The 54,258-nt window shown below is 60.1% G+C and carries 65 protein-coding genes and 1 tRNA gene (2 of these 66 cut by a window edge); 40 read left to right on the top strand and 26 right to left on the bottom strand.

The genetic code is table 11. The features are described 5' to 3' along the window. The 8 genes from C7A17_RS22570 to C7A17_RS22535 all read left to right on the top strand — a co-directional run. Window positions 1–845: the 3' portion of a flavin-containing monooxygenase gene (locus tag C7A17_RS22570; RefSeq protein ID WP_106740770.1), read on the top strand. It extends 484 nt beyond the left edge of the window; the window shows 845 of its 1,329 coding nt (coding positions 485–1,329); its start codon lies off the left edge, out of view; it ends in the stop codon at window positions 843–845. 2 nt (window positions 846–847) lie between these two features. Beyond that, a complete protein-coding gene (locus C7A17_RS22565) occupies window positions 848–1,780 on the top strand; it encodes a bile acid:sodium symporter family protein (protein ID WP_106740768.1) in 933 nt (310 codons plus the stop codon). After that, window positions 1,780–2,562 (top strand): SDR family NAD(P)-dependent oxidoreductase, encoded by a 783-nt coding sequence (locus tag C7A17_RS22560; RefSeq protein ID WP_106740765.1) that lies wholly within the window; start codon window positions 1,780–1,782, stop codon window positions 2,560–2,562. The genes C7A17_RS22565 and C7A17_RS22560 overlap by 1 nt, the downstream gene beginning before the upstream one ends. Further along, window positions 2,562–3,302, top strand: a complete 741-nt coding sequence (locus C7A17_RS22555; protein ID WP_106740763.1) for a sulfite exporter TauE/SafE family protein — start codon at window positions 2,562–2,564, stop codon at window positions 3,300–3,302. Before C7A17_RS22560 ends, C7A17_RS22555 begins: the two co-directional genes overlap by 1 nt. Next, window positions 3,299–5,095, top strand: coding sequence for an N-acyl-D-amino-acid deacylase family protein (locus C7A17_RS22550; RefSeq protein WP_106740761.1), 1,797 nt, complete (start codon window positions 3,299–3,301; stop codon window positions 5,093–5,095). Before C7A17_RS22555 ends, C7A17_RS22550 begins: the two co-directional genes overlap by 4 nt. Window positions 5,096–5,342: 247 nt before the next feature. Then, entirely contained in the window at window positions 5,343–6,689 is a 1,347-nt protein-coding gene (locus C7A17_RS22545) for a class II 3-deoxy-7-phosphoheptulonate synthase (protein ID WP_106740759.1), read from the top strand. Between the two features lie 164 nt (window positions 6,690–6,853). Next, window positions 6,854–7,609, top strand: coding sequence for a metalloprotease LoiP (gene loiP, locus C7A17_RS22540; protein WP_106740757.1), 756 nt, complete (start codon window positions 6,854–6,856; stop codon window positions 7,607–7,609). Window positions 7,610–7,660: 51 nt separating this feature from the next. Next, complete coding sequence (locus C7A17_RS22535; RefSeq protein WP_106740754.1) at window positions 7,661–8,050, top strand: lysozyme inhibitor LprI family protein; 390 nt, start codon at window positions 7,661–7,663, stop codon at window positions 8,048–8,050. Here the strand turns inward: C7A17_RS22535 and C7A17_RS22530 are convergent. The 4 genes from C7A17_RS22530 to C7A17_RS22515 are packed head-to-tail and all read right to left on the bottom strand — an operon-like array spanning window position 8,047 to window position 10,923. Beyond that, window positions 8,047–9,240, bottom strand: a complete 1,194-nt coding sequence (locus C7A17_RS22530) for a winged helix-turn-helix domain-containing protein (RefSeq protein WP_106740751.1) — start codon at window positions 9,238–9,240, stop codon at window positions 8,047–8,049. The two genes, C7A17_RS22535 and C7A17_RS22530, sit on opposite strands and share 4 nt — an antisense overlap. A gap of 14 nt (window positions 9,241–9,254) precedes the next feature. Beyond that, window positions 9,255–9,701 (bottom strand): DUF3291 domain-containing protein, encoded by a 447-nt coding sequence (locus tag C7A17_RS22525; protein ID WP_106740749.1) that lies wholly within the window; start codon window positions 9,699–9,701, stop codon window positions 9,255–9,257. Between the two features lie 26 nt (window positions 9,702–9,727). After that, entirely contained in the window at window positions 9,728–10,675 is a 948-nt protein-coding gene (locus C7A17_RS22520; protein ID WP_106740746.1) for a DMT family transporter, read from the bottom strand. 23 nt (window positions 10,676–10,698) lie between these two features. Beyond that, on the bottom strand, window positions 10,699–10,923 hold the full coding sequence (locus C7A17_RS22515; RefSeq protein ID WP_106740744.1) for a DUF1127 domain-containing protein: 225 nt from the start codon (window positions 10,921–10,923) through the stop codon (window positions 10,699–10,701). A 97-nt stretch (window positions 10,924–11,020) separates the two neighbouring features. Here C7A17_RS22515 and C7A17_RS22510 point away from each other — a divergent pair, with 97 nt between their 5' ends. Beyond that, complete coding sequence (locus C7A17_RS22510) at window positions 11,021–11,875, top strand: LysR substrate-binding domain-containing protein (protein WP_106740741.1); 855 nt, start codon at window positions 11,021–11,023, stop codon at window positions 11,873–11,875. Here the strand turns inward: C7A17_RS22510 and C7A17_RS22505 are convergent. Then, entirely contained in the window at window positions 11,870–12,634 is a 765-nt protein-coding gene (locus C7A17_RS22505) for a sulfite exporter TauE/SafE family protein (protein WP_106740738.1), read from the bottom strand. The two genes, C7A17_RS22510 and C7A17_RS22505, sit on opposite strands and share 6 nt — an antisense overlap. Before the next feature lie 100 nt (window positions 12,635–12,734). Between C7A17_RS22505 and C7A17_RS22500 the strand changes: the two genes are divergently transcribed. After that, a complete protein-coding gene (locus tag C7A17_RS22500) occupies window positions 12,735–13,694 on the top strand; it encodes a LysR family transcriptional regulator (protein WP_106740736.1) in 960 nt (319 codons plus the stop codon). Between the two features lie 102 nt (window positions 13,695–13,796). On the opposite strand, the gene efp is transcribed toward C7A17_RS22500, so the two are convergent. The 4 genes from efp to C7A17_RS22480 form a co-directional block, all read right to left on the bottom strand. Next, a complete protein-coding gene (gene efp / locus C7A17_RS22495; protein WP_106740734.1) occupies window positions 13,797–14,372 on the bottom strand; it encodes an elongation factor P in 576 nt (191 codons plus the stop codon). Window positions 14,373–14,406: 34 nt separating this feature from the next. Then, window positions 14,407–15,549 (bottom strand): elongation factor P maturation arginine rhamnosyltransferase EarP, encoded by a 1,143-nt coding sequence (gene earP / locus C7A17_RS22490; RefSeq protein ID WP_106740732.1) that lies wholly within the window; start codon window positions 15,547–15,549, stop codon window positions 14,407–14,409. A 108-nt stretch (window positions 15,550–15,657) separates the two neighbouring features. Further along, window positions 15,658–15,864, bottom strand: coding sequence for a hypothetical protein (locus C7A17_RS22485; RefSeq protein WP_106740729.1), 207 nt, complete (start codon window positions 15,862–15,864; stop codon window positions 15,658–15,660). A gap of 401 nt (window positions 15,865–16,265) precedes the next feature. Beyond that, on the bottom strand, window positions 16,266–16,469 hold the full coding sequence (locus C7A17_RS22480) for a type II toxin-antitoxin system MqsA family antitoxin (RefSeq protein ID WP_106740727.1): 204 nt from the start codon (window positions 16,467–16,469) through the stop codon (window positions 16,266–16,268). A gap of 87 nt (window positions 16,470–16,556) precedes the next feature. On the opposite strand from C7A17_RS22480, the gene C7A17_RS22475 reads away from it, so the two are divergent. Further along, complete coding sequence (locus tag C7A17_RS22475; RefSeq protein ID WP_106740724.1) at window positions 16,557–16,793, top strand: type II toxin-antitoxin system ParD family antitoxin; 237 nt, start codon at window positions 16,557–16,559, stop codon at window positions 16,791–16,793. Beyond that, entirely contained in the window at window positions 16,790–17,107 is a 318-nt protein-coding gene (locus C7A17_RS22470) for a type II toxin-antitoxin system RelE/ParE family toxin (RefSeq protein ID WP_106740721.1), read from the top strand. Before C7A17_RS22475 ends, C7A17_RS22470 begins: the two co-directional genes overlap by 4 nt. An 86-nt stretch (window positions 17,108–17,193) precedes the next feature. Here C7A17_RS22470 and C7A17_RS22465 read toward each other — a convergent pair whose 3' ends face one another. From C7A17_RS22465 to C7A17_RS26840, 4 genes are read right to left on the bottom strand one after another with little or no spacing between them, the layout of a single operon-like run. Further along, window positions 17,194–17,892 carry a hypothetical protein gene (locus C7A17_RS22465; RefSeq protein ID WP_106740719.1) on the bottom strand — a complete coding sequence of 233 codons (699 nt, stop codon included), beginning with the start codon at window positions 17,890–17,892 and terminating at the stop codon, window positions 17,194–17,196. 4 nt (window positions 17,893–17,896) lie between these two features. After that, window positions 17,897–18,589 (bottom strand): hypothetical protein, encoded by a 693-nt coding sequence (locus tag C7A17_RS22460; RefSeq protein WP_106740717.1) that lies wholly within the window; start codon window positions 18,587–18,589, stop codon window positions 17,897–17,899. A 15-nt stretch (window positions 18,590–18,604) separates the two neighbouring features. Next, window positions 18,605–18,820, bottom strand: coding sequence for a hypothetical protein (locus C7A17_RS22455; RefSeq protein WP_234035835.1), 216 nt, complete (start codon window positions 18,818–18,820; stop codon window positions 18,605–18,607). A gap of 58 nt (window positions 18,821–18,878) precedes the next feature. Then, a complete protein-coding gene (locus tag C7A17_RS26840) occupies window positions 18,879–20,480 on the bottom strand; it encodes a P-loop ATPase, Sll1717 family (protein WP_158704699.1) in 1,602 nt (533 codons plus the stop codon). A gap of 458 nt (window positions 20,481–20,938) precedes the next feature. Between C7A17_RS26840 and C7A17_RS22445 the strand changes: the two genes are divergently transcribed. The 14 genes from C7A17_RS22445 to C7A17_RS22385 all read left to right on the top strand — a co-directional run bounded on the left by C7A17_RS22445 (window position 20,939) and on the right by C7A17_RS22385 (window position 29,473). Continuing rightward, window positions 20,939–21,154 (top strand): hypothetical protein, encoded by a 216-nt coding sequence (locus tag C7A17_RS22445; RefSeq protein ID WP_013715705.1) that lies wholly within the window; start codon window positions 20,939–20,941, stop codon window positions 21,152–21,154. After that, window positions 21,151–21,300: a hypothetical protein gene (locus C7A17_RS26965; RefSeq protein WP_199796360.1), complete on the top strand. Its 150-nt coding sequence runs from the start codon at window positions 21,151–21,153 to the stop codon at window positions 21,298–21,300. The genes C7A17_RS22445 and C7A17_RS26965 overlap by 4 nt, the downstream gene beginning before the upstream one ends. Before the next feature lie 378 nt (window positions 21,301–21,678). Further along, window positions 21,679–22,068, top strand: coding sequence for a lysogeny maintenance protein PflM (pflM, locus tag C7A17_RS27280; RefSeq protein WP_463604512.1), 390 nt, complete (start codon window positions 21,679–21,681; stop codon window positions 22,066–22,068). 4 nt (window positions 22,069–22,072) lie between these two features. After that, window positions 22,073–22,273, top strand: a complete 201-nt coding sequence (locus C7A17_RS22435) for a hypothetical protein (protein WP_106740712.1) — start codon at window positions 22,073–22,075, stop codon at window positions 22,271–22,273. Beyond that, entirely contained in the window at window positions 22,270–22,581 is a 312-nt protein-coding gene (locus tag C7A17_RS26960) for a hypothetical protein (protein ID WP_199796359.1), read from the top strand. Before C7A17_RS22435 ends, C7A17_RS26960 begins: the two co-directional genes overlap by 4 nt. A gap of 251 nt (window positions 22,582–22,832) precedes the next feature. After that, window positions 22,833–23,201: a hypothetical protein gene (locus C7A17_RS22425; protein ID WP_106740710.1), complete on the top strand. Its 369-nt coding sequence runs from the start codon at window positions 22,833–22,835 to the stop codon at window positions 23,199–23,201. Between the two features lie 15 nt (window positions 23,202–23,216). Further along, window positions 23,217–23,396: a hypothetical protein gene (locus tag C7A17_RS22420; RefSeq protein WP_106739102.1), complete on the top strand. Its 180-nt coding sequence runs from the start codon at window positions 23,217–23,219 to the stop codon at window positions 23,394–23,396. Window positions 23,397–23,405: 9 nt separating this feature from the next. Beyond that, window positions 23,406–23,624 carry a hypothetical protein gene (locus tag C7A17_RS22415; protein WP_106740708.1) on the top strand — a complete coding sequence of 73 codons (219 nt, stop codon included), beginning with the start codon at window positions 23,406–23,408 and terminating at the stop codon, window positions 23,622–23,624. A 5-nt stretch (window positions 23,625–23,629) separates the two neighbouring features. Continuing rightward, on the top strand, window positions 23,630–23,836 hold the full coding sequence (locus tag C7A17_RS22410; RefSeq protein WP_106740705.1) for a major capsid protein: 207 nt from the start codon (window positions 23,630–23,632) through the stop codon (window positions 23,834–23,836). A 150-nt stretch (window positions 23,837–23,986) separates the two neighbouring features. Further along, entirely contained in the window at window positions 23,987–25,480 is a 1,494-nt protein-coding gene (locus C7A17_RS27125; protein ID WP_234035834.1) for a virulence factor TspB C-terminal domain-related protein, read from the top strand. Next, window positions 25,480–25,806 carry a DUF2523 domain-containing protein gene (locus C7A17_RS22400; protein WP_106740703.1) on the top strand — a complete coding sequence of 109 codons (327 nt, stop codon included), beginning with the start codon at window positions 25,480–25,482 and terminating at the stop codon, window positions 25,804–25,806. Before C7A17_RS27125 ends, C7A17_RS22400 begins: the two co-directional genes overlap by 1 nt. Window positions 25,807–25,817: 11 nt before the next feature. Beyond that, window positions 25,818–26,993 carry a zonular occludens toxin domain-containing protein gene (locus C7A17_RS22395; RefSeq protein WP_106740700.1) on the top strand — a complete coding sequence of 392 codons (1,176 nt, stop codon included), beginning with the start codon at window positions 25,818–25,820 and terminating at the stop codon, window positions 26,991–26,993. A gap of 143 nt (window positions 26,994–27,136) precedes the next feature. Next, the gene (locus C7A17_RS22390; protein WP_106740698.1) at window positions 27,137–28,414 is read left to right on the top strand and encodes a hypothetical protein; all 1,278 of its coding nucleotides are present in this window, start codon (window positions 27,137–27,139) and stop codon (window positions 28,412–28,414) included. 69 nt (window positions 28,415–28,483) lie between these two features. Further along, window positions 28,484–29,473, top strand: a complete 990-nt coding sequence (locus tag C7A17_RS22385; RefSeq protein WP_106743109.1) for a phage integrase — start codon at window positions 28,484–28,486, stop codon at window positions 29,471–29,473. On the opposite strand, the gene C7A17_RS22380 is transcribed toward C7A17_RS22385, so the two are convergent. The 3 genes from C7A17_RS22380 to C7A17_RS22370 form a co-directional block, all read right to left on the bottom strand. After that, entirely contained in the window at window positions 29,456–30,166 is a 711-nt protein-coding gene (locus tag C7A17_RS22380) for a PIN domain-containing protein (RefSeq protein WP_234035833.1), read from the bottom strand. The genes C7A17_RS22385 and C7A17_RS22380 overlap by 18 nt on opposite strands. Window positions 30,167–30,330: 164 nt before the next feature. Continuing rightward, window positions 30,331–30,420: transfer RNA gene (locus C7A17_RS22375), tRNA-Ser, on the bottom strand. A 90-nt stretch (window positions 30,421–30,510) separates the two neighbouring features. Continuing rightward, entirely contained in the window at window positions 30,511–30,729 is a 219-nt protein-coding gene (locus C7A17_RS22370; RefSeq protein WP_106743106.1) for a hypothetical protein, read from the bottom strand. A 186-nt stretch (window positions 30,730–30,915) separates the two neighbouring features. Here C7A17_RS22370 and C7A17_RS22365 point away from each other — a divergent pair, with 186 nt between their 5' ends. Then, complete coding sequence (locus C7A17_RS22365) at window positions 30,916–31,605, top strand: crotonase/enoyl-CoA hydratase family protein (RefSeq protein WP_106740696.1); 690 nt, start codon at window positions 30,916–30,918, stop codon at window positions 31,603–31,605. Window positions 31,606–31,712: 107 nt separating this feature from the next. On the opposite strand, the gene C7A17_RS22360 is transcribed toward C7A17_RS22365, so the two are convergent. Beyond that, complete coding sequence (locus tag C7A17_RS22360; protein WP_106740693.1) at window positions 31,713–32,105, bottom strand: hypothetical protein; 393 nt, start codon at window positions 32,103–32,105, stop codon at window positions 31,713–31,715. Between the two features lie 154 nt (window positions 32,106–32,259). Between C7A17_RS22360 and C7A17_RS22355 the strand changes: the two genes are divergently transcribed. The 11 genes from C7A17_RS22355 (at window position 32,260) to cobA (ending at window position 44,100) form a co-directional block, all read left to right on the top strand. Then, window positions 32,260–32,574, top strand: a complete 315-nt coding sequence (locus tag C7A17_RS22355) for a hypothetical protein (RefSeq protein ID WP_036999637.1) — start codon at window positions 32,260–32,262, stop codon at window positions 32,572–32,574. 339 nt (window positions 32,575–32,913) lie between these two features. After that, a complete protein-coding gene (locus tag C7A17_RS22350) occupies window positions 32,914–34,197 on the top strand; it encodes a CmpA/NrtA family ABC transporter substrate-binding protein (RefSeq protein WP_106740691.1) in 1,284 nt (427 codons plus the stop codon). Window positions 34,198–34,209: 12 nt separating this feature from the next. After that, window positions 34,210–35,061 (top strand): nitrate ABC transporter permease, encoded by an 852-nt coding sequence (gene ntrB, locus C7A17_RS22345; RefSeq protein WP_106740688.1) that lies wholly within the window; start codon window positions 34,210–34,212, stop codon window positions 35,059–35,061. 10 nt (window positions 35,062–35,071) lie between these two features. Then, window positions 35,072–35,863: an ABC transporter ATP-binding protein gene (locus C7A17_RS22340; protein WP_106740686.1), complete on the top strand. Its 792-nt coding sequence runs from the start codon at window positions 35,072–35,074 to the stop codon at window positions 35,861–35,863. A 97-nt stretch (window positions 35,864–35,960) separates the two neighbouring features. Further along, complete coding sequence (locus C7A17_RS22335) at window positions 35,961–36,650, top strand: polysaccharide lyase family 7 protein (RefSeq protein WP_106740683.1); 690 nt, start codon at window positions 35,961–35,963, stop codon at window positions 36,648–36,650. 46 nt (window positions 36,651–36,696) lie between these two features. Further along, entirely contained in the window at window positions 36,697–37,143 is a 447-nt protein-coding gene (locus C7A17_RS22330) for a thioesterase family protein (RefSeq protein ID WP_106740680.1), read from the top strand. A 105-nt stretch (window positions 37,144–37,248) separates the two neighbouring features. Further along, window positions 37,249–37,425 (top strand): hypothetical protein, encoded by a 177-nt coding sequence (locus tag C7A17_RS26835; protein WP_158704697.1) that lies wholly within the window; start codon window positions 37,249–37,251, stop codon window positions 37,423–37,425. 311 nt (window positions 37,426–37,736) lie between these two features. After that, window positions 37,737–40,193: a nitrite reductase large subunit NirB gene (gene nirB / locus C7A17_RS22325; protein WP_106740678.1), complete on the top strand. Its 2,457-nt coding sequence runs from the start codon at window positions 37,737–37,739 to the stop codon at window positions 40,191–40,193. Then, entirely contained in the window at window positions 40,190–40,507 is a 318-nt protein-coding gene (gene nirD / locus C7A17_RS22320) for a nitrite reductase small subunit NirD (RefSeq protein ID WP_106740675.1), read from the top strand. Before nirB ends, nirD begins: the two co-directional genes overlap by 4 nt. A 73-nt stretch (window positions 40,508–40,580) precedes the next feature. Next, window positions 40,581–43,298, top strand: coding sequence for a nitrate reductase (locus tag C7A17_RS22315; protein ID WP_106740672.1), 2,718 nt, complete (start codon window positions 40,581–40,583; stop codon window positions 43,296–43,298). 58 nt (window positions 43,299–43,356) lie between these two features. Beyond that, entirely contained in the window at window positions 43,357–44,100 is a 744-nt protein-coding gene (gene cobA, locus C7A17_RS22310; protein WP_106740669.1) for a uroporphyrinogen-III C-methyltransferase, read from the top strand. A gap of 70 nt (window positions 44,101–44,170) precedes the next feature. Here cobA and C7A17_RS22305 read toward each other — a convergent pair whose 3' ends face one another. The 8 genes from C7A17_RS22305 to ppsA form a co-directional block, all read right to left on the bottom strand. Further along, a complete protein-coding gene (locus C7A17_RS22305) occupies window positions 44,171–45,151 on the bottom strand; it encodes an OmpA family protein (protein ID WP_106740667.1) in 981 nt (326 codons plus the stop codon). A 108-nt stretch (window positions 45,152–45,259) separates the two neighbouring features. Then, the gene (gene sigX, locus C7A17_RS22300; protein WP_106740664.1) at window positions 45,260–45,850 is read right to left on the bottom strand and encodes an RNA polymerase sigma factor SigX; all 591 of its coding nucleotides are present in this window, start codon (window positions 45,848–45,850) and stop codon (window positions 45,260–45,262) included. A gap of 82 nt (window positions 45,851–45,932) precedes the next feature. Beyond that, the gene (locus tag C7A17_RS22295) at window positions 45,933–46,757 is read right to left on the bottom strand and encodes a mechanosensitive ion channel family protein (RefSeq protein ID WP_106740661.1); all 825 of its coding nucleotides are present in this window, start codon (window positions 46,755–46,757) and stop codon (window positions 45,933–45,935) included. 1 nt (window position 46,758) lies between these two features. Continuing rightward, the gene (locus tag C7A17_RS22290; protein ID WP_106740659.1) at window positions 46,759–47,004 is read right to left on the bottom strand and encodes a CrfX protein; all 246 of its coding nucleotides are present in this window, start codon (window positions 47,002–47,004) and stop codon (window positions 46,759–46,761) included. A gap of 55 nt (window positions 47,005–47,059) precedes the next feature. Continuing rightward, the gene (locus tag C7A17_RS22285; RefSeq protein ID WP_106740656.1) at window positions 47,060–48,046 is read right to left on the bottom strand and encodes a CorA family divalent cation transporter; all 987 of its coding nucleotides are present in this window, start codon (window positions 48,044–48,046) and stop codon (window positions 47,060–47,062) included. A 5-nt stretch (window positions 48,047–48,051) separates the two neighbouring features. Further along, complete coding sequence (gene rraA / locus C7A17_RS22280) at window positions 48,052–48,540, bottom strand: ribonuclease E activity regulator RraA (RefSeq protein WP_106740654.1); 489 nt, start codon at window positions 48,538–48,540, stop codon at window positions 48,052–48,054. A gap of 136 nt (window positions 48,541–48,676) precedes the next feature. Then, window positions 48,677–49,663 carry an alpha/beta fold hydrolase gene (locus C7A17_RS22275; protein ID WP_106740651.1) on the bottom strand — a complete coding sequence of 329 codons (987 nt, stop codon included), beginning with the start codon at window positions 49,661–49,663 and terminating at the stop codon, window positions 48,677–48,679. Window positions 49,664–49,888: 225 nt separating this feature from the next. Continuing rightward, window positions 49,889–52,261: a phosphoenolpyruvate synthase gene (gene ppsA / locus C7A17_RS22270; RefSeq protein ID WP_106740648.1), complete on the bottom strand. Its 2,373-nt coding sequence runs from the start codon at window positions 52,259–52,261 to the stop codon at window positions 49,889–49,891. Between the two features lie 321 nt (window positions 52,262–52,582). On the opposite strand from ppsA, the gene ppsR reads away from it, so the two are divergent. Both ppsR and C7A17_RS22260 read left to right on the top strand, forming a co-directional pair. Then, the gene (gene ppsR, locus C7A17_RS22265; protein WP_106740645.1) at window positions 52,583–53,401 is read left to right on the top strand and encodes a posphoenolpyruvate synthetase regulatory kinase/phosphorylase PpsR; all 819 of its coding nucleotides are present in this window, start codon (window positions 52,583–52,585) and stop codon (window positions 53,399–53,401) included. A 17-nt stretch (window positions 53,402–53,418) separates the two neighbouring features. Continuing rightward, window positions 53,419–54,048: a LysE family translocator gene (locus C7A17_RS22260; protein WP_106740642.1), complete on the top strand. Its 630-nt coding sequence runs from the start codon at window positions 53,419–53,421 to the stop codon at window positions 54,046–54,048. Window positions 54,049–54,053: 5 nt separating this feature from the next. Here C7A17_RS22260 and prpF read toward each other — a convergent pair whose 3' ends face one another. After that, on the bottom strand, window positions 54,054–54,258 hold the end of the coding sequence (gene prpF / locus C7A17_RS22255) for a 2-methylaconitate cis-trans isomerase PrpF (protein ID WP_106740639.1). The gene runs 983 nt beyond the window's last position; the window shows 205 of its 1,188 coding nt (coding positions 984–1,188); its start codon lies beyond the right edge, outside the window — the gene reads right to left on this strand; the stop codon is at window positions 54,054–54,056.

Genomic DNA, 54,258 nt, shown 5'->3' with positions numbered 1-54,258 from the left:
GCGCCGACCTGTTTACCGACAAGCGGGTGCTGGTGGTCGGCTGCGGCAACTCGGCCTGCGATATCGCAGTGGACGCCGTGCATCGCGCCGCGTCGGTGGATCTCTCGGTGCGCCGCGGCTATCACTTCCTGCCCAAGTTCATACTTGGCAGGCCTACCGACACCTTCGGCGCTGCGATCAAGCTGCCGCGCCGCCTCAAACAGTGGGTCGACGGCCTGCTGGTGCGCGCCCTGGTCGGCAAACCCTCGCAATACGGCCTACCGAATCCAGACTACCGTTTGTACGAATCACACCCGGTGATGAACTCGCTGGTGCTGCACCACATCGGCCATGGCGATATCCGACCCCGTGGCGATATCACAGCGGTGAACGGCCAACGCGTGACCTTCACCAATGGCGAACAGGCGGACTACGACCTGATTCTGATGGCCACCGGCTACAAGCTCGACTATCCCTTCATCGCGCGCAGCGAGCTGAACTGGCCAGAGGACGCCGGCGCGCCGCGACTGTACCTCAACGTCTTTCATCCCGAGCACGACGACCTGTTCATGCTCGGCATGGTCGAGGCCTCCGGCCTGGGCTGGCAGGGCCGTGACGAGCAGGCCGAGCTGGTGGCCCTGTATATCCGCCAATTACAGGCTGGCAGCTCGGCTGCACTGGCGTTGCGTCAAACCATCCGAGAGCAGGCGGGCCAACGCCTGGACGGTGGCTACCAGTACCTGGAGCTGGAGCGCATGGCCTACTACGTGCACAAGGACAGCTACCGTAAACGCATTGCCAGCCATACTACGGCGCTGCGCCGCGAGCTGGCCGAAGGTGGCATACCAGCCACCCAGGAGGCCTGAGCATGGAACCGATAAAGATTGCGTTCGATCCCAGCAGCCTGGTACTGATCAACCTCATCGTCGCCCTGATGATGTTCGGTGTTTCCCTGGATTTGCGCGCCGAGGATTTCCGCCGCATCGTCCGCTCGCCCAAGGCACCGGTGATCGGCATGCTCGCGCAGTTCCTGTTGCTCCCGGCCCTGACCTGCCTGGCCTGCTGGCTGCTGCGCATCCCGCCGGAACTGGCGCTGGGCATGATCCTGGTCGCTGCCTGCCCAGGCGGCAGCTTCTCCAACATCATGACCTGGATGGCCCGCGGCAACGTCGCCGTCTCGGTCAGCATGACCGCCGTTTCCAGCCTCGCTGCCAGCGTCCTGACACCGCTCAACTTCGCCGTCTATGCCTGGCTGAACCCCTACACCCGCCCACTGCTGACCGAAATCGATATCGACCCACTGGGCCTGCTGCTGTTGGTGGTACTGGTGCTTGGCGTGCCGTTGATCGCCGGCATGGCCATCGGCAGGCGCTTTCCGATGCTGGCCATGCGCATTGAAAAACCCCTGCGCATGCTCAGCCTGAGCGTGATGCTGGGGTTCGTCGCCCTGGCTTTCAGCCTTAACCTGGATCAGTTCGTCAGCCACTTCCACCTGTTCTTCTGGCTGGTGGTCGGACACAACCTGCTGGCGCTGTTGATCGGCTACGGCAGCGCGCGGTTGGCCGGTCTGAGTGACGCCGATCAGCGCGCAGTGACACTGGAAACCGGCATCCAGAACTCGGCACTGGGGCTGGTGATCATCTTCACCTTCTTCCCCCAGGCCGGCGGCATGCTGCTGATCGCCGCGTTCTGGGGCTGCTGGCACCTGGTGTCGGGCCTCAGCCTGGCCTGGTTCTGGTCACGCCGGCCACCTGTCCCCGAACCGCCACCAGCCGTCGCGGCTGCGCTGGGAGAATCCTGATGCGCGTCACCCTGATCACCGGGGCCGCCAGCGGCCTCGGCTGGCAACTGGCACGCGCCTGCCATGCCCGTGGCGACGCGCTGCTGCTCACCGATATCGACGCCGATGGCCTGGCTGCGCGCCTTGCCGAACTGGGTGAGACCCGCATCCATGGCGTAGCTGGCGATATCACCGATGCCGACCTGCACAGACGGCTTGTCGAGGCCTGCAAGACGCGTTTCGGACGCCTCGACCTGCTGATCAACAACGCCGGCATCACCCATCGTTCACCGACCGTAACGACCGCCCCGGCGGTCTTTCGCAAGGTCATGGCGGTGGATTACCACGCACCGCTGGAACTGACCCTGGCAGCCCTGCCACTGCTGCGCGCGAGCCGCGGCCAGGTCGTTGCCATCGGCTCCATGGCTGGCTGGATGCCGCTGCTCGGCCGCGCCGGTTACTGCGCGGCGAAGAGCGCCCTGGGACAAGCCTTCGAAGTGCTGCGGGCGGAAATCAGCCGTGATGGCATTGGCCTGCTGATGGTCTATCCGAGCTTTCTCGACACCTCCATCGACCGCAACGCACTGGGTGGCGACGGCCAACCAGCAGGCCATGCACGCTCGACCATCGGCAAGATACGTGGCGCCGACTGGATGGCGCGCCTGATCCTCGATGCACTCGATCGTCGCCACGAGCGCCTGTTTCCGGATCGTGGTAGTTGGCTGGCCAGTCTGCTCTGGCGCCTGGCACCTGGCCTGTATTACCGCAAGATGAGCCAGCGCTTCGCCGGGGAGATGAGCTGATGGCACTGGCTCCCTATGCGCTCGGCGCCTTTATCCTGTTGGCCTACACCCTTGAGGCCATCACCGGTTTCGGCAGCGTGGTCATCGCCCTATCACTCGGCGCCCTGCTGCTACCCATCGAACAGTTGCTGCCGATTCTGGTGCCGCTGAACATCTGCATGACCGGCTATCTGGTGCGCCGCCACTGGCAGCTGATCGACCGCCGCCTGCTGCTCGGCACCCTGCTGCCCGGCATGGTCATCGGTACCTTGCTCGGTTATTGGCTGCTGCCTTATCTGGACACCCAGGCACTGAAGGTCGGCTTCGGTGCGCTGATCGTCTGGTTTGCCGGCCGCGAGCTGTGGCGCCTGCGCCAGGCCCATACGCTGCCGGCTCGCCCAGCCTGGCTGACCCGCGGCATTACCCTGGCCGCAGGACTCAGTCATGGCCTGTTCGCCTCGGGCGGCCCGCTGCTGGTCTATGGCCTGGCCGGCACTCACCTGGACAAGGCACGGCTACGCGCCACTCTGGTAACCGTCTGGTTCACCCTCAACAGCCTGCTCACCCTCGCCTTTCTGCTCGATGGTCGCTTGCTGCCTGCACTGCCGCAGGTGCTTACCTACGCCCCGCTCCTGTTGCTCGGCGTATGGCTGGGCGAACGCCTGCACCGGCGCGTTGACGAGCGCCATTTCCGCATTGCCATCTACATCCTGCTGCTGGTCACCGGCATCCTGCTGCTGGCGCCCTGGAGATTGCCATGAGCTACGACATCATCATCAACAACGGCCTGTACTTCGACGGTACCGGCGCCCCCGGCGCGGTGCGCCATATCGGCATCAAGAACGGCAAGGTCGATGTGCTCAGCCTCAGCCCGCTGGATGAGCGCGACTGCCCGCACGTGATCGATGCCCACGGCAAATGGGTCACTCCCGGTTTTCTGGAAATTCACTCGCACTACGACGCCGAAGTGATCGCCGCCCCCGCACTGAAAGAGTCGGTACGCCACGGCGTCACCAGCGTGACCATCGGTTCCTGCTCGATCAGCATGGTGCTGGCCGATGCCGAGGACTGCTCCGACCTGTTCACCCGCGTCGAAGCGGTGCCGCGCGAGTACGTGTTGCCGATCCTGCAAGAAAAGAAAACCTGGCGGGACGCCGCCGGCTATCGGGCCTTCTACGACCAGTTGCCGCTGGGCCCGAACGTCAACTCCTTCCTTGGCCATTCCGAACTGCGCGTGGCGGTGATGGGCCTGGAGCGCGCCACCAGCCGGGTAAAGCCAAGCGAAGCCGAACTCGCGCGCATGCAGCAGTTGCTCGAGGAGGCGCTGGATGCCGGCTGTATCGGCCTGTCGGTGATGACCACTCGACTAGACAAGATGGATGGCGACCGCGCTTGGTCCAGTCCGCTGCCATCGACCTTCGCCAGCTGGAAAGAGTTCTCGCGCCTGTTCGCCGTGCTCCGCCGTCGCGGCGCCGTGTTGCAGGGCGCGCCCAACGCGGTGACCAAGGTCAACGTGTTCGCCTTCCTCTGGCAGGCGCACGGCTGGTTCAGGAAACCGCTCAAATGCACCATGCTCACGGCGCTGGATCTCAAGTCGCAGCCGCTGCTGCATCGCTTCACCCGTCTCTCCGGCTGGCTGGCGAACAAGGTGCTGCGCGGCCATTTCCGCTGGCAGACCTTGCCAGCGCCCTTCACCTTGCGCCTGGAAGGGCTCAACGTGAACGCTTTCGAGGAGTTCGGTGCCGGCGAGATGCTGCGCAACATCAAGGATCCGGACGAGCTCTACGCCAAGGTCAAGGAACCCGAGTTCCGCGCCCTGTTCAAGAAGCAGGTCAAGGCGGTGCTGACCAAGGGCCTGTGGCACCGTGACTTCTCCGACTGCTGGGTAACCGAATGCCCGGATGTCAGCCTGGTCGGCAAGAACTTCAAGCAACTGGGTCAGACCCGCGGCCTGGACGCGGTTGATGCCTACTTCGAACTGGCCTGCCAATACCGCGAGTCGCTGAAATGGACGACCTGTTACGGCAATCAGCGCGAAGCGATCATGCGCAAACTGCTGTCCAGCCCCTGGACGCACCCCGGCTTCGCCGACTCCGGCGCACACCTGCGCTCCATCGCCCAGTACAACTTCCCGCTACGCTTTCTCAAGTACGTGCGGGACGCCGACCTGGCCGGCGAATCCTTCATGGAACTGGGCCAGGCCGTACGCCGTTGCAGCGGCGAGCTGGCAGACTTCATCGGTGTCGATGCCGGCTACCTGCGAGTCGGGGATCGCGCCGATCTGGTGCTGATCGACCCCGCCGGTCTGGACGACACGCTGGACGAACTGCATGAAGCGCCGATGGAGGTGCTCGGCCTGGTGCGGGTGGTCAAACGCAACGATGCGGCGGTCGAACTGACCCTGATCAATGGGCGCATCGCCTATCGTCGAGGCCTGGAATATCCGGAAGATCTGGGCAAGGTGCAGGGTTACGGGCGCTTCCTGCCTGCTCGCGACGTGCTGCCTCGACAAGAGCAAGCACCGATGCGCGATTTCAATCCAGCTCCTGCCTAGCAGGCCGTTGAAAAACGTAGGCGAGGCAGGCAAGACAAGGCAAAAACGGCCGAAAAAGCGCAGTTTACGGGTGGTAAATGAGCATTTTGACTGGGCTCGCACGCGAGGCCGTTTTTAACGCAGTATTGCCAACGCAGGTAGTTTTTCAGCGACCTGCTAGTAAGCCGAGGCGCTGCGATACCCGTACGAGCCTCAGGGCTTATCGGTTACCATGCGCCTCCGCCTGAACAACCGCTAGAGACACCGCATGTCGCACGCCTGGAGCCCCGATAGCTGGAGGGCCAAGCCCATCCAGCAGCAGCCTGAATACCCTGACGCCGCCCACCTCAGTCGTGTCGAGCAGACACTGGCAGGCTACCCGCCGCTGGTGTTCGCCGGCGAGGCGCGCGAGCTGCGCCGTCAGTTCGCAGAGGTCACTCAGGGCCGCGCCTTCCTGCTGCAAGGTGGCGACTGCGCGGAAAGCTTCGCCGAGTTTTCCGCCGCGAAAATCCGCGACACCTTCAAGGTGCTGCTGCAAATGGCCATCGTCATGACCTTTGCCGCCGGTTGCCCGGTGGTGAAAGTCGGGCGGATGGCCGGGCAGTTCGCCAAGCCGCGCTCCTCTGGCGAAGAAACCATCGACGGCGTCACCCTGCCCGCCTATCGCGGCGACATCGTCAACGGCATCGGCTTCGACGCCGCCAGCCGCGTGCCCGACCCCGAGCGCCTGATGCAGGCCTATCACCAGGCCACCGCCAGCCTCAACCTGCTGCGCGCCTTCGCCCAGGGCGGTTTCGCCGACCTGCATCAGGTGCATCAGTGGAACCTGGATTTCATCGCCAACTCGGCGCTGGCCGCGAAATACCACCAGCTCGCCGGGCGCATCGACGAAACCCTGGCCTTCATGCGCGCCGTGGGCATGGACAGCGCGCCGCAGTTGCGGGAAACCAGCTTCTTCACCGCCCATGAAGCACTGCTGCTGAACTACGAAGAAGCCTTCGTGCGCCGCGACAGCCTTACCGGCCGCTGGTACGACTGCTCCGCGCACATGCTGTGGATCGGCGACCGTACCCGTCAGTTGGACGGCGCCCACGTCGAGTTCATGCGCGGCATCGAGAACCCCATCGGCGTGAAGGTCGGCCCGAGCATGGATCCGGACGAGCTGATTCGCCTGATCGATACGCTCAACCCGGACAATGATCCGGGCCGCCTGAACCTGATCGTGCGCATAGGCGCGGACAAGGTCGAGGCGCACTTCCCGCGCCTGCTGCGCAAGGTGCAGAGCGAAGGCCGACAGGTGCTGTGGAGCTCCGACCCGATGCACGGCAACACCATCAAGGCCTCCAGCGGCTACAAGACCCGCGACTTCGCGCAGATTCTCAGCGAAGTTCGCCAGTTCTTCGCCGTGCACCAGGCCGAAGGCACCTATGCCGGCGGTATTCATATCGAGATGACCGGGCAGAACGTCACCGAGTGCATCGGCGGCTCGCGCCCGATCACCGAGGACGGCCTCTCCGACCGCTATCACACGCACTGCGACCCACGCATGAATGCCGACCAGTCCCTGGAGCTGGCATTCATGATCGCGGAAACGCTGAAGCAGGTACGCCGCTGATAATTTGCGCCCTGGCCGCCGGCCAGGGCGCGAACAAGCTCGCACTTCTTGTGTGCGTTATCCGGCATAATGCCGGCCCATCGCGAGCCCCCTAGCGGGTGCCGAACGACGCTCCCCTGCCGGAAAGGACTCGCGGCCAACACCTCCAACAAGGACGATGATCCATGCAACTGCGCACCACTCTCTCCGCTTTCGCCCTCTCCAGCGCCGTTCTGCTGACCGGCTGCCAGAACATGTCCGCTGACGCCATGCTGCAATCCGGCCTGATGGCCGTACAGGCCGCAACCCTCAGCGACGCCGAAGTGAAAAGTATGTCCGACCAGGCCTGCGCCGAAATGGACGCCGCGGCCAATGTCGCCGGCCCGAGCAGCCCGTACACCAAGCGCCTGGACAAGATCGCCAACAACCTTGGCCATCAGATCAACGGCACGCCGATCAACTACAAGGTCTACCAGGCCGACGAAGTCAACGCCTGGGCCATGGCCAACGGCTGCGTACGCGTCTACAGCGGCCTGATGGATCTGATGACCGACAACGAAGTGGAAGGCGTGCTCGGCCACGAGATCGGCCACGTCGCCCTCGGCCACACCAAGAAAGCCATGCAGACCGCCTACGCCACCGCCGCCGCTCGTAACGCAGCAGCAGCATCGGGCAACGGCACCGTCGCCGCGCTGTCCGCCTCGCAGCTCGGTGAACTGGGCGAGCAACTGGTCAACGCGCAGTTCTCGCAAAGCCAGGAAACCTCTGCCGACAACTTCTCCTTCGACCTGCTGACCCAGCGCAACATCCCGCGTGAGGGGCTGGTCACCGCGTTCGAGAAGCTGGCCAAACTGGGCGGCGGCGAAAGCAGCATGTTTTCCTCGCACCCGGGCTCCAGCGACCGCGCCAACAACATGCGCACCCGCCTGGCCGCCAAGTAAGCACGACGCTCAGGGGCTGCTCAGCGGCCCCTGTTTCATTGGAAAACCGCCATGCCAGCCCTGCATAAACACCTGATACCGCTATTGCTGATCCTGCCGTTCAGCGCCGTGGCCGACTACGACCAGCAGTACCAGGCCTGTCTGGACGCCAGCGGGATGATCAACAACGCCAGCGTCGCTGGTTGCGCCGAAGGCGTATCGGAAGCGGTGAAGAAGGAGATGAATCGCGTCTACCAGCAGCTCTTCCTCAAGCTGCAGGAAAGTGCTCCGGAAGATGCCCAGCAACTGGAAGAGGCGCAGAAAGCCTGGCTGATCTACCGCAACGGTCAATGCGACCTGCAGGGCAAACACGTCGGCTCGCCGATGTACTACACCTGCCCGATGCAGTTGAACATCCAGCGAGTCGATGAACTGAAATTTCTGTTGGATAACGGCGGTTAGCCAAGCAGCCCACGCACACTGACACCCGGCGCCAGCCACACCTCATCCAGGCCCAACCAGTGCGCCAACGCGCGCAGCGAATCACCCAGCGCCAGGCGCGCCTCCTCACTCAGCACCTCCTCCTCCAGGTGCACGGCATGCACTGCCAGGCGACCGGCCACCCGCTCGCTGCGCAAATCCACCCGCGCCAGCAGACGCTCGTGATGCAGGAATGGCAGCACGTAGTAGCCGTACACGCGCTTGGCCTGTGGGGTGTAGATCTCCAGCCGATAGCGGAAACCGAACAGCCGCTCGGTGCGCTCGCGCTCCCAGATCAAGGAGTCGAAAGGCGACAGCAGCGCGCTGTGGTGCACGCGCCGAGGTATGCGCGCCTCGCCCCGGCAATAGGCCAACTGCCGCCAGCCTTGCACCGCAACCGGCAACAACTCGCCCGCCTCCACCAGTTCGGCGATACGAAGCTTGCTGTCGGAGGCATCCAGGCGATAGTAATCGCGCAAATCCTTCTCGCTCGCCACCCCCAGCGCATCGGCCGAACGTAGCAACAGACGGCGCTGCGCTTCGCCTTCCTCGAGATCGGCGTGATTCAGATAATCAGCGGGAATGACCCGCTCCGGCAGGTCGTATAGCCGCTCGAAGCCGCGCCGCCCAGCAACCGTCACCTCGCCTGCCGCAAACAGCCATTCCAGCGCCGTCTTTTCCGCACTCCAGTCCCACCAGGGGCCGGCCTTCTCAGTACGCGTAGAAAGACTGCCGGCACCCAACGCACCACGCTCACGCACGGTTTGTAGCACGCGGTCTATCGCATCGCGTTGCTCCACGCCGAACGTCGCCAGTTGGCTGTAGATGCCCTGCCCATCCGCGGCTCGACGCATACGCCAGCGCAGCAGCGGGTAAAGCTCAAGAGGTAACAATGACGCCTCATGCCCCCAGTACTCGAACAACCGCCGGCGCCGCGCGCGGCCCCAGGCCAGTTCATCGAGGTGTTCAGCCTGGTAATGACCAAGGCGGGAAAACGCTGGCAGATAGTGCGAACGCACCAACGCGTTGACCGAGTCGACCTGCAATACGCCAAGTCGCTCGATCTGTGCCTGCAACTGCTTGTGGGCGATCGCGCCGCGCGGCGTACGCCCGAAGCCCTGGGCTACCAGGGCCAGACGGCGCGCTTCAGCGAGAGAAAGAGAAAGTGTCATGGCGACTCAGCCTATCAGGCTGGTGCCGCGAACGCATGACGGAAGGTAAAGGCCTTCGCCGTCGCGCCGTGCTCGCGCAGATGTTCCAGGCGTTCAGCCCCTTCGACCATGCCAGGCTGGTGCCCGGCCGGCACCCACCACAACACCTGGTGCGCCTGCTCGACGCGCTCGAACCATTCGCGGCGCCGCTTGAGCATCTCGGTATGCGCGGATTTGTAGACGTAGTCGCTGAGCGACTGCACATCCTCCCAGACCGACATGTTGACCAGCACCTCGTCACCGAACGGACGGATCGTGGTGGCATCGCCTTCCTCGTCCTGCAGGCGCCAGACATAGCCGGGCGAACCTTCCGCCAGCGCATTGATGCGCTCCAGGTTGGCGACGAAATCGGCCATCTCCGGCGATTCCAGCGGCGCTTTCATCCAGGCGATATTCAGTTGGGCCAAATGATAAGCGGACAATTACCAGCCTCCTTGCAGGCGAATACTCAGGGTTGTTGCGGCAAGCCGCGCCAGTCAGCCAGACGCCGACGCAGCCAGGCCTCACTGCTGACCAGAGTGATCCCGGACAGCACCAGCGCGGCACCGATGATGAAATTCAATGTCAGCGGCTCGTCCAGTACCAGCACGCCGAAGCTCACACCGAACAGCGGTGTCATGAACGAGAACACCGCCATGTTCGAAGCCAGGTAGCGGCGCAACAGCCAGAACCATGTCAGATAGGTGAAGAACGACACCACTACGCCCTGCAGCAGGATGCTGGCGATGGCCACCGGACTCCAACGCAACTGACTGAGGTCGACTACCGCCAAGGCGTAACCAAGCAGCAGCACGAACGCCACGGTCAGTTGATAGAACAGCGTCAGCCCGGCCGGCGCTTCCGACAGGCGTGAGCCACGCACCACCACCGTGGTAGCGCCCCAGGCCATGCCTGCACACAACCCCAGCGCATCGCCCAGCAGCATGCTGAGGTCAACCTCGGCCCAGTTGCCACCACCCACGCCAAATGCCATCACCACACCGCCGAAACACAAGGCGATACCCAGCCACTGCAGGCGACGCAGACGCTCGCTGGGCAACAGAAAGTGCAGCCCAAGCGCCGAGAAGATCGGTGCGGTGTAGAGGAATACCGCCATATGCGAAGCCGTGGTGTAACGCAGACCAAGGGCAATGAAGAAGAACTCCAGCGCGAACAACATGCCTGCCAGCAATCCCGCCAGCCATGTCGAGTTGACCCATTCGCGCCATCCGCGCTGCCACAGCAACAGCAAACCGACCAATACGGCGGCGATGCCGGAGCGCAAGGCCACCTGCAGCATGGGCGCAATATCGTCCGCGGCCAGCTTGATCGCCACCTGCTGACTGCCCCAGATGGCGCATAACAGCATCATCAGCTGGAACAGGAAAAAATCGGCGCCCTTGCGTACCGTGGTCATTCAACAACTCCAATCATGGCCGCTCACTTATTCAACGGATCATCCCAGAACGGCCGCTCGGCCTCTTGCAACACATCGGCGCGGGACAACCCCAGATCCTTCAACGCCGCACCATCCAGTCGCGCCAATTGCCCACGCTCGCGTGCCAGTTGACGCCAGCGCCGCAGCATACGCCACACGCCAGCCAATGACGGCAGACGTTCGAAGTGGATAGCCTGGGCTAACGCATAACCTTTCTGACCTTTCATCTCGATGCCCTCCCTGTGGGGTTGGCACCAGTGTCAGGTCGGGCTTAAGATCAATCCAACGAATGTTTCTTATGGAATCCATCTCGAGGATTGATGAATGGCCTTCCACCCCAGTATTGATACCGAATTGCTGCGCAGCTTCGTTGCCATTGCCGACACCGGTGGTTTCACCCGCGCCGCGGAAACGGTCAATCGCACCCAATCGGCCGTGAGCATGCAGATGAAACGGCTGGAGGAAGACGTGGTGCAACGCGCACTGTTCGAGCGTGACGGCCGCCAAGTACGGCTGACTCCCGAAGGCCAAGTGCTGCTGGGCTATGCGCGGCGCATTCTCAAGCTGCACGGCGAAGTGCTCAATACCCTGCGCGAACCACATATGGTCGGCGCCGTGCGTATCGGCACGCCGGATGACTACGTGATGCGCTTTCTACCCGAGATTCTCTCGCGCTTCGCCCAGGCCTACCCACTGGTGCAGGTGGAGGTGCACTGCGAACCATCGGGCCAGTTGTTGCTGCGCCAGGATCTGGATCTGACCATCGTCACCCGTCAGCCCGGCAAGGAGATCGGCCAACTGCTGCGCCAGGAACGCTTCGCCTGGGCCGTGGCTCAGGGCTTCTGCCCGCACGAACAGAACCCCATGCCGCTGGCCATGTTCAACGCCGATTGCTTCTGCCGCGAATGGGCCTGCAACGCGCTGGATGCGATGGGCCGCCCCTACCGCATCGCCTACACCAGCCCCAGCCTGTCGGCACTGTTCGCAGTGGTACGTGCCGGCCTGGCCGTCACTGCGCAATTGCAAAGCCTGATCACCCCGGATCTGCGCATTCTCGGCGAAGCCGAAGGCCTGCCCCTACTGCCGCTGACCAGTATCGTGCTGCTGCGCAACGAAAGCAGCCAGTCCCCCGTAACCGAGTGCCTGGCCGATCATATCGTCGAAGGTTTTCGTCTATAGACCGCCGGACTCCAACCCCAGCAGCAACGCACAAACCAGCAGGAAACCGCAGAACAGACTGCGTAGCAGGCGCTCCGGCAGCGAATGCGCCAGACGCACCCCCCAACTGATGCTGAGCAGGCCGCCAACCGCCAGCGGCACACCCATCCACCAGTTGACGTGATCGTGCAACGCGTAGGTAAACAGCGTAACCCCGGTACTGGGCAGCGCCAGAGATAGCGACAGCCCCTGTGCCACTACCTGGGTGGTGCCGAACACACTGGTCAGCACCGGCGTCGCCACCACCGCGCCGCCGACACCGAACAAGCCCCCCATTGCGCCGGACACCCCGCCCAGCGCCCCCAGCCAGGCCCAGTGATGACGTAGCGTGCCGCTGGCCGGCGCCTGGGCCATCAGCATGCGCAGCAGGTTGTAGGCCGCCAGCGCCAGCAGGAAACCGACGAAAGCCCAACGCATGGTGCGCGAGTCCAGCTCTACCGCGTACAGCGACGCCAGCCAGGCGCAGAAGAAACTGGTAATGCCGAGCAACAGGGCATGTCGGGGGTCGATGCGATTGCGCTGATGGTAACGCCACAGCGCCAGCATCACGTTCGGCACCACCATGACCAGAGCGGTGCCCTGCGCCAGTTGCTGATCCAGGCCGAATAGCACGCCTAGCACCGGAATGGCGATCAGCCCGCCGCCAATCCCGAACAAACCGCCCAGCGTTCCAAGCCCCAACCCAAGCAACAGATTCAGCAACAGATCGAACAGATTCATGACACCTCCAGACAGTGGGCGCATGTTAATCAGTCGCAGCTAGCGCGGAAACGCACAGCAACGCACAATGGCTTTGCTGATAACGCATAAGCAGGTAACCATGAATCCCGATGCTCTGACCGACCAGCTGGAACTCTTCCTCGACGTGCTGGAAACCGGCAGTTTCTCCGCCGCTGCCAGGCGCCATCCACTCACACCCTCGGCGGTTGCGCGGCGTATCGACGCATTGGAACGTGCACTGGGTAGCGTACTGTTCAGCCGCAACACTCATGCCGTGCGCGTCACTCCGGCAGGTTTGGCGTTTGCCGAACGCGCCAGACGCATCCTCGCCGAACTGCATCTGGCGCGTGCCGAGGCGGTATCGCTGAGCAGCGCGCCGGAAGGCCTGATCCGCATCGACGCGCCCTCGCCTTTCGGCCGACGTCATCTGGCACCGGCGATTGCCGAGTTTCTCGGCGCCAATCCGGGCCTGGACGTGCAACTGCGCCTGATCGACAGCTTCATCGACCTGCAAGGCGAACATCTGGGTGAAGTGGATATCGTCGTGCGCATCGGACCGCTGCCGGACAGCCGCCTGGTCGCTACGCCACTGGCGTCGATGACCCGCATCGTCTGCGCCAGCCCGGACTATCTACGCCGCCGCGGCATCCCGCGCAGCCCGCTGGAGCTGGAACAGCACGACGGCCTCGACTGGGACAGCCTGGCACCGCCCTACGCCTGGCGCTTCGAAGTCGACGGCAAGCTGCAGCAGTGCAAACCTAAGCGCCTGCGCCAGACCAGCAACAACGCCGAAACCCTGCTCTTCAGCGCCCTCGCCGGCCTCGGCGTGGCTCACCTCCCCACCTGGATGAGCAGCGAGCACTTGCAGCGTGGCGAATTGATCCCGCTGTTCTGCGAACAGGGGCTGCCAGCCGCCGAGCCGGTGAGCATCTATGCCCTGCGTCTGGAGCGCGAAGCCAGCCCGCGCACGCGCCTGCTGCTGAGTTTCCTGAAGCAGCGCTTCGGCTTCCCGCCACCCTGGGATCAGGCACTACAGGCAAGCCTGGCTACCCTGCCTTGAAGGTAGGACGCGCCATGTGTACCAGACGCCAGTGCCGGGCCGCCCCTATATCTCGGACATAAAAAACCCGGCGCAAAGGCCGGGTTTTCGTGACGCTCAAGCTTAGGCTTGTGGCGCCTGGGTGCGGCCCTTGTAGGAACCGTCACGGGTATCGATCTCGATCCAGTCGTCGATGTCGACGAACTCGGCGACCTTGATCTCGGTACCGTTGCGCAGCTTGGCAGGCTTCATCACCTTACCGGAGGTATCACCACGAGCAGCGTTCTCGGTATAGACAACCTGACGCACGATGGTGGTGGGCAGGTCAACGGAGATCACTTTGCCTTCGAAGAACACGGCTTCGCAGACATCGCTCATGCCTTCTTCGATGAACGGCAGAACGCTTTCCAGATCTTCGGCACGCAGTTCGTAGGAGTTGTACTCCGGATCCATGAACACATAGTCCTCACCGCTGATGTAGGACAGGCTCACTTCCTTGCGCTCGAGAATCACCGGCTCCATCTTGTCGTCGGCTTTGTAGACGGTCTCGGTCTTGGAGCCGTTGAGCAGATTCTTCAGCTTCATCTTGACGATGGCGCTGTTACGGCCGGACTTGGTGAACTCGGCCTTCTGGATCAGCCACGGCTGGCCATCGATCAGGGCCACGCTGTTGACTCTCATTTCTTGTGCAGTTTTCATGCGGATATCCGAAATATGCGGGAGGTACAGAAATCTAGGCCGCGTATGATAGCCAATTTCGGTAAAACTGTTCCAGCGCCGTGGCAAGATCTGCCCGAGCGGCCTGCTGATCACACCACTGCTCGGCATGTCGTTGCAGTGCCGGCCATGCGTCGAGAAGCGCAGGCCAGGCCGTTTCCATCCCTTCGCCTGCATTCCACGCTCGCCAGAACTCGGCTTGAGCGACAGCCGCTTCAGCCATCAGATCGGCGTTATAAAGCGCCAGAAAAGCGTCCAGTTTGTCCCAGTGCGCCCCCTCCTCCTGCGGGTAGATATGCCAGAGCAGCGGCCGACCAGTCCATTGCGCACGGATGAAGGAGTCTTCGCCGCGTACCGCATTGAGATCGCAGCACCACAGCAGGCGGTCATAATCATCCTGCGCAACGAAAGGCAGCACATGGATCTGCAGATTGCCGAACCGCCGCTGATCCCCCGGCTCCAGCGGAGCGCAACCCAGCCAGGCCTGCAGATCGGCCAGAACCTTGCCCTGCGGCACCAGCAACTGAGTCGATTGAGGGTCGGCTGCAAACGCATCCATCCAGCCAGCCAGGCCTGCATTCTCGTAGGCGAACAGCGAAATCAGTCGCGCACCCGCTTCACGCACCACACCGAATGACCGTAGAAATTCGTTCTGCGCCTGCACATCAGCCTGAAAAGTCCGTCGACACGCCAGCAGATTGGCCTCACGCAGCAAACCGCCTGTGCCCTCCACGAACCCTGGAAAGAAGAAGAACTTCTGCAACCCAGCCGACTGCGGCGATGGCAAGCCATGGCAGCCCGCGACCCAATCTTCGGCGCTGAGGTACTCCAGATTCAGCCAGAGGCGCCGGGTGCCACTGGCAGTCATCGCCGCGACATATGAAGACGGTAACTGACAGGCGAAGGCCTCGATCACCACCTCAGCCGGCTCCAGCATGGGGAACGGCTCCGCCCAGCGGCGGACTTCGACACCACGCCAGTGCTGGCACTCAGCATCACTACTGGCCGCTGGACACAGGCGCACGAAGGAAGCCAAATCATCGACCCACAGGCGCACCGAATGCCCCTGCTCGGCCGCCAGTTGCTGTGCAAGTCTCCAGGTCACGCCGATATCGCCGTAGTTGTCCACTACGCTGCAGAAGATGTCCCACCTGGCCACGCTACGCCCCTTCAAAAAATGATCGCCATTCTAACCGGCAGACAAGAAAAAGCCCGCCAGAGGCGGGCCAAGGGGAGCGCTGGAGCGAGCGCGGAGTAAAACGGTGAATCAGGCCAGCAGCGAATCGCCCTCACGGCGAACAGCGCTGCTAAGCAGCCAGACGGCTTGGCAGGCCAGCGCAGCCTCACGGGAAGCGAAGGGGCCGGCTTTGGGTTGACCATCGACCATCAGCAGCCAGCACGCCATATGACCATCGGATCTGAGCTCAGCCGGTACGGCGCTACCGACCAGGGAAACCACATCGATACGGGACATCACGACCTCCAATCCAACTCAATCTGCGTTGAGGTCAACATTAGGCCGATGCCTCACCAGACAGAAATCAGTGCTTTCGATAGTGACCATGGATATTGCCAATGACTGCACCAGGGAACGGTGAAGCGGCGCGTAGGCCATGGAAAGACGAACCGGCAGGTGGCCGAGCTTGAGAAAGATCAGAAGAGAGAAAGACCAGAAAGCAAAAAGCCCCGAAAACTTGTTAGCTTTCAGGGCTTTAGGTATTGCGAAAGTGGCGGTGAAGAAGAGATTCGAACCCGTTTCGGTAGCGTGTCAGTCCGTGCCAAACCCGCTCAATACGGGCTTTCCGCTCCCCTCACCGGCTCGATTCGTCGCTATTCGGCTCTATGATTTCGACACTTTTTCGACACCTGAGCGGCCTAGCCTGCATCGACCTGTAGCCGAAAACGCTTAATCGCAGCCATCACCCTTTCGCTCTGCTCCGGGTCAGTCAATGCCTCCCCGCAAGCATTGCACCAGTCGGCGCCGACCTCGGTGATAACCGTTGTCTGCTCCCTGTAGGTGAACGGCATATCTCGCTTTTCCCGCACCAGATCCGCGCTACCGCAAACAGGACACTTCATAGGCACCTCTGCACATGAACGGCCATCATTCCATGAACCAAGCCAACGGGTGTAGAATTTGGCAAAATTTGGCAAGAGGCACGCCCAATGAGCACCATGAATATCTCCCTGCCGGACACTCTCAAAAGCTTCGTTGATGAGCAAGTAAACCAGCGCGGTTACGGCACCAGCAGCGAATACGTCCGCGAACTGATTCGTAAGGATCAAGACCGCCAACACCTGCGTGGCCTGCTGCTTGCTGGTGCTGCATCCGCTCCCGCCGTCCCTGCCGATGCTGACTACTTCGAATCGCTCCGTGCTCGCGTGCGGAACGCTCAAGGATGAAGCAAAAACCCATCATCCCACGTGAGCTAGCTACCCGAGACGTAGACAACGCCATTACCTACTACCTCGAAGAACAGGCCGAGAAAGCCGCGCTAGGCTTCGTTGACGCCCTGGAGCGTGCTTACAAGCAGATCAGCCGCCACCCCGCTTCCGGTTCGACTCGCTACGCGCACGAACTGGATCTGCCCGGCCTACGCTCATGGCCACTCCGGCGCTATCCCTACCTTGTGTTCTATGTCGAGCAAGAAAGTCATATTGATGTTTGGCGTGTTTTGCATGATATGAAAGATATTCCAAGTTGGCTCAGCGCATAGCGCCCAACCCATGCAGACTTACTTACATGAAAATGAAAACACCCACCCCACCAGCTAAAAGTTTTTAGCCTCGACTGGCGAATTATTTAAAACTTAGAATGAATGAACCTACCACCATTATTCACTACAAAGTTCAACTGCAACTGCTCCTTATCCCCTAAAGCATCCGTAAATGAGATAACGAACGCATATCTCTCACTCGGCTTAAGCCTGCTCTCAACAGGAAGACTAAAGTCAAACCTTATGTCCATCCCCTTTGCCCATCGCATAGTTCTATGATCCTGAGATAGAACCACGTCACACTCCAGATTTTTCTCCACAAGTTCCACATTAGTAACTCCTGCGCCAGAGTTAGCCAACTGAACAACATACTTAACAACTCCTAAATGCTCATCCATCCCTGTCTGGGACATTTCTGGATATGGCTGAGCATTCAACTTATCCTTTATTCTCTCGCGCTCAATTTCGGATCTAGTCATTTCCATCTCTTCCCTAGCAGCCTTGACCAGTTCCTTTTGTTGTTCAACAGACGACCTTAGCTCCTCAACCTGTAACTTCAAGGCTTCTTCTTGCTTCTCTAAAGCCTTAGTGCTTAGTTTTAATTCTCTACCCTGCTGAAAATAACCTATAACCAACCAAAAGAATGCTAGAGGGGCAAATCCACCTGCTAAAAAATCCCCCCACGAATTCAACTCCATTGACGCGGCTTTATCTATATTCAAATAAACAGCCACCCCCAACCCTACCAACCATACAGCAGTTAAAACACACCCAAATATCAACATTAAGCTATCCCATCGGATTAAAGTTGCTAGCCGCTGAGCAATAGCGCTGCTTCATGCGGTCGCTCCAGGCTTTACGGTCACTTCTGTAGCGCCCGCTCCAGCCTTTACATTGTTCTTTGAAGAACTGTTTCGCGCCCTTGCGGCACTCGCGATAGTCGATGGAACCCCGGCGATGGTTGGCGCATACGCTGGTGCCTTCGATGTAGTTGTTCACGATTTCCCACTCGGCGTAGTACCGTGCACCGCCGCTCCACTTGTCAATCCAGTAGCCGTCACGCTCTCGTTGAACGCGGGTTGTTTGTGATTGACTGGAGGCAGCCTGCTGGTAAGTCGGCGGGCTATAGGTGTTTTCTACTCGCTTGGGCTGGTAATTATTGTCATTGAATACGTTCTGTTTCTCTGCATTCAAAGCCGCCTGCCTGCGGTTGTCAGCCTCGACGTTCTCCCAGAATATTTGCTCTGAGGTCTTTTGCGGGGGAGCAATCTCTTCCAGCGGTTCGTAGCGAGAGTAGGATTCAGGCTCAGTAGGCACAGGCTTAGACTTGAATAGCCCGCCATTCAGGTTCCCGCTAGCGAAATACAAGATACCAAAGGTAATTGCACAGCCAGCCAGGCCAGAAAATATCCATCTCGCTATATCCGTGCCCTTGCCTTTTGATTGCATATGGCGAGGTGCATCATCCCAGTCGGCTTTCATCATGCCTCCTTGCACTTAGGTAAAACTGATTTGTCTGCCCGGTAGCGGTTTGCCGTCTACGTGGATCGCCTGCTTGAGCTGATCAACGTCGATCACGATTGGCTTGGCAAACATCGCGATCACGCCCCAGGTAATCGCGGAACCCACGCCCAGGATGGCCACCATTCGCCATGGGCCGGGCTTTTTCTTGTTGCGTAGATAGTCTGGTGCGTCTTCACAGTCGGATTTCATATTGCATCCTTGCATGCATCAGAAAATAAATATGCCTTGTCGAGCTTCTATATCTAATCTAACGAAAACCCTTCCTAGGTTTTTTGGGCTTAACTGGAAGGCCAAAGCGAGCAGCATGCTCTTTCTGATCCTCAATCAAGAAATCCCTAAATACCGGATGCACCTCCCACAACGCTTGCTGGATATCATTCCACCTTTTCTTGCATACCAGATCAGGCTCATCGCTTGGAAGCACAAATCGATACCCATCTTTCTCTCTATTATCTGAAACGCGGGGATAGAAAAAGCCGGCCTCAAAAAGAAGTGACCATATCTTGAATACATCATCATCAGAGCCCGATTTTAGCGCAATCCCGTTTATGGTTATTGTTAAAGCGCCTTGAATTGCACTCAGGTGTTTCCGGATTGTTTCAGAGTCGGCCAAAAATGATCCATGCGCATAATTTACCTTTGAAAATGACCGAATAACCGTAAGAAGCTCTGGGCATTCAGCTCCATACTCCCCTGCAACCAGTCCGGCTCTTTCCCGAGAATAGTTCGGCATAATTCTCGACAAAATATTGTCATCGATTTTTTTTGCCTCGCCTTCCAATGCAACGCTAACCATTTGCCCTACAAACTGGACAGCATCACGTGGTCTTTCTCTTGATCGAGACCTAATAATATCGGGCCAGCTACTTAATTTTTCACTATTTGGCATTCTAGGGCTATCACCCTCAAAAAATAGTTCATAATGCGGAAGTTCTGACTCAAATCCCGCACGTGCGGCAGCAAGTATTAGTCTTTTTTCTATAATGCGCTGCACATGATCTAAACTTGGATTTAGCCTGTAAACCAATGGTAAAAAGTGATCTATTTGATCTCTCTGCGCGGTACCTTCTTTCTCTAGGGAACGCCAAACCTCATCCCTCAAAGATATTACAAACCTAATTTTATTATTCTGTTGCGTTATTTCACGAGCTGCAAGAATGCAAGCCCATATTCTATTTAGGTGATTTTTCGTACCAGGGTTTGCAACCTGATCAGTGTCATCAAGAAGCACATAAAATGCGGAACCCGAAGCATCTATATTTCGACGAACAGCTCTCTCCAGTCTTAAACGGCTGGCGGGCATCGAAGAAGGGAGCAATTTAGAAAAATCATAGCCAGTGAACGGCTTTGAAAAAGAATTGAGTGCGCGCGTAAATTTAGAAACAAAATCCACTTCCCGCACACCTGAATTTACTGCCGCTTCAAGTAGTACTCTATTTGATTCATCGACCATCATGGGGAGCTGCTGACCTATCGCAACAGCAATAGACTGCATCAGTTGCTCATATGCAACTCTTGTCAGCTCCCCCGACGATCCATTTTCTTTCATAGAGGATAGATCGAGATTTAATGGCTTTATTAGCAGGCCTGGTATTTTTGCATCAGTTAAAAAGCGCATGGTAAAGTCTAAAATAGCACTCTTTCCAGAGCCTTTCTTCCCTATCAGCAGCCTTGGGCTTCCAATAGGAGGCGCAATAATGTCTGCATACTCATGCGTCTGAACAAATGCTTCCTGCAGTATGTACCGCTCCCCCTCAGCCGTCCCGGTAGGAACATAATATGAAAGAGCCTCCATAAGATCTTCAAGACATATACTTTCAGATGCAGCCTTATCAATATCCTTGCTCATAAAATCTCCAGCTAAATTTTTCGGGCGTACCAGCGCCTAGCTATTTCCGTTGTGATCGCTATCCCGCGCTTTGATCGGGCAAGTTTGAATCGGCCTCTTCGTAGCCAGGTGACACCTGGCCTTTTGCAGGGTCTACCTCTCCCCTCCACAACCACAACTCGTATTGAGGAAATACCTTCAGAAGCTCCTCTAGATCCTCGATCCGGGTCTTCACCTTCCGATTGGTCGCCACAGTCTGCCACCGCTGGCGTTCCTTGATCGTAGTGGCCTCAGCCAGCTTCGTGGCCCCTATGTGCCTCACTAGGGTTCTAAGCCTTTCCTCGATCATTCCAAAAAGCTCTTATAAATGATGAATAATTTATTGATAAATAATTCATCAAAGGCCATCATGCCCCTGCACTGATGAATTATTTATTACACGTTTTGTGTAAAACCACACGAATAGTGACGGAACGAGCATGGAACTGGAAGAGCTGGAACCTTCGAAGCTGATAGGCCCGCAACAGGACGTGGAAACCGTCGAGTCCTGGGCCGACCGCAACGGCCTGACCTACGGCACCGCGCGTGCCTGGGCAATGAAAGGCGTTCTCCCCACCGTAAAGCTAGGCAAGCGCCGCATGGTCAACAGCGCCCTGCTCCGCACCTGGCTGCTGGAACAGGAGTGGACGGCATGAATCCTCCCTTCTATACGCAAGCCGCCTTCGCCGCCCTGGCCGGTGTTCCCGTCGAGCAGGTCGCGCAGTGGATCAAGACCGGTGCCGTCGACAGCGTGAAGCTCGGCAAAACCCGCGTGGTGCTGTTTCTGGGGGTGAACCAGTGAGCAAGCCAGTCATGGACTATCAAAACTTCCTCTGGCGCCTGCTCTGTGCGCTCTCTGATCTGCGCCTGGCCGGTGATTCGCCTAGCGTCGCCTGGTATGAGGTTCGCTCGCTCATTTCTCGTAGCCAGGGTGAAGGCTTCCTGAGCGTTGCGCAGGTTGGTCGGCTTGAGATTCTCGCCCACAACGCACTTAACCATTCTCCTGATCTGCGATTCCCTGACGAGCGTAACGCCGGGCCATACATGCCGACTTCGGTGTGGTTCAAGCGCCACAAGGCTGCTCTTGCTGCTGAATCAACGACTGGAGTGATTCATCTGCCTGGTTATTACGTTGTAGATCCCGTACATGTAAAGCCCCAAGCGCAGGGCTCGACCAATGATCGATCCTGCGCAGTATCTCCAGCACCCACTGCATCCCAAGGAATGCGGCTGCCAGGGCTGCTTTGCCCGGAATCCACGGGGCAAGACGTTCGCCTTTCACCGGCACCCGCACGCCGACAACTGCGACTGCTCTGTGTGCTACGTGAAAAGAAACTGGGAGTCGCTCCCCACATCATCGAGCTCGGATACCTCCCGATTCACACCATGCACCGAGTGCCGCCCCGCGCAATGGTCAAAGGTAAATGGTCGCAACCACGTTACGCCGGCCTTTACCTGCGAGAAACACACGCCACCGTCCCGACCGGAGAAGTATTGGAGCGTTGTGAGCGACACCGGCAAACCCACGCCCTTCGTGCCCCTGCGCGAACCGTTCGAATTGGAGGGGTGAACGCATGACAACGTTTAATAGCAAGCCGTCGCTTATTGATAACTGCCTCAAGGTTTCGGTGGATGCTCCCCACGGAATCTTCTTCGAAGTAATTGGCGGCTCTCATTACGTAAACATTTGCGATGAGGACGCCATCAAGTTGCGGGACTGGCTAATTCGCGTCTATCCGGTCGTCGATAAGCAGCAGGAGGGGGCGCAGTCATGACTGTCTCTTTCCGTGTCGGCCGCTATCTGGTCGCCCTGCTCTGGCATTCCGCGCCTTGGGGCTTTATCGGTTTTGCTGTGGGCTGCGTGTTCGGCACGTGGCAAGCAGTTTCGTTGCTGGAGACGGTAGACGGCTACTTCTATCAGGCAATGACCAAGGTCGTTCACCAGTGCGCCCCCAGCGATCCGGCCAACGCCGCCGATGTTGAACAGGTCAAGGGCCGCGCCCCCGGCTTGTCCGAACACGCTCCACCGTTCGGTCAAACGGAGGCACGGGCGGAGCGCACCCTTGAACACCCACCACCTTAAATAGCCTCCGCTCGTGAGTGTGGGGCAGCTTCACCGCCCCGCGCTCCCGAGCCCTCGGCGGCAAGAGTGGGATTACAAGGGCAAAGCCCTTGGTGTTGAACCAAACCCGCTACACCAGCGGCGCTAACTGAAAACCTCGGCAAGTCGAGAAAACCACCTGGGCAAAAACGCGAAGTTTGCCCGTGTGGACTCGCTCGGCCTGCTGAAAGGCAAACCCGCGCACTAACGCGCAACTAAGCGAGGAAACACACATGGCACGCACCACTATGGAACTGGCATTCATCAGCGCTGAGCGCGTGAAGTTCGACAACGTGGATCTGGTGAAGCTGTACCTGGGCGACGAACCGGACGGCGAAAAGGATCTGGGCGTCTCCCTGCTCTCGATGCAGGTAGCAGAAGGCTCCCTGGACGAAGTCTGGGCGTCCTGCAAAGGCCTCGATGTGCTGGAGACCGTCCGCGTCACGGTGGAAATCGACCGGGGCTCCAAGAACGCGGGCAAGTTCATCGTCCTGCACGTCGAGTCGGCCAAGCCTGCTCAGGCCAGCAAGCCCGCGCCTCAGCATGCCGCCCAACAACAAGCCAAGCCGACCGGCACCCAGCCGGACGCGGCCAAGGCTTAACCGGAGGGCGCCGCCGTGCTGATCGTTGATCGCGTGCTGTGTGACTGCTGCGGGCAGCCCATGGGCCAGCTCTACAGCCAGCCTGCCCCACAGCCCGACCTGCTGCCCGATCTGAACCAGGCGCCCCACCAAACCCTGTGCCCCGACTGCCTGGACATGGCTGAGGTCATCCGCGACCCCAGCCTGGCTGAGTAAAGAGGGCCTATGAATTTCATCGCCTGCGATGGGGAATGGTCGGTTGGTGCCTCGGGTGAACTCCTGTGCACGGGCCAGCTGGTTTCCATCGCGGACGACGAAATGCAGAGCCTTATCGGCTCTGCGCTCACCTGGGACGACGTGTCCGAACTGCAAGGCGAAGCGGTGATTCTGTTCGCCACTGTGTTCGGGTTCCTCGTCCTGAAAAAAGTCCTGAAAGCGAGGTAATACCCATGCAACACATCAAGACCCTGCGCCGTTCGCTCGGCGCCGCCGCTGCAATCGGCCTGCTGTCGGTTCAACAGGCCTACGCCGCTGTTCCGGCCGAAGCCACCGCCGCCCTGGATACCGCCGGTACCGACGTCGGCACCATCGGTTGGGCCGTGTTCGCCGTGATCATCGCGGCCATGGCCTTCAAGTACATGCGCCGCGCGCTGTAACCGCAACTGCACGTATGTGCCGAAGCAAGCAAAGCCCCGCCTCGGCGGGGTTTTCTTTTCAGGTGCTCCCGATGAGTTACGAACTGTTTGTCCTGCTGATCACGGTCGCCGCGTTGTGGGCCGTGTTCTTTGGGCGGGTGTGAGGTGGGTATGCGTTGGTGGATTGCGTTCTTCTTCGTACTGCCTGCATTGGCATCGGCTGAAGAGTATTACTGGGAACTGTCCGGTAACCCTGGCTTTGGCCGATTTACGACTAGCCTAGAGGTTCGCGACGCTCGACTCGCTTCCTTTGCATCTCAGGGTGCCTACCCGAATGGCCTCACCTTCGAGACGGTCACATCTACATCACCCGACCAGATTTCTTATCGCTACAGAGTCAACGGGTGCACCGCCGGGTCATGCCGAATCACCATCCAAACCGTTCGCCGGGGTACCGATTGCCCTGCTGGAACTGTCTACGACCCCAGCATTGGTGATGGCTCATCTCAATGTAAGGGCGATCCATGTGAGTCCACATCGGGGCGACGCACTGCCCATCAACACCTTCGAGGTCCCGTTGGCGGGCCGGTCGTCGAACCGCCGCTGACCATCTGCGAGAACGCCTGCCAGTACACGTTCACCTACAAGGTGCTCGACGTTTACCGCTTCGTGAACCCCAGCCCTGACCAGCTCGATAACAGCTACGGTAAGTACGAATATCAGGGTAATGGCACCTCCTGCACCGAGTCGGATGACCCGCAGAACGGCAGCGTCTTCGATCAGCCACCGGCACAACCGCCGATGGATAAAACGCCCGAGTACGCCCGCGACAATATCTGCGATCAGTGGGTCACCAACCCTGACGGCACCCGTAGCCGATCCTGCACCGCCAAAGAAGAGTTCAAGCAACCTGGCACTATTGACTGTGTAGCCGGCTGGCAGTCCAGCGCCTGCAAAGCGGGCAATCCGCCGCCCGAGTACACCAAGACTGAAACCACCGAGAACACCACTGAGACCACCAACCCGGACGGTTCCAAAAAAACCGACACCACCAAGACCACCGACAAAACCACCTGCAAGGGCGTGAAGCCCTGCACCTCCACCAGCAAGACCGAAACTGGCACCAGCGAGACTGACGCAGACGGCAAGCCTGGCAATGAGTCCGGCACGTGCACCGGTACCGGCTGCAAACCGGGTGAAGGTGAAAAGGACGGTGACAAGGAAAGTGAGGGTGAAGAAGAAGGCGAGGAAGAGGAACGCACCGCCACCGTAGGCGAATGTGATGCGCCGGTGTCCTGCTCGGGCGACGCCATCGACTGCGCCATCCTCCAGCAGCAGAAAGAACAGCGCTGCCTGGCTGAGGAAATGTCCGACTACGCGGGCAAGAAATCCGATATCGAAGGCCTGTTCGAGGGTGAGCAATTCGACCTGCAGGAAGGCCAGGGCGATATCGAAGTCCCGTCCCTGATCCGCCAGGGCACCCGCTTTCTGCCCGCCACCTGCCCCCAAGACAAGAGCTTCAACCTGCGCACCGCTGGCGGTCGCACCTTCGCCCTTTCCTTTGAACCGCTGTGTCAGGCCGCCTCTGACCTCAGCGGCCTGTTCGTGGCTGTCGCCACCATCCTTGCTGCCCTGTACGTCGGGCGTTCCGTAGGAGGTAACTGATGCATTACCTGTTTCTGGCTCAACTGCTGATCATCGTCGTCGGCCCACTGGTCAAGATGGCGCTGAAAATCATCGGCTTCGGCTTCGTCACCTACGTCGGCTTCAACCTGATCATTGGTGAAGCGCAAAGCTACGTCATTGCCCGGATGGGTGAATCGGGCCCAGTGATTCAACAAATCCTTGGGCTGGCCAAGTTCGATGTGTGCGTGAACATCTTTTTCGCTGCCATCACCACGCGCTTCATCCTGGCCGGCATCGACAAGGCCACCGACCGACAACGCAACCAAGTCTGGCGCAAGCCCGGCGGCACCTCGATTGAAGCCTAGGAGGCCGACCGATGCTCATTATTCGCACCGGCAAGCCCGGCCATGGCAAGACACTCAACACCATCCGCGAAGTGGATCAGAAGGCCCATGCCGAAGGTCGCGTCGTCTACTTCCACAACATCAACGGCCTCAAGCCCGAAACGCTGCAAGCGCAGTGGTTCAGCTTCGACGACCCCGAAAAGTGGTACGAGCTGCCGCATGACTGCATCATCGTCGTTGACGAAGCCCAAGGCTGGTTTGGTGCCCGTGATCCCAGGGCACGACCGCCTGAGCACATCACCCGCTTCGAAACCATGCGCCACCAAGGCCACGAAGTGCACCTGGTTACCCAAGATCCGCGATACCTGGATGTGCACCTTCGTCGTCTGTGCAACAGCCATATCCACTACTGGCGCGTGTTCAAGTCCCCCCAGCTGCTGCGCTTCGAATCCGAAGTCGTGGTGGAAAAGGTCGAAGTCAAAACCAGCTTCAAGGATGCCGACAAGAAAACGCTTCGTCTCGATAAGCGTTACTTCGGCTCCTATACCAGCACCAACGCCAAGCACCACTTTCAGGCCAAGGTGCCGACCAAGTTCTTAATGGCGATTGCCGTCATCATCATCGCCGGGATCATGGTCTTTCGGGTGTATGAGCGCTACCAGCAAGGCAAACAGGAAAGCGCGCCAGGCGCGGCGCCGGCCAGCATGGTCGATCAGGTCAAAAGCACCGTTGGAGCCTTCATCAAGCCGCTTGGCGATACCGGCGAAAATTCCGGCCCGCAATCTACCGCCAGCTACCTCGATCAACGTGTTCCACGGGTAGCCGATCTGCCCGCCTCGGCGCCCATCTATGACGACCTGACCAAGCCCAAGGCCTTCCCGCGGCTGTACTGCATGTCCAGTCATGACCCCGACATCTACGCCCGCAAGTTCGCCCGAGCCCCAAGTGCCACCGTCAACGGCAGGCCGACCGTGTGCCAGTGCTACACCCAGCAAGGCACCAAGGTGCAAACCGACTTTCGGTTCTGCCTGGATATCGTCGAGAACGGTTATTTCGATCCGGCGATAGCTGATCGCACACAACCCGAGTACGCCCAGGGTGCCGCCGCCCAATCGCCCAGCCCGCCCCCCGTTCAAACCCACTCACAACCGCAGCCAAACAACGGCGTCACCATCGTGACCTATGAGAAGGGGCGCTTCTTGTGGTGATGCCTCGGGGCGTCCTGGGCGTGTTCTGCACACGCCTGCGAGGGACGAGCGGGCGCGCAGAACGCGCCTGCTGACGTCCCTGTAGCACGTCAGATAAACCAAGGTTAAACGTGTCGATTCGGCACTATTTGGAGCATTAGAAAATGGCAGTTAAAGACCTACTCCGCGTAGATCGTGAGTTCAAGAAAACTCCAACCGGTAGGCTGTTCTTCGACAGCATGACCGCTCGGATAACTGACCTTTCCAACGTCCGAATCCTGGCCTGTAGCGTCGATACCGTCCGCCAGTTGTACCGTGGCCTGATCCGCCCTGAAATCATGTGCCTGTTCGAGAAGCCCGGCACCATCGTCGATTTCGCTGGCCAGCGTTGGCACTCGGGGCGTGTCAGCAAGGATTCCGGCTACCAGTACAAGCTGCAAAACGCTGACCTTGGCATCATCCTGCTGGTGAAGAATTTCAACGCCAAGCTTGAGAACATCGGCCCCCACCTGAAAATCGAAGTCTCGCCCCACGCTATCGACACCTTCTCACCTGAGCGCCTGCAAGAACGCCTGGACTACTACGCCAGCCACGTCCTGACCAACGTCGAACGCAACCAATGCGCCGTTCACCTCGCGCTTGACCTCCAAGGCTGGCAACCGCCTGCCGATCTGGTAGCCCGTATGCACTGCCGCGCACGTGCAGCCCGTGATATTTCCGGCATCAAGGAAATCCAGTGGACGCTGGAGTCTGCCACCTACGGCAAAGGCCAGTCGTATCTGTTCGGCTCCGCTGGAGGCGTCCAGCTCGGTATCTACAACAAGACCGAACAGGCCCGCGCCATCGATAAACTCGACTATTGGGAAGGCGTCTGGAGGCGTCGCGATAGCTTCGACGAAACCGACCCGGACAACTACAACCCCGAGCAAGACGTGTGGCGTGTCGAGCTGCGTTATCACCACTCTGTCATCCAGCAATTCGCTTCGGGCTCTGTTGATCTACACACAAACCAGGCCATCGAAACCAACAGCTACGCCGCCTTTGCTCCGCACCTCGACGGCCTGTGGCGCTATGGCCTACGCCAATTCAAGTTGCTGGCTCGCCCTGGTTACTTCGAACCCATCTGGACGCTGATCCGTGACGACGTGCGCGTCGATCTGCCGGTCGATTCCCTGGTGGACGAAACCGAGTACAAGCGCCAATACAAGACCTCACGGGGCTTCTCCGGCAAGAACGTGGAACTGTTCCTGGGAAACTTCGTCAGCCTGCTGGCACGGGAGCGAGTGGGCGCTAGAAAGGCTTTCTATCGGCTCAAGGATTGGGAGTGCTGGCCGGTGATCCGCGACCACTATGCCGCCAAGGGCATGGATGAAGACGGGCTGTATAAGCACATCAAAGGCATTCTTGAAGAACGGCATGTGCGTTGGGGGCGTGCTGTCTGATGTTTGTTTGCCAAATACACAAACAAGACAAACACGCTGACGTTCACGCTCTTGGCCGGGGCCGACATCATGGCAATTGAGCAACTGAGCGATGGCCGCTGGAAAGTCGACGTTGAGCCCATCAAGGGCCGGCGCTTTCGCAAGACCTTCAAGACCAAGGGTGAAGCCCAGCGCTTTGAGGCAACCTGCCGGGCCAACTGCATCGAATCCCCTGCCTGGACGCCCAAGCCGAAAGACCGTCGCCGCCTCTCCGAGCTTTGCACCCGCTACCACGAACTGCACGGCCACGCCCTAGCTGACGGTACCGCCATACTCCGCACCCTGCAGAATCTGGCCAAGGATCTAGGTGACCCTATCGCGATCAAGCTTACCGGCAACGCCTTCTGCGAAACGCGAAGCGAGCTGCTAAAGGCTGGCATTCAGGGTAAGACCATGAATAACCGGCTGGGCTACCTGAAAGCGCTGTTCAACGAACTGCACCGCCTGGGCGATATCGACTACCCCAACCCGCTGGCCAAGGTACGTCCGCTACGCCTTCAGGAACGCCCTATCTCCTTCCTGTCGACCTGCCAGATAGCGGAACTGCTCGAGGCCCTGGACGGACGCACGACTAGCCCAGGCATCGGCCTGATCGCTCGCGTCTGTCTGAGTACGGGTGCTCGATGGGGAGAAGCCCAAGCGCTGACACCTGAGCGTGTGCGGAACGGCATGGTGACCTTCGCCAACACCAAATCGAAACGAACCCGGTCGATTCCTATCGATAGCGCACTGGAGAAGGCACTGCACGTCTACTTCAAGCGACGCGGCCTGTTCACCAACTGCATACTGACCTTTAGCAGGGTCCTGGAGAAGACCTCAATCAAGCTCCCGGCCGGCCAGGCCACTCATGTCTTGCGGCACACCTTCGCCAGTCACTTCGTCATGCGGGGCGGGAACATCCTGACGCTACAGAAAATCCTGGGTCATACGTCTTTGGCGATGACCATGCGCTATGCACACCTGTCGCCCGATCATTTGCAGGATGCTTTGACACTCAATCCGTTATTTCCCACTCGGTAGCGCGTAAGACACCTTCGTACCAGCCTCTTTCACCAGGCCTCGCTGACGCATGACCTTGTAGATCTGCTCTATCTCACTAAGAGCGCGGTCTTTGCCGAGCTTGGAATGAATGGTGTTCATCAACGTTTTTATCGTTCGCGGCTTCGAAGCCTTCCTGGCGATCAGATCTGCGACTACCAGCTTGATAAGAGCATCTTGGTTCTTATCCGTCGCTTTTGATGGCGAGGCCTTTGCCGGCTCAGGCTTTTTAGGCTGGCTAGGCGCAGGTTTTGGTGGATTTGGCGTAGCGGCCTTCTGAGGCGGGTTAGGCGCAACAACAGTCGCAGCGAAGCAAGGCATTTGCTCGATGCTCTCTGATCTAACAACCGTGAGTCCCTTCGATTTCAGATGCTTGATCAACGGATCAAAGCCTTTGTCTTTGGAGATTATGTGGTAGTAACCAACTGGATCCGCCGCCGACAAAACACCTAGGTAGTACGTGATATGGAAATCCAGAGCGTTAGTGCCCGGCGTATCCATCTGGATGTACTCAGCTCGCTCATGAAGCCGATGGATTGCAGTCACAAGGTCAGTGGGCAGCTTCGAATTATTCGGCCCGAGAAAAACACGCAGCTTGAAATGCTCCGGCTGCAGCAAGCGTAGCGATGTAGCCTGCACATTCTCGTAGTCGATAAATACGTAATTGACCCGCATCCTGATCCGCCTCACGTCCATGGAGCTGGCATTCTGAAACAAGAAGCGGCACGTCTGAAAGACAGAAAGCTGGCATTTCGACACTTTTTCGACACCTGCCGAAAGCCAGAAAGCAAAAAGCCCCGAAAACTTGTTAGCTTTCAGGGCTTTAGGTATTGCGAAAGTGGCGGTGAAGAAGAGATTCGAACTCTTGATACGGTTTCCCGTATACACACTTTCCAGGCGTGCTCCTTCAACCGCTCGGACACTTCACCGGATCTCGATTGGCCGTGCAGCCCGTCGAGGTGCGCTAATGTAGTCGAATGTTTTTCCGATGGCAAATTTTTTTTAAAGGATTCATGCGCTTAAGAGCGCAGCGGGTTTTCGTCGGGCTCCTCGCAGGGCTGCTCGTCGAAGCGTATATGACCGAATAGCAGAAACCCTAGGGACGTGAACAAGCCTATGCCAAATAGCAGTAGCACGCCGGATGGGCTACGCAGGGCAAGGATTTCGCTGAGCAGAACCGACACCAGCAGCAGGCCAATCACCGCAGCCGTATAAAGGATGGAATAGAAGATATTCATGAGCAGCTCCTTCGGTACGCTGCTCACCTTAAAGCCCAGGTTTTGCATTCGGCCAATTGCCATACGACATGGCCGCGATAGGCAAAAACACTGACTCACCGGTCAGTCGCGGCGCTTTACCAGAGCGATTCGGCTGAGTACCTTCTGCCCACATTCGGCCCCACGGCTCTAACAAGGAAAACTGCCATGAGCGACCTGATCAGCTACCAACTCGAAGACGGCATCGCCACCCTTACCCTGAGCAATGGCAAGGTCAACGCTATCTCGCCCGACGTGATCGCCGCATTCAATGCCGCGCTCGATCGTGCGGAGCAGGATCGCGCCATTGTCATCATCACCGGGCAGCCGGGTATTCTCTCCGGCGGATACGACCTGAAGGTGATGACCTCCGGCCCGCAGAATGCAATCAATCTGGTGGCTGCCGGCTCGACCCTGGCGCGCCGCATGCTCGCCCACCCCTACCCGATCATCGTCGCTTGCCCCGGCCATGCCGTGGCCAAAGGCGCTTTCATTCTGCTGTCGGCCGATTACCGCATCGGCGTCGAGGGCCCCTTCAACATCGGCCTGAACGAAGTGCAGATCGGGATGACCATGCACCATGTGGGTATCGAGCTAGCACGTGATCGTCTGCGCAAGTCGGCATTCCACCGCTCGGTGATCAATGGCGAGATGTTCGACCCTGCAGGCGCGGTAGATGCCGGCTTCCTGGATAAGATAGTGCCGGCCGAACAGCTGCTGGCAACCGCCCAGGCCGTGGCGCAGCAGATGAAGAAGATCAACATGACCGCGCACAAGAACACCAAGCTGAAGGTGCGCAAGGCACTGCTGGAGACTCTTGATGCAGCCATCGAGACCGACAAGCAGCACCTGATGTAAACACGCCACAGCGTGCCAATGAAAAGCGCCGCTTCCGTTGAGGTCGCGGCGCTTTTTTCGGGAATTTAACTGCTGTGAGCCTCGGGGCGCCCGGCACACCCTACGCGTCAGCCGGAATAGTCGAGGGCCGTCCAGGCTCGGCTCAAGCCTTGTGCCAACACGCAACCCGGCTTGCTCAATTGCTCATTGAACGCCGCCGGCAGCAGCGTGGTTTCCCCTTCCGCGGCACCATGCCGCTCGGTTAGCCACTGCAGCTTGCCGCAATTGGGCGTTTCGATCACGTAACTGGCCGCAATGTTCGAGTGATGGCTGGGCAGACGAACCACGTCGAGTACGACGCCCTCCTCCTCGACTCGCTGGCCATCGGAAACCAACACGGCCCAGGCCTGGTCACCCTCGATCACCAGATAGGCGCCGTTGGCCTGTGGTCGCTCGATCTGCGGTTGCGCGCAGCCGCTGAGCAGGGCCAATAGCACAATCGTCATCAGCATCTGTTGCATTGCCAATACCCCCTTGCAAGGCGCCCACATCTGCACGGTGGACGGGTTGTTGTCGCCTGAGTGAGGCCACTATCACCTAATACTGTTTATTTGTACAGTATTTTTCGATTACCCTATTCCGCAGGTAAAACACCGATCAAACAGGAGCGCCATCATGCTGGACGTACTGCAGCTGAAACACCGAGTGAACCGCATGCCGCTGGAGCGCGTGCGCGAGATGGTCGATGAGCTGCTGCTCGAAGGCATCGTTACCGAGAGTCGCACTCCGTTCAATCGCCAGCACTTCAACAGCTGTTTCGCCGAGATCGAGGCGCTTTTGCAGCGTGCGGGCTATCACCGGCAACTGGATGTGGTCGGTTATCAGGGACTCGCCTACGCACTGTTCGATCCAGCCCGCTGGGAGGCAGTGGAGGTGCTGCGCTGGTTGCGTGACTTTGTCGAAGAGGCGCATATCCAGCCAGCCTCGTAGAAGTACCATCCGACCCAAAAAAGCTCAGCAAGGCAGAGCGGTGCACGACATTGGCCCATAACGATGCGCATCGGTTCAGGCTACATCCCTGTCTCTAGCAGGCAGCAAGCACCTCAAGAAGGCCTGCCGATAATGCGCGGCGGGTTATCGGCCCAAGGCAGAGGCATCCCAAACCAGAACTGGCAAGCCACTTGCTAGATCACAGCAAGCATCCTGCGTAGCACGCCAACGGCGGCGGGCCGAGGATCACGGACAACGGCGTCCGTCCGATCACCTTCCTCCCATCGAGGTGATCCGACGTACGCCGTTTTTTTATGCCCCGAATAAAGAGATCAGCCCATGACCGATCGTGATTCGAAAAAGACCGTCGACAGCAGCCGCCGCAACTTCCTCAAGCAATCCATCGCCATGGCCGGCGCACTCGGCGGTATCGCCGCCCTCGGGCTCTCGGCACCGGCCTCGCTGCGTAGCGCTGCCTGGGCAGCTGGTTCCGATGCCCCGGAAAAGGCTGCGCTGAAAGTGGGTTTCATCCCGCTGACCGATTGCGCCTCGGTGGTAGTCGCGGCAACGCAGGGCTTCGGCGAGAAGTACGGTCTGAGCATCACCCCGAGCAAGGAGGCGTCCTGGGCCGGTGTGCGTGACAAGCTCAACACCGGTGAGCTGGATGCGGCCCACGTGCTCTACGGCATGATGTACGGTGCCCAGCTAGGTCTGGCTGGCCCGCAGAGGGATATGGCCGTATTAATGGGCCTGAACCAGAACGGCCAGGCCATCACCCTTTCCAGGCAACTGCGCGAAGCGGGTGTCACCAATGGCGCGCAACTGGCCGAGCACGTCAAGAAAGGCGGCAACCCGCTGACTTTCGCCCAGACCTTCCCCACCGGCACTCACGCCATGTGGCTATATTACTGGCTGGCCAGTGTCGGCATCAACCCGATGAGCGACGTGAAGACCATCGTCGTGCCGCCGCCGCAGATGGTGGCCAACATGCGTGTCGGCAACATGGATGGCTTCTGTGTCGGCGAGCCCTGGGGCGCACGGGCGATCTTCGACAAGATCGGCTTCACCGCCACCACCACCCAGCAGATCTGGCCGGATCACCCGGAGAAGGTGCTGGGCACCACCCGCGCCTTTATCGAGCAGTATCCCAACGCCGCCCGCGCACTGATCATGGCCATTCTCGACGCCAGCCGTTTCATCGAGGCCAGCGAGGAGAACCGCAAGAGCACCGCCAAGCTGATTTCCGGCAAGGCCTACGTCAACGCACCGGTACAGGTGATCGAACCGCGCTTCCTCGCCCAGTACGAGGACGGCCTCGGCAACAGCTGGAAGGACGAGCACGCCATGGCCTTCTGCAAGGACGGCAGCGTCAACTTCCCCTACCACTCCGACGGCATGTGGTTCCTCACCCAGTTCAAGCGCTGGGGCCTGCTCAAGGAGGCGCCGGACTATGTGGCAGTCGCCGCGCAGATCAATCAGACAGCGCTCTACGCCGAGGCCGCCAGTGCGCTGAAACTGGCAGTGCCGAGCAGCCCGCTGCGCAGCAGCACGCTGATCGACGGTGTGGTCTGGGACGGCAGCAACCCGGCCGTCTACGCCGATTCCTTTGTCATCAAAGCCTGAGCGGAGGTCGACATGAATGCGCCCCTGAAAACGCCTCTGCCGCAAATCGCCAAACCACGCCTTTCGCCTGCCGCCCTGCTGCCGAGCGGCGCCACACTGGGTAACCTGGGCAAGGCCAGCATCGCCCCGTTACTCGGCATCCTCGCCTTCATCGGCTTCTGGTCGCTGCTGGCGCAATACAGCGAAGGCCTGCCTGGGCCGCTGAGCACCTGGCAGTCGGCGCTGGTGCTGTTCAGCGACCCGTTCTACGACAACGGCCCGAACGACATGGGCATCGGCTGGAACATCCTCAACTCGCTCGGCCGGGTCGGCGTCGGCTTCGGTCTGGCCGCACTGGTGGGCATCCCGCTGGGCTTCGCCATCGGCCGCTTCGCCTTTCTTGCCGGCATGCTCGCGCCAATCATCAGTCTGCTGCGCCCGGTCTCACCGCTGGCCTGGTTGCCGATCGGCCTGCTGGTGTTCGAGGCGGCCGGCCCGGCATCGATCTGGGTGATTTTCATCAGTTCGATCTGGCCGATCATCCTCAACACTGCTGCCGGTGTTGCCAGCGTGCCGCAGGACTACCTGAACGTCGCCCGCGTGCTCAAGTTGTCGGAGTTCAAGGTACTGACGCGCATCCTCTTCCCTGCCGTGCTGCCGCACTTGATGACCGGCATTCGCCTGTCCATCGGCGTAGCCTGGCTGGTGATAGTTGCTGCGGAAATGCTCACCGGCGGCATCGGCCTGGGCTTCTGGGTATGGGACGAGTGGAACAACCTCAACGTCGAGCACATTCTCATCGCCATCATCGTCGTCGGCCTGATCGGCCTCGCCCTGGAGCAAGGCCTGCTGCTGATCGCCAAACGCTTCGACTACACCAGCTAAGGAGACGAACATGGACAAATTCGTGGAGCTGACCGGCGTCAGCAAGCACTTCGACACCAAGAAAGGCCGTTTCCAGGCGCTGTCCGAGGTCAATCTGAGTATCGCCCGCGGCGAGTTCGTCGCCCTGATCGGCCACTCCGGCTGCGGCAAGTCGACGGTACTCAACCTGATCGCCGGCCTGCTCGATGCCAACGAGGGCGGTCTGATATGTAACGGCCGCGAGATCGACGGCCCCGGCCCGGAACGTGCGGTGGTGTTCCAGAACCACAGCCTGCTGCCGTGGATGACCTGCTTCGGCAATGTGCACCTGGCGGTGGAACGCGTATTCGGCGAGCGCGAAAACAAGGCGCAACTCAAGGCTCGTACCGAACAGGCGCTGAACATGGTTGGTCTGGCGCATGCCATGCACAAGCACCCCAACGAGATCTCCGGCGGCATGAAACAGCGTGTCGGCATCGCTCGTGCCCTGGCCATGGAACCCAAGGTGCTGCTGATGGACGAGCCCTTCGGAGCCCTCGATGCCCTGACGCGTGCCCATCTGCAGGACGAGCTGCTGCGTATCGTCGGCGAAACCCAGAGCACCGTGGTGATGGTCACCCATGACGTGGATGAGGCGGTATTGCTGTCTGATCGCATCGTGATGATGACCAACGGCCCGGCTGCCACCGTCGGCGAAATTCTCAGCGTGGAGCTGCCGCGCCCGCGCGATCGCCTGGCCCTGGCCAACGACCCGCAGTACCACGCCTATCGCACTGCCGTGCTGGAATTCCTCTACCAGCGCCAGCAGCGGCCCGCCGCCTGATCACCAGCAACCGCTCTGGCTCGAGGGCTGGAGCGGTTGAACCTCTGGCCTCTGGCACGGACGAACTAGGGCATTCAACCGACAGGCAGAGAATCCCGTGCTCGACCTCACCACCTGGAATCTGTCGATTCCCACCGAACCAACGCCCACCACCATCACCACCCAGCGTCTGAACAACGGCTATGAGAGCCGCTACTTTCGCCGTAATGCCGACGGTAGCGTGACCTTCTGGGTGCCGGTCACCGGCTCGACCACGGCCGATGCCCGCTACCCACGCAGCGAGCTGCGCGAAACCCAGCGCGACGGCAGCCTCGGCAACTGGCTGCATGCGAGTTCGGACAACTATCTCAGTGCCGTGCTGCAAGTCGACCAGGTGCCCAGCCGCAACAAGGTGGTGATCGGCCAGATCCACAGCACCGATGTGCCGGGCAGCCAGAATGACCCGCTGATCAAGCTGCAATATCACTATCGCCGCGGTGTGGGCCGGGTGGAAATGCTGCTACGCGTCCGTCCTGGCGACAGCGAGGTACAGAACGTCCTGCTGGCCGAAAACATCCAGCTTGGCGAGCGCTTCGGTTACGACCTGCGGGTTACGCCCAGCGGACGCATCGGCGTCAGCGTGGCCAGCACGGATGGCGACGACGGCAGCTATTACCGTCAGTTGAGCAGCGCCTGGAGCACCCAGCACCTGTACTTCAAGGCCGGCGCCTACATTCAGGACAATTACGGGCCGGACAGCGAAGGCGGACGCGTCACCTTCCATCACCTCAACAGCCTGCACCGCTGAGGCGCGACGGCTTACAATCGCCGCTTTCCTCGACAATGGCCTGATCATGGCGCGCCTGACCCTCGACTTCCCCGAAGACCAGTATTACTACAGCACCCACCTGACCGTGCGCGTCACCGACATCAATGGCGCCAACCACCTGGGCAATGACTCGATGATCTCGATGATTTCCGAGGCGCGTGCCCGTTTTCTCTTCGAGTTCGGCATCCGCGAAACCGACGGCAAAGGCACCGGCATCATCGTTACCGACCTGGCCACCACCTACCGCGCCGAAGCTCATGCACGCGACCAATTGCTGTTCGAGGTGGGCGTGATGGACTTCAACAGGTACGGTGGCGACATCACCTTCCGTATCACGCGTCCGGCTGACGGCGCGCTGGTAGCGATGGCCAAATCCGGCTTCGTGTTCTTCGATTATCTGCAGTCGAAGGTGGTGCCGATGCCGGAGCCTTTCAGCGCCAAATTCCCCAAGGTCAATCGTGTGGTCGGATAACCGACCTGTTGGCGTGACAGTTGCTAATTCCTCTGCTACGCCTTAGGGCATAACGATAAAAGCCCTGCGCCGCCCCGGTGCAGGGCGACCTTGGGAGGAACCGCAATGCCAGCTATGCGTCAACGCGCCCAGCGCGCAGCTCTGATCGCCAGCCTCTCCGCCTGGCCACTGCTCACCCTGCCCCTTCCCACTCATGCCACTACAACAACCAATCAAGCCGCCACGACGCAGGTGCCGATTCAGGTCGAGCACACGGCCGGCAAGGTCGAACCCTGTCACTGACAGGCCAGCGCCGCACCAAATCGGCGCTCACAGCCTTGAAAAGGTGCACCCGCAGAAAGTGCGGGCAATCACTATGCACCCTGAAACCCGCCAAACTTGAGGCTTTGGCAAATTGGCACAAGCACTGCATTGCTAACCACACAACTTGATTAAAGCGCGGTGCTCAACGAAGAGCATCGCACTTCCCGAGAGCTCGGGACTTGGACAAAGGCGTCCTCGCTAGGTGACTAGCGGGACGCCTTTTTTGTTTTTCTGGCCTGCCATTTCTGGCAGCCAGCTTTCCGTGACTATTGACCCAGGAGATAGCCGGCATGCAAAAACTCAAGCTGGTGATGATCGGCAACGGTATGGCGGGTGTGCGCACCCTCGAAGAGCTGCTCAAGCTCGCTCCCGATCTGTACGACATCACCGTGTTCGGCGCCGAGCCACACCCCAACTACAACCGTATCCTGCTCTCGCCGGTACTGGCCGGTGAGCAGGCATTCGAGGACATCATCCTCAACGACCTCAACTGGTATACCGAAAACGGCGTCAAGCTGCTGCTCGGGCGCACGGTGGTGAAGATCGACCGCAAGGCGCGCCGCGTGATCGCCGACGATGGCAGCGAAGCCGAGTACGACCGCCTGTTGATCGCCACCGGCTCCACGCCCTTCATCCTGCCCGTCCCCGGTAAGGATCTGACCGGAGTGATCGGCTACCGCGACATCGCCGACACGCGGGCGATGATGGACACTGCCAAGACTCACAAGCATGCCGTGGTCATCGGCGGCGGCCTGCTCGGCCTGGAGGCGGCTAACGGCCTCAAACTGCGCGGCATGGACGTGACCGTGGTGCACATCGGCGACTGGCTGCTGGAGCGTCAGCTCGACCGCACCGCCGGTGAGCTACTGCAGAAATCCTTGGCAGATCGCGGCCTGAAGTTCCTCCTGCCCAAACACACCGCCGAGCTGCTGGACAATGGCGAGGGTCGTGTCTGCGCGGTGAAATTCAAGGACGGCGAGGTGATCCCGGCCGACCTGGTGGTGATGGCCGCCGGCATCCGCCCCAACAGCGAACTGGCCGAGCGCGCCGGCATCGCCTGCAACCGCGGCATTCTGGTCAACGACACGCTGCAGACCTTCGATCCGCGCATCTACGCCATCGGCGAATGCGCCAGTCATCGCGGCATCGCCTACGGCCTGGTGGCGCCGCTGTTCGAGCAGGCCAAGGTCTGCGCCAACCACCTGGCCCAGCTTGGCTATTCGCGCTATCAGGGCTCGGTGACCTCCACCAAGCTCAAGGTCACCGGCATAGACCTGTTCTCCGCTGGCGACTTCATGGGCAGCGAAGGCAGCGAAACCATCACCCTCTCCGACCCCATCGGTGGCGTGTACAAGAAGCTGGTGATCAAGGACGACGTGCTGGTCGGCGCCTGCCTCTACGGCGACACCGCCGACGGCGGCTGGTACTTCCGCCAGATCCGCGAGGGTCACAACGTCAGCGAGATTCGCGACCATCTGATGTTCGGAGAAGGCGCCATCGGCGACGTCGGCCACCAGGGCGCGGACAAGACCGCCAACATGCCCGATAGCATGGAAGTCTGCGGCTGCAACGGCGTATGCAAGGGCACCATCGTCAAGGCGATCCAGGAGAACGGCCTGTTCTCGGTCGACGAGGTCAAGAAGCACACCAAGGCCGCCAGTTCCTGCGGCTCCTGCACCGGCCTGGTCGAGCAGATCCTGATCAGCACCGTCGGAGGCGCAGCAGACGTCAAACCCAAGAGCGAGAAGGCCATCTGCGGCTGCAGCGACCTCAACCACGGGCAGATCCGCCAGGCCATCCGCGAGCAGCACCTGACCTCCATGGCGCAGACCATGGCGTTTCTCAACTGGAGCACGCCCAACGGCTGCGCCACCTGCCGCCCGGCGCTGAACTACTACCTGATTTCCACCTGGCCGGGCGAGGCTCAGGACGATCCGCAGTCGCGCCTGATCAACGAGCGCGCCCACGCCAATATCCAGAAGGACGGCACCTACTCGGTGGTGCCACGCATGTGGGGTGGCGTAACCAACTCGTCCGAGCTGCGCCGCATCGCCGATGTCGCCGACAAGTACAACGTCCCCATGGTCAAGGTCACCGGCGGTCAGCGCATCGACCTCTTGGGCATCAAGAAGGAAGACCTGCCAGCGGTGTGGAAGGAACTGGACATGCCCTCCGGCCATGCCTACGGCAAATCCATCCGCACGGTTAAGACCTGCGTAGGCAGCGAGTTTTGCCGCTTCGGCACGCAGAACTCCACACAACTCGGCATCGACCTGGAGCACGATCTGTTCAATATGTGGTCGCCGCACAAGGTCAAACTGGCGGTCTCCGGCTGCCCGCGCAACTGCGCCGAGGCCGGCATCAAGGACGTCGGCATCATCGGCGTGGATTCAGGCTTCGAGCTCTACATCGGTGGCAACGGCGGGATCAAGACCGAGGTCGCCGAGTTCTTCGTCAAGGTCAAGACCGCCGAAGAGGTGCGCGAATACAACGCCGCCTTCCTCCAGCTCTACCGCGAGGAAGCCTTCTATCTGGAGCGCACCGTGCACTACCTGCAGCGCGTCGGCATGGAGCACATCAAGAAAGTGGTGCTGGAAGACGAGGCCAACCGCAAGGCCCTGGCCGCACGCCTGCACTACGCCCTGTCGTTCGAGCAGGATCCGTGGAAGCAGCGCATCGAGACGCCGCAACTGAAGAAGGAATTCGACACCATCAAGGTCGTGCAACTCGAGGAGGCCACGGTATGAACTGGCTGGATATCTGCGCCCTGGACGAGATCAACGTGCTGGGCTCACGCATCGTCACAGGCCCGAAAGGCGACATCGCGCTGTTCAGAACATCCGCAGATGAAGTCTTCGCCCTCGACGACCGCTGCCCGCACAAGGGCGGCCCACTGTCCCAGGGGTTGATCTACGGCAAGCGCGTGGCCTGCCCGCTGCACAACTGGCAGATCGAGCTGACGTCCGGCGAAGCCGTGGCGCCAGACGTCGGCTGTGCACACCGGCACCACACCCGTGTAGAGAACGGCCGCGTGCTGCTGGCCTTCGCGCAACGCAACTAGCCCGCTTGTGGGAGGCGCTTCAGCGGCGACGGTCGCGGCTGAAGCCCCTACCACCACTGCAGGAACCACGAATATGGCCAGTACCACACAAATCACCGCTTCGACCTGCTGCTACTGCGGCGTCGGTTGTGGCGTGCTGATCGAACACGACGGTGAGAGGATCCTCGGCGTAGCGGGAGATCCCAGCCACCCGGCCAACTTCGGCAAACTGTGCAGCAAAGGTTCGACCTTGCACCTGACCGGCGATCTTGACGCCCGTGGCCTCTACCCTCAATTGCGTCTGGGCAAGGCCCTGGCGCGTTCGCGCACGGACTGGGACAGCGCCCTGGATCACGCAGCCACCGTCTTCGCCGAAACCATCCGCGAACACGGCCCGGACAGCGTCGCCTTCTACATCTCCGGGCAGTTGCTGACCGAGGACTACTACGCCTTCAACAAGCTGGCCCGCGCCCTGGTCGGCACCCACAACATCGACTCAAACTCGCGCCTGTGCATGTCCAGCGCAGTGGTCGGCTACAAGCGCAGCCTCGGCGCCGACGCGCCGCCCTGCTCCTACAGCGACATCGAACTGAGCGATTGCCTGCTGATCGCCGGTTCCAACATGGCCTATGCCCACCCCGTGCTGTTCCGCCGCCTGGAAGAATCCAAGGCGCGCCGCCCGGAGATGAAGGTGATCGTCATCGACCCACGGCGCACCGACACCTGCGAACTGGCCGACCTGCACCTGGCGATCCTGCCCGGCACCGATGTCGCCCTGTTCCACGGCATCCTGCATATCCTGCTCTGGGAGGGATGGATCGACCGAGCCTACATCGACGCCCACACCGAAGGCTTCGAGGCGCTGAAAGCCCTGGTGCGCGACTACACACCCGCTGCCGTCGCCGAGATCTGCGGCATCGACCGCGAGGCTTTACAAACCTGCGCCCAGTGGATCGGCCAGGCACCCAGCTTCCTCTCGCTGTGGTGCATGGGGCTCAATCAATCCTCATCTGGTAGCGCCAAGAACAGCGCGCTGATCAACCTGCACCTGGCCACCGGGCAGATCGGCAAGCCCGGCGCCGGCCCCTTTTCGCTGACCGGCCAACCCAACGCCATGGGCGGCCGAGAGACCGGCAGCCTGAGCAACCTGCTGCCGGGCCACCGTGAGGCCGGCAATCCTGAACACCGCGCCGAAGTCGCCACCTACTGGGGCGTTGACGCTCTGCCGGAGACGCCCGGCCTGTCCGCCATCGAGCTGTTCGACGCGGTGCATGATGGGCGCATCAAGGCCCTGTGGATCGCCTGTACCAATCCGGCCCAGTCCCTGCCGGATCAGAACAAAGTCCACGAGGCTTTGGCCGCCTGCTCATTCGTGGTGGTGCAGGAAGCCTTCTTCACCACCGAGACCTGCCACTACGCCGACCTGCTGCTGCCCGCTGCCAGCTGGGGCGAGAAGGAAGGCACGGTGACCAACTCCGAGCGCCGCGTCAGCCATGTGCGACGCGCCGTACCAGCGCCCGCAGAGGCGCGGCCCGACTGGGCGATCACCTGCGACTTCGCCCGTCGCCTGGAAAAACTGCTCCGCCCCGGCCTGCCCAGCCTCTTCGACTTCCCCAGCAGCGAAGCGCTGTTCGAGGAATACAAACACCTGACCGCTCAACGCGACCTCGACCTAAGTGGTCTGAGTTACGCACTACTGGATGACCAAGGCCCTCAACAATGGCCGTTTCCGGCCGGCGCACGCCAGGGAACCGAGCGCCTCTATGCCGACGGCCGCTTCCCCACCGCCAGTGGCCGCGCGCAGTTTCTCGCCGAGCCTTACCGAGCGGCGAAGGAACGACGCGAGGCGCGCTACTCGCTGACCCTCAACACCGGCCGTCTGCGTGACCAGTGGCACGGCATGAGCCGTACCGGTACCGCGCCACAGCTGTTCGGCCATGCCCCGAGGCCCATGCTTGGCCTACATACAGAAGAACTGCGTCGCCGCCGTCTGCAAGACGGCGATCTAGTCAGGCTGCGCAGCCGCCGTGGCAGCCTGATCCTGCCCGTACAGGCGGACGATAGCGTGCGCCCCGGCCAGGCCTGGCTGCCTATGCACTGGGGCAATCGCTTCCTACGTGGCCTGGGCACCAATGTACTGACCCTGTCGGCCTTCGATCCGCTGTCCAAGCAGCCGGAGCTCAAGCATGCCGGGGTCGAGGTCGATCGCGTCGAGCTGCCCTGGCAGTTTTTCGCACTGGTCGAGGGCCAGGTGCAGGGCCATTTCGAGGCGCTGCGTCCGCTGTTCGAGGATTTTGCCTACGCCAGCCTGACGCCTATCGGGCGCGAGCGTCCGGCACTTTTGATCCGCGCCGCCTGCGCCATGGCGCCCGAAGCCCAGTTGCTGGCACGGATCGACCATCTGCTGAACCTGGATCAGGGGCCAGTGCTGGCCTATGACGACCCCCGGCGCACCGTGGGCAAGCGCGTGCGCATCGAGTCCGGCCGCATCGTCAGCATTCGTCTGGCCGGCGAAACCGCGGCCAGCGAATGGCTCACAGGGTTATGGCAGGAGGGTCAGACCGATGCCGAGCTGCGCCGCTGGTTGCTCGCTCCGCTATCGGCTCCACCGGGTGATGTCGACGCTACAAAGGCTGGCCGAACGCTGTGCAACTGCCTGAACATCAGCGAAAAAGCGATCTGCGCCGGCATCACCCGCGGCCTGGATCTCGACGGCCTAAAGCAGACGCTCAAATGCGGCACCAGCTGTGGTTCCTGTGTACCCGAAATCAAGCGATTGCTGGCTCAACAGTCCACGGCAGTGAACGCATGAGCGTGCGCAGCCTCCCCTATTTTTGGTGCGTACGGCGCACCCTACCGAGGAATTCGAGATGAGCGCTAAAGTCTGGCTGGTAGGCGCAGGGCCTGGTGATCCCGAACTACTGACCCTCAAGGCGGTGAAGGTACTGAATCAGGCCGAAGTGGTGATGATCGATGACCTGGTCAATCCAGCCGTACTCGAACACTGTCCAGCCGCACGGGTCGTCTCGGTGGGCAAACGCGGCGGTTGCCGCTCCACCCCGCAGGCATTCATTCATCGCCTGATGCTGCGCTACGCGCGCCAGGGCAAATCGGTGGTGCGCCTGAAAGGTGGCGACCCGTGTATCTTCGGTCGCGGCAGTGAAGAAGCCGACTGGCTTGGTGAACATGGCATCGAAGTGGAACTGGTCAACGGCATCACTGCCGGCCTTGCGGGAGCCACCAGTTGCGGTATTCCCCTGACTCTGCGCGGTGTCGCACGTGGTGTAACACTGATCACGGCACATACGCAGGATGACAGCCCGTTGAACTGGCAAGCGCTGGCCCGGAGCGGTACGACGCTGGTGATCTATATGGGTGTGGCCAAGCTAGCGGAGATACAGACCGGCTTGCTTGCCGGCGGCATGAGCCCGGCAATGCCGGTAGCCATGATCGAGAATGCCTCCCTCCCCACGCAGCGCGAATGTCGCAGCCAACTAGCCACGATGCAGAACGCCGCCGCAACCTTCGTACTGCAAAGCCCTGCCATTCTGGTGATTGGTGAGGTCGCACGTACCAGCGCTCAGCTCGGCATGAGTCAGTTACTGCATGGCTAAACATCTTTCGGAGTAACGGAAAAAGAAAAACCCGGCCAAGGCCGGGTTTTTCCTTACAGCACCAGAAGCATTACTGCTTGATCTGGGCTTCCACTTCAGCTTCAACGCGACGGTTGATGGCGCGGCCGGAGTCGGTGGCGTTGTCAGCTACCGGGCGGGTTTCGCCGTAGCCAACAGCGTTCACGCGGTTGCCATCTACACCGTACTGGTTGACCAGAACGTTACGGACAGCATTGGCACGGCGCTCGGACAGACCTTGGTTGTAAGCGTCAGAACCGACGGAGTCAGTGTGACCTTCAACGGTAGTGGTGGTCTGCGGGTACTGGTTCATGAAGTCAGCCAGGTTTTTGATGTCGCCATAGCTTTCTTCTTTAACGCGGTCTTTGTCGAAGTCGAACTTGACGTCCAGCTCAACGCGAACGGTTTCCAGAGCCGGCTCCGGAGCAGGCTCAGGCATCGGCTCGGGTGCAGCAGCTACGACCGGAGCCGGAGCAGGCTTGCTGCCGCCACCGAAGTTCAGACCAACACCCACGCCAGCTTGCCACTCGGTGTCGCCCTGGTCGATGTTGTACAGAGCCTCGACGCCAGTACGGGCGTAGAAGTTCTCGGTGAAGTAGTACTTGGCACCAGCGCCAGCGATGGCCAGAGTGGAGTGGTTACGACCACCACTGTTGGCGTCGCCGATGCTCTGATGGCCGAAACCGGCAGAGACGTACGGACGCAGACCAACACCCGGCTGACCGAAGTGATAGATGGCCTTCAGGTCGGTCAGGTTGCCTTTGATGTTCTTGCTGCCTTGCGAACCTTCACCGCGCAGGTCATGGTATTCGCCGTAGGACAGCGCCAGTTCGACGTCGTCAGTCAGGTAGTAGCCGATGCTGCCACCGAACAGGTTGCCTTCGTTGTGCGCGTAATCACGCTGAACGTCGGTGAAGTAGCGATTGACGAAGCCCTCCACCTCGACAGCGCCTTGGCCTTGCGCCAGCGCGCCGAAGGAGGTTGCGGCAACGAGAGAGCCAATGACTACGCCCAAGGTGTTTTTTACTTTCATCCGTTAAATCCCCATCTTGGTGGTTAATAAGTCGCCGTGTACTTCAGTCGGCAACTTGTTGGCGATTTTATCAGGTTTCGCCACTCCCTTAGTGGTCGGAAAGCTGAACTAAGTTTCGGAAGTTTCCGAAAATTTGTCCCGCAACCGATCCAATGCTCGCTTGTAGCGCATTTTCGTAGCGCTCAAGCCCATGTGCATGATGTCGGCAATCTCTTGAAACTCGAGCTCTGCGACAAAACGTAGCACCAGAATCTCGCGATCAATCGGGTTGACATGTACCAACCATCGATCCAAACCGCCTCGCTCCTCGACTTTGGGTGTCTTTTCGTCGGAAGCCTCTTCGAGCGGATCCAAACTTAAGGCGTCAATCAATCGACGCTTGCGCCGCTCTTTTCGATACTGAGTAATGCATTCGTTATAAGTAATGCTGTAAAGCCAGGTCTTGAACTTGGATTTACCCTCAAAGTTCTTAAGGCCATAGAGAACTTTCAGCATCACCTCCTGACAGACATCGTCAGCATCCCTTTCGTTCCCTAAATAACGCGCACACACGTTAAATAATGTGCGCTGGTAGCGCCTCATCAGCTCTTCATACGCACGAGTGATATGAAACAGCTCGTCATGGGCGCGTGCCACCAGCTCTTCATCGGTGAGCTCGCGGGGGTCGTAGCGCGTGGGCAGGGGCTGAGCTTTGTTCAAAACGAGTCGGGCCGACGGTCAGGACGAAAAGTGCCCGGCAGGTCATGCCTGCCGGGCAGCTGCATAAAATAACAGATTGGCGTCAGCGACTGTTCACGCGTTGCTCGAGCATCACTCGATTGGCCACCGATACCAGCTCACCGGTCTCGGTCAGCAGAATGGTTTTCACTGTGCCGATCTCTTCGATCTGGCCTTCGACCTCACCAACCTGCACTTGTTGCCCGACCTGGTACAACTCGCGCACATAAATTCCGGCCAGGATCTGACTGGCAATTTCGCGACTGCCCAAACCCAACGCCAACGCAACGGCCAGGCCAACGGAAATCAGCACGATGGCAATGACGTTGTTGAGCAGGTCGGTCTTGACCTCGAGCTGACCAATGGCAACGGAGATACTGATGATGATCACCAGACCCTGCGCTACACGCCCCAATCCATTGGCGTAATCCAGGCCTACGCCCTCGGCAGCACCACGCACCAGACCGCTGACCAACTGTGCCAGCAACACACCAGCCAGCAACACCAGAGCTGCGCCAAAGACTTTCGGCAGGTACAGCGCCAACACGTCAAGCGTCGCCGAAACGCGCTGCAGGCCCAGCGACTCAGCGGCTGAAACCAGGAAGATCAGCAGCACGAACCAATAGACGATCTTGCCGATCAGGGTCGATACCGAAGCCTGAATACCGACGCGAGCCAGCAGCTTGGTCAACCCGGTACCGGTCATCAGGCGATCCAGCCCGACCTTGCCCAGCAACTTCGAGAGCAGGGTGTCGAGCAACTTGGCCACGACGAAACCGAGCAGCACCAGCACCAGGGCGACGAACAGGTTGGGAATGAAGCCGGCAACCTTAGTCCACAGTGCGGTCATGGCTGAAATCAGGCTTTGGGTCCAGGGGTCGAGTTCCATTTCAATCTGCCTTGTCAGCGGAAACAGTGGATTGGGTACGGCGTGACACCGGGGCGACATGCGCCGAACCGTTGTTCAGGGCGATCATCAACGCCTCGAGCCAGTGGCCCATCAGGCTGAACAGATCACCAGCGCCGACTTGGCGGTTGGCGGTTTTGAGCACTCTGTGCAAGCAGGCATCATCGTCATGACTGGTTGGCGATGACTTGAGCAGATCACGCAGAGACTCTTCAAATGGATCGTGCATGCGCACCTCACGGGATGTCACGGCTAGACGCGGCAGCAGCGGACTGAGTCACACATCACAGCCAGCGCCAACGGCGAAACAACAGCACCTGCCCCACTGCCAGCAGCAGCATCAGGCCGCAGGCAATGAAAAAACCCACCGGATTCTCGGCGCCAGGAATACCACCGACGTTGATACCGAGCAGACCGGTAAGAAAGGTCAAAGGCAGGAACATGCCAGCGATCACCGTAAAGCGGTACATGATGCGGTTCATGCGTTCGCCCAGGCGCTGACCTTCGGCCTCGAGCACCAGACTGACCCGCTCGCGGATCAGCTCCAACTCCTCCAGGTATCGGGTCAGCCGATTGTGCAGTTCGTTCCAGTAACCGTCGTCATCCTCGACGAACCAGGGTTGTCGGCTGCGCATCATCTGCGCATACAGATCACGCTGCGGCGCCAGGAATCGACGCAGGCTGGCGGCACGCCGTCGAAGCTGCAGCATCAGGCCGTGATCGGGCCGATAGCGCTCGTCACCATCCAGGCGATCCTCTTCGACATCGAGCCGATCACTCAGCTCGGCAATCAGGTCATCGACTCGATTGGTCAGGTGTCGGGCCAACTCCAGCAGCAGTTCCGAGGAAGTCCTCGGCCCCTTCCCGGCCATCAAGTCGGCGATCAACGCATCCGTGGCCAACAATGGCCGCAGGCGCAGGGAAATCACCCGCCGCGCATCGGCGAAAATGCGCACCGATACCATGTCCTCGGGCTCCGCCCCTGGATTACGGTTGATACCGCGCAGAAACAGCAACAGCTCATTGTTTGGCAGCGGCAGCAGACGCGGGCGGGTGTTCTCTTCAAGCAACAGGTCACAACTGAACTCGTCCAGACCGCTGTGCTCGCGCAACCAGTGCTGAGCCTGCGCCTGACTACGATCCCAGTGCAACCAGAGGCTTTCCTGCTCGCCCAGTCGCAGGTCTTCGAGGGCGCCGTGGCTGATGCTGCGCGCACCACCACGCCCATCCAGCACGAATGCATGCAGCAGCGCCGAGTCCTGATCGAGCATAGGGCTTATTCCGGCATGCTCAGCGCTTGCGGGGAGGCGATGATGCCATTGTTGTCGGCGTACAGATAATCACCTGGCCTGAAGGTCACGCCGCCAAAAGTAACCGGGACATTCAAATCACCGATGCCACGCTTGTCGGTCTTCATCGGATGACTGGCCAGCGCCTGAACGCCCAGGTCGGTCTGGGCGATGACATCCACATCACGGATGCAACCGTAGACGACGATACCTTCCCAGCCGTTTTTGGCCGCTTTCTCGGCGAGCATGTCACCCAGCAGCGCACGACGCAGGGAACCACCTCCGTCGACCACTAGAACCTTGCCCTTGCCAGGCAGGTCGACTTGCTCCTTCACCAGCGAGTTGTCTTCATGGCACTTGATGGTGACGATTTCACCACCAAAGGAGTCGCGACCACCGTAGTTGGCGAACATCGGCTCGACGACCTGAACCAGCTCCGGGTAGGCGTCGCACAGATCGGGCGTGATGTAGTGCATGGCGAAACTCCTTTCAACGGTCAGTGAAAAAGCAGCTTTCTATGATGAACGGCTATCCGCCACTCGGCTCCGAGAATGACCAAAGCCAATCAAAGCGTCACATCTTACCGGCATGGCGCAGCCGAAGAAACGTCTATCAGGCTGGAGCCAGCCCCGGCTCGGAGAAGCCTGCCGGTAACTCTAGATGTTCCAGCCAATACTCGACCAATGGCCAGACTTCACGCTGCGCGTCCTTGCTGACCAGCATCTCGATGTGGCCGAAATCGCTGGAAAAGCCATTTTCCTTGCCCAACAGCAAAAACCGCGTCGTTGCTTCGCTGCATTGCTGCAGCAACTTGCGACAGGCCCATGCAGGATCCTGATGATCATTGGTGGCCCCTACCGCCAGAACCGGCAATCGTACCCGGGCAAGCCCGGCCCACCAATCCTGCTCAGCATCACCGAAGCGCCCGAACAGTTTCAGCCAACGCAAGGTTTCCAGCGCAAGCCCGATGGGCTCGTCCTCCGGGCCACGTTTCAGCCTGCGCCCCGATAGATAGGGGAATGAGCGCAACAGCAGGCGACTACCCCACTCCACTGGAGGCACTTTCAGCGGCCAGTAGGTACGGCTGATCTGACTGCCGAACAGAGCTACCGAACGGGCGCGCGACTCATCGAGAAAACCGCCGCCAAGTGCCGCGGCCAGAATGACCCCACCCAGCGAGTGACCAAGCCAGTGCGCTGCCTGCCCACACTGCTCGAAGATAAAGTCAGCAATAGCCGGTAGATCGTAACGCACGTACTGCGCCACATTGTTCTCTCGATAACTGTCGTTACGTGGCGACAGGCCGTGGCCGCGCATCTCGGCGATCCACACATCGAATCCGGCACGTGCAAGGTAAGCCCCCAAACCGATGCCCTTGGGCGAATACCAGAAGCGCCGATTGGAAAAACTGCCGTGCAGAAGCACCACGGGCACGCCCCGCGTACTTTCGGCACCCGCCCGCCCAAGGCGAGTCAAGGCCAGTTCGACACTGAAGTCCGGGCTGTTGTTGGGTTTCAGAAGATAAACGTCTTCACTGAGGTCGCCACGCAGCTCGGCGCTGATCAGAGAAACGGGAAAAAGCTCACTACTGCTTTGCATGGATCAGGTGACCGCAACGGCGCTATGCCACAAAGGGAACGAAGGCGGAATCAAAACCCTGATGCCAGGCCAGTCAAGGAAACGCCGCAACTTCTTTGCGAAGTCGCGGCGTTTCCTTGAGTTATCGGCTCAACGTAGGGCGGGTACAAGCCGCCTGCTTTGCAGTGGCGGGTTATACCCACCCTACGCGCTTGTCGACATTAGGATCGGATCGACTGTTTGCTCTCAGGCAGGCTGCGTCTCGGCCAGGAAGAACCAGGTGTCGAGCACAGAGTCAGGGTTCAGCGAAACACTCTCGATACCCTGCTCCATCAGCCACTTGGCCAGATCCGGGTGATCCGACGGGCCCTGGCCGCAGATGCCGATGTATTTGCCAGCCTTGTTGCAGGCGGCAATGGCGTTGGCCAGCAGCTTCTTCACGGCCGGGTTACGCTCATCGAACAGGTGGGCGACGATGCCGGAGTCGCGATCCAGGCCCAGGGTCAACTGGGTCAGGTCGTTGGAACCGATGGAGAAACCGTCGAAGAACTCGAGGAACTCGTCGGCCAGCAGCGCGTTGGACGGCAGCTCGCACATCATGATGACTTTCAGGCCATCCTGGCCACGGGCCAGGCCATTGCTGGCCAGCAGCTCGACCACTTGAGACGCTTCGCCCAGGGTGCGTACGAACGGCACCATGATCTCGACGTTGGTCAGCCCCATCTCGTTGCGCACTTTCTTCAGAGCACGGCATTCCAGCTCGAAGCAGTCGCGGAAGGATTCGCTGATGTAGCGCGAGGCGCCACGGAAGCCCAGCATCGGGTTTTCTTCTTCCGGTTCGTACAGCTTGCCGCCGATCAGGTTGGCGTATTCGTTGGACTTGAAGTCCGACAGGCGCACGATGACCTTTTTCGGCCAGAAGGCGGCGGCCAGGGTGCTGATGCCCTCGACCAGTTTCTCGACGTAGAAGTCGACCGGATCACCGTAGCCGGCGATGCGCTTCTCGACGCTGTCCTTGATCTCCGGCGGCAGGCTGGAGAAGTTCAGCAGCGCCTTCGGGTGCACGCCGATCATACGGTTGATGATGAATTCCAGACGGGCCAGGCCCACACCTTCGTTCGGCAGTTGAGCGAAGTCGAAGGCGCGATCCGGGTTGCCGACGTTCATCATGATCTTGAACGGCAGATCCGGCATGGCATCGACCGAGTTCTTGCGGATGTCGAAGCCCAACTCGCCTTCGAAGATGAAGCCAGTGTCGCCCTCGGCGCAAGATACGGTGACGCCCTGCCCGTCCTTCAGCACACTGGTGGCATTGCCGCAACCGACCACGGCCGGAATGCCCAGTTCACGGGCGATGATCGCTGCGTGGCAGGTACGGCCACCACGGTTGGTGACGATGGCGCTGGCGCGCTTCATCACCGGCTCCCAGTCCGGGTCGGTCATGTCGGAGACCAGCACGTCACCGGGCTGCACCTTGTCCATCTCGGATACGTCGTGGATCACCCGTACCTTGCCGGCACCGATGCGCTGGCCGATGGCTCGGCCTTCGACCAGCACGGTGCCCTTCTCTTTCAGCAGGTAGCGCTCCATCACGGTGGCGCTGGCGCGGCTCTTCACGGTTTCCGGACGGGCCTGCACGATGTACAGCTTGCCGTCATCGCCGTCCTTGGCCCACTCGATGTCCATCGGGCGGCCGTAGTGCTTCTCGATGATCAGTGCCTGCTTGGCCAGTTCGCTGACCTCGGTGTCGCTGATGCAGAAGCGCGCACGCTCGGCGCGGTCGACTTCAACGGTCTTGACCGAGCGACCGGCCTTGGCCTCGTCGCCGTAGACCATCTTGATCGCCTTGCTGCCCAGATTGCGACGCAGAATCGCCGGGCGGCCCGCTTCCAGGGTCGGCTTGTGCACGTAGAACTCGTCAGGGTTCACCGCGCCCTGCACCACGGTCTCGCCCAGACCGTAGGCGCCGGTGATGAACACCACATCACGGAAACCGGATTCGGTGTCCAGGGTAAACATCACGCCGGCAGTGCCGGTTTCCGAGCGCACCATGCGCTGCACACCGGCGGACAGGGCGACCAGCTTGTGGTCGAAGCCCTGGTGCACGCGGTAGGCGATCGCGCGGTCGTTGAACAGGGAAGCGAAGACTTCCTTGGCTGCGCGGATCACGTTGTCCACACCGCGAATGTTGAGGAAGGTTTCCTGCTGACCGGCGAAGGAGGCATCCGGCAGGTCTTCAGCGGTGGCAGAGGAACGCACGGCCACGGCCATGTTGTCGTTGCCAGCGCTCATGGTGGCGAAGGCTTCGCGGATCTGCTTATCCAATTCGGCCGGGAATTCGGCGTCCATCACCCACTGGCGAATCTGCGCGCCGGTCTTGGCCAGGGCGTTGACGTCGTCGACGTCGAGGGCGTCGAGCGCTGCGTGGATCTGCGCATTCAGGCCGCTTTGCTCGAGAAAGTCGCGGTAGGCCTGAGCCGTAGTGGCGAAACCGCCGGGAACCGAAACGCCGGCACCAGCCAGGTTGCTGATCATCTCGCCGAGGGATGCGTTCTTGCCCCCCACATGCTCAACATCGTGATTGCCGAGCTTATCGAGGGAAACTACGTACTCTACCAAGGTGATCTCTCCACTAAGATGTTGGAAAAGCTCAGAATTTGCGTAAAGCCAGCTGCGCGTCGGCCCTGCTGCGTCAAAAACAGGCTCGTAATGCTCAGGTGCTACAGCACACTCCGCTTACTCGCCTGTTTTTTCCTTGCATGGCTCTAGCTCGCAAGCCTTTATACAAATTCTTGGAGGGCTGGATGATCCGGCGGCGCGCTGCCGCAAGATTGTGGCCTTGCCCTTGAATAAGTAACAATGCCAGAACCCGTGGGCCCCGGCGAAAAACGCGGCCTATCATAGCCAAGAATCGAACTCAGCTTAAGGCCTTTGGCGCAAATGAAACGAACCGCTTTCTTCATCTCCGATGGCACCGGCATTACTGCCGAAACCCTGGGTCAGAGCCTGCTCGCACAGTTCGAGAACATCCAGTTCACCAAATTGACGCGTCCTTATATCGACAGCGTCGAAAAAGCGCGCGCCATGGTACAACAAATCGATGCTGCCGCCGAAAGAGACGGAGTCCGCCCGATCATCTTCGACACCATCGTCAATCGCGATATTCGTGCGATCCTCGATACCGCCAATGGTTTCATGATCGATATCTTTTCCACCTTTCTTTCCCCACTGGAACAGGAGTTGAGCTCTCATTCCTCCTACTCCGTGGGTAAATCACACTCCATCGGCCAGCACACCAATTACATGGAGCGTATCGAGGCGGTCAACTTCGCCCTCGATAATGACGACGGCGCCCGCACCCACTATTACGACAAGGCCGATCTGATTCTGGTTGGCGTATCACGCTGCGGCAAAACGCCCACCTGCCTGTATATGGCCATGCAATATGGCATTCGCGCAGCCAACTATCCGTTGACCGAAGACGATATGGAACGCCTGCAGCTTCCAGAATCGCTGAAAAAATACCGCGACAAGCTGTTCGGCCTGACCATCGACCCAGATCGCCTTACCGCCATTCGCCACGAGCGCAAGCCCAACAGTCGCTACGCCAGCTTCGCCCAGTGCGAGTTCGAGGTGCGCGAAGTGGAGGGTCTGTTCCGCCGCGAAAACATCGCGTTCATCAATTCCACGCATTTCTCGGTCGAGGAAATCTCGGCCAAGATTCTGGTGGAAAAAGGCGTGGAACGCCGCCTCAAGTAACCTTTCGCGAGCCCATCATGACGCTCAACGATGCCCTGCTGTTCGCCCCCGTCGCTCTTCTGATCGCCATAACCCCGGGGCCGAACAATTTCTGCGCGATGAACAACGGCATCCGCCATTGCGTGGGCACCGCGCTGCTGGCCACCACCGGACGAGTCGTCGCCTTCGCCTTTTTCCTGCTGGTTTCGGCGGTCGGTCTCGGCGCGATGCTGCTGGCGTCCGAGCACGTGTTCACAGCTATCAAATGGATCGGTGCCGCCTACCTGATCTACCTGGGCATCAACGCCTGGCGCAGTCGCGCCTTCGCCCTGAGTGAGCAGCAGGACGCGCTACCACCACGACGCAACCTGTGGCTGGCGGCACGCCAGGAGTTTCTCATCGGTATCAGCAACCCCAAGGCCATCCTGTTGTTCGCGGCGATCTTCCCGCAATTCATCCGCCCCGACCAGCCAGCCCCCGAACAGTTTCTCTACCTGGGCACGACCTACCTGCTGGCCGAATACGTGGCCTCGCTGTTGTATGCGCTATTCGGCCTGCAGATTCGCCGTCTGATCAGAACCGCTCGTGGTGTGCGCAACCTCAACCGTACCACCGGCGCCTTCTTTGTCGGCGCCGGCGGCGTCCTGCTGGGCACCAGCCAGCACTGAGCGACTCAGAAACTGTCGCCCGGTACCCGCACCCAGCCTTCCATCAAGATGCGTGCGCTGCGGCTCATCACCGCTTTGGTCACCGTCCACTGGCCGTCGACCTTTTGCGCCTGCGCACCGACACGCAAAGTGCCGGACGGATGACCGAAACGCACCGCTTCGCGCTCGCCACCACCAGCGGCCAGGTTGACCAGCGTCCCCGGAATCGCC

This window comes from Pseudomonas mendocina (assembly GCF_003008615.1).
GTDB lineage: Bacteria > Pseudomonadota > Gammaproteobacteria > Pseudomonadales > Pseudomonadaceae > Aquipseudomonas > Aquipseudomonas mendocina_C.
Note: the sequence above shows the minus strand (reverse complement) of the source record. Positions and strands in the feature narration are given on the sequence as shown.

Bases quoted from the DNA above. Each gene is read 5' to 3' on its own strand.
- C7A17_RS22465 (WP_106740719.1), bottom strand. From the start codon at position 17,892: ATGTTGATATTTGGGTGTGTTTTAACTGCTGTATGGTTGGTAGGGTTG.
- C7A17_RS22275 (WP_106740651.1), bottom strand. From the start codon at position 49,663: ATGCAAAGCAGTAGTGAGCTTTTTCCCGTTTCTCTGATCAGCGCCGAG.
- C7A17_RS22285 (WP_106740656.1), bottom strand. From the start codon at position 48,046: ATGCTCGATCAGGACTCGGCGCTGCTGCATGCATTCGTGCTGGATGGG.
- C7A17_RS22330 (WP_106740680.1), top strand. From the start codon at position 36,697: ATGGCGCGCCTGACCCTCGACTTCCCCGAAGACCAGTATTACTACAGC.
- efp (WP_106740734.1), bottom strand. From the start codon at position 14,372: ATGAAAACTGCACAAGAAATGAGAGTCAACAGCGTGGCCCTGATCGAT.
- C7A17_RS22500 (WP_106740736.1), top strand. From the start codon at position 12,735: ATGAATCCCGATGCTCTGACCGACCAGCTGGAACTCTTCCTCGACGTG.
- C7A17_RS22365 (WP_106740696.1), top strand. From the start codon at position 30,916: ATGAGCGACCTGATCAGCTACCAACTCGAAGACGGCATCGCCACCCTT.
- C7A17_RS26965 (WP_199796360.1), top strand. From the start codon at position 21,151: ATGAATCCTCCCTTCTATACGCAAGCCGCCTTCGCCGCCCTGGCCGGT.
- C7A17_RS22380 (WP_234035833.1), bottom strand. From the start codon at position 30,166: ATGCGGGTCAATTACGTATTTATCGACTACGAGAATGTGCAGGCTACA.
- C7A17_RS22425 (WP_106740710.1), top strand. From the start codon at position 22,833: ATGGCACGCACCACTATGGAACTGGCATTCATCAGCGCTGAGCGCGTG.
- C7A17_RS22385 (WP_106743109.1), top strand. From the start codon at position 28,484: ATGGCAATTGAGCAACTGAGCGATGGCCGCTGGAAAGTCGACGTTGAG.
- C7A17_RS22565 (WP_106740768.1), top strand. From the start codon at position 848: ATGGAACCGATAAAGATTGCGTTCGATCCCAGCAGCCTGGTACTGATC.
- C7A17_RS22400 (WP_106740703.1), top strand. From the start codon at position 25,480: ATGCATTACCTGTTTCTGGCTCAACTGCTGATCATCGTCGTCGGCCCA.
- C7A17_RS22485 (WP_106740729.1), bottom strand. From the start codon at position 15,864: ATGTCCCGTATCGATGTGGTTTCCCTGGTCGGTAGCGCCGTACCGGCT.
- C7A17_RS22290 (WP_106740659.1), bottom strand. From the start codon at position 47,004: ATGCACGATCCATTTGAAGAGTCTCTGCGTGATCTGCTCAAGTCATCG.
- C7A17_RS22475 (WP_106740724.1), top strand. From the start codon at position 16,557: ATGAGCACCATGAATATCTCCCTGCCGGACACTCTCAAAAGCTTCGTT.
- C7A17_RS22480 (WP_106740727.1), bottom strand. From the start codon at position 16,469: ATGAAGTGTCCTGTTTGCGGTAGCGCGGATCTGGTGCGGGAAAAGCGA.
- C7A17_RS22515 (WP_106740744.1), bottom strand. From the start codon at position 10,923: ATGAAAGGTCAGAAAGGTTATGCGTTAGCCCAGGCTATCCACTTCGAA.
- C7A17_RS22355 (WP_036999637.1), top strand. From the start codon at position 32,260: ATGCTGGACGTACTGCAGCTGAAACACCGAGTGAACCGCATGCCGCTG.
- C7A17_RS22505 (WP_106740738.1), bottom strand. From the start codon at position 12,634: ATGAATCTGTTCGATCTGTTGCTGAATCTGTTGCTTGGGTTGGGGCTT.
- C7A17_RS22340 (WP_106740686.1), top strand. From the start codon at position 35,072: ATGGACAAATTCGTGGAGCTGACCGGCGTCAGCAAGCACTTCGACACC.
- C7A17_RS27125 (WP_234035834.1), top strand. From the start codon at position 23,987: ATGCGTTGGTGGATTGCGTTCTTCTTCGTACTGCCTGCATTGGCATCG.
- C7A17_RS22410 (WP_106740705.1), top strand. From the start codon at position 23,630: ATGCAACACATCAAGACCCTGCGCCGTTCGCTCGGCGCCGCCGCTGCA.
- C7A17_RS22460 (WP_106740717.1), bottom strand. From the start codon at position 18,589: ATGAAAGCCGACTGGGATGATGCACCTCGCCATATGCAATCAAAAGGC.
- C7A17_RS22550 (WP_106740761.1), top strand. From the start codon at position 3,299: ATGAGCTACGACATCATCATCAACAACGGCCTGTACTTCGACGGTACC.
- nirB (WP_106740678.1), top strand. From the start codon at position 37,737: ATGCAAAAACTCAAGCTGGTGATGATCGGCAACGGTATGGCGGGTGTG.
- C7A17_RS22470 (WP_106740721.1), top strand. From the start codon at position 16,790: ATGAAGCAAAAACCCATCATCCCACGTGAGCTAGCTACCCGAGACGTA.
- C7A17_RS22415 (WP_106740708.1), top strand. From the start codon at position 23,406: ATGAATTTCATCGCCTGCGATGGGGAATGGTCGGTTGGTGCCTCGGGT.
- C7A17_RS22390 (WP_106740698.1), top strand. From the start codon at position 27,137: ATGGCAGTTAAAGACCTACTCCGCGTAGATCGTGAGTTCAAGAAAACT.
- C7A17_RS22455 (WP_234035835.1), bottom strand. From the start codon at position 18,820: ATGAAATCCGACTGTGAAGACGCACCAGACTATCTACGCAACAAGAAA.
- loiP (WP_106740757.1), top strand. From the start codon at position 6,854: ATGCAACTGCGCACCACTCTCTCCGCTTTCGCCCTCTCCAGCGCCGTT.
- C7A17_RS22260 (WP_106740642.1), top strand. From the start codon at position 53,419: ATGACGCTCAACGATGCCCTGCTGTTCGCCCCCGTCGCTCTTCTGATC.
- C7A17_RS22445 (WP_013715705.1), top strand. From the start codon at position 20,939: ATGGAACTGGAAGAGCTGGAACCTTCGAAGCTGATAGGCCCGCAACAG.
- C7A17_RS22560 (WP_106740765.1), top strand. From the start codon at position 1,780: ATGCGCGTCACCCTGATCACCGGGGCCGCCAGCGGCCTCGGCTGGCAA.
- C7A17_RS22535 (WP_106740754.1), top strand. From the start codon at position 7,661: ATGCCAGCCCTGCATAAACACCTGATACCGCTATTGCTGATCCTGCCG.
- C7A17_RS22360 (WP_106740693.1), bottom strand. From the start codon at position 32,105: ATGCAACAGATGCTGATGACGATTGTGCTATTGGCCCTGCTCAGCGGC.
- C7A17_RS22520 (WP_106740746.1), bottom strand. From the start codon at position 10,675: ATGACCACGGTACGCAAGGGCGCCGATTTTTTCCTGTTCCAGCTGATG.
- rraA (WP_106740654.1), bottom strand. From the start codon at position 48,540: ATGCACTACATCACGCCCGATCTGTGCGACGCCTACCCGGAGCTGGTT.
- C7A17_RS26840 (WP_158704699.1), bottom strand. From the start codon at position 20,480: ATGAGCAAGGATATTGATAAGGCTGCATCTGAAAGTATATGTCTTGAA.
- C7A17_RS22370 (WP_106743106.1), bottom strand. From the start codon at position 30,729: ATGAATATCTTCTATTCCATCCTTTATACGGCTGCGGTGATTGGCCTG.
- ppsR (WP_106740645.1), top strand. From the start codon at position 52,583: ATGAAACGAACCGCTTTCTTCATCTCCGATGGCACCGGCATTACTGCC.
- C7A17_RS22295 (WP_106740661.1), bottom strand. From the start codon at position 46,757: ATGGAACTCGACCCCTGGACCCAAAGCCTGATTTCAGCCATGACCGCA.
- C7A17_RS22395 (WP_106740700.1), top strand. From the start codon at position 25,818: ATGCTCATTATTCGCACCGGCAAGCCCGGCCATGGCAAGACACTCAAC.
- C7A17_RS22545 (WP_106740759.1), top strand. From the start codon at position 5,343: ATGTCGCACGCCTGGAGCCCCGATAGCTGGAGGGCCAAGCCCATCCAG.
- C7A17_RS22530 (WP_106740751.1), bottom strand. From the start codon at position 9,240: ATGACACTTTCTCTTTCTCTCGCTGAAGCGCGCCGTCTGGCCCTGGTA.
- C7A17_RS22305 (WP_106740667.1), bottom strand. From the start codon at position 45,151: ATGAAAGTAAAAAACACCTTGGGCGTAGTCATTGGCTCTCTCGTTGCC.
- nirD (WP_106740675.1), top strand. From the start codon at position 40,190: ATGAACTGGCTGGATATCTGCGCCCTGGACGAGATCAACGTGCTGGGC.
- ntrB (WP_106740688.1), top strand. From the start codon at position 34,210: ATGAATGCGCCCCTGAAAACGCCTCTGCCGCAAATCGCCAAACCACGC.
- C7A17_RS22315 (WP_106740672.1), top strand. From the start codon at position 40,581: ATGGCCAGTACCACACAAATCACCGCTTCGACCTGCTGCTACTGCGGC.
- cobA (WP_106740669.1), top strand. From the start codon at position 43,357: ATGAGCGCTAAAGTCTGGCTGGTAGGCGCAGGGCCTGGTGATCCCGAA.
- C7A17_RS22435 (WP_106740712.1), top strand. From the start codon at position 22,073: ATGACAACGTTTAATAGCAAGCCGTCGCTTATTGATAACTGCCTCAAG.
- C7A17_RS26835 (WP_158704697.1), top strand. From the start codon at position 37,249: ATGCCAGCTATGCGTCAACGCGCCCAGCGCGCAGCTCTGATCGCCAGC.
- C7A17_RS26960 (WP_199796359.1), top strand. From the start codon at position 22,270: ATGACTGTCTCTTTCCGTGTCGGCCGCTATCTGGTCGCCCTGCTCTGG.
- C7A17_RS22350 (WP_106740691.1), top strand. From the start codon at position 32,914: ATGACCGATCGTGATTCGAAAAAGACCGTCGACAGCAGCCGCCGCAAC.
- C7A17_RS22555 (WP_106740763.1), top strand. From the start codon at position 2,562: ATGGCACTGGCTCCCTATGCGCTCGGCGCCTTTATCCTGTTGGCCTAC.
- C7A17_RS22510 (WP_106740741.1), top strand. From the start codon at position 11,021: ATGGCCTTCCACCCCAGTATTGATACCGAATTGCTGCGCAGCTTCGTT.